49 protein-coding genes and 3 pseudogenes (1 of these 52 running past the window's edge) are annotated in these 57,671 nt (G+C 34.6%); 11 read left to right on the top strand and 41 right to left on the bottom strand.

Annotated features, from left to right (window positions below; translation table 11 throughout):
* Positions 1 to 193 carry the 5' portion of a hypothetical protein gene (locus tag Trichorick_RS07500; protein WP_323739053.1) on the bottom strand. The gene continues 140 nt to the left of window position 1, outside the view, so the window shows 193 of its 333 coding nt (coding positions 1-193); it begins with the start codon at positions 191 to 193; its stop codon lies beyond the left edge, outside the window.
* A gap of 237 nt (positions 194 to 430) precedes the next feature.
* Positions 431 to 685: a hypothetical protein gene (locus Trichorick_RS07495; RefSeq protein ID WP_323739052.1), complete on the bottom strand. Its 255-nt coding sequence runs from the start codon at positions 683 to 685 to the stop codon at positions 431 to 433.
* 244 nt (positions 686 to 929) lie between these two features.
* Between Trichorick_RS07495 and Trichorick_RS07490 the strand changes: the two genes are divergently transcribed.
* Positions 930 to 1,349, top strand: coding sequence for a helix-turn-helix domain-containing protein (locus Trichorick_RS07490; RefSeq protein WP_323739051.1), 420 nt, complete (start codon positions 930 to 932; stop codon positions 1,347 to 1,349).
* Here Trichorick_RS07490 and Trichorick_RS07485 read toward each other — a convergent pair.
* The 11 genes from Trichorick_RS07485 to Trichorick_RS07435 all read right to left on the bottom strand — a co-directional run bounded on the left by Trichorick_RS07485 (position 1,346) and on the right by Trichorick_RS07435 (position 13,943).
* Positions 1,346 to 3,595 carry a tetratricopeptide repeat protein gene (locus tag Trichorick_RS07485; protein ID WP_323739050.1) on the bottom strand — a complete coding sequence of 750 codons (2,250 nt, stop codon included), beginning with the start codon at positions 3,593 to 3,595 and terminating at the stop codon, positions 1,346 to 1,348. The genes Trichorick_RS07490 and Trichorick_RS07485 overlap by 4 nt on opposite strands.
* Complete coding sequence (locus Trichorick_RS07480) at positions 3,592 to 4,995, bottom strand: hypothetical protein (RefSeq protein WP_323739049.1); 1,404 nt, start codon at positions 4,993 to 4,995, stop codon at positions 3,592 to 3,594. Before Trichorick_RS07480 ends, Trichorick_RS07485 begins: the two co-directional genes overlap by 4 nt.
* Positions 4,996 to 5,031: 36 nt before the next feature.
* Positions 5,032 to 7,626: a hypothetical protein gene (locus tag Trichorick_RS07475; RefSeq protein ID WP_323739048.1), complete on the bottom strand. Its 2,595-nt coding sequence runs from the start codon at positions 7,624 to 7,626 to the stop codon at positions 5,032 to 5,034.
* A gap of 191 nt (positions 7,627 to 7,817) precedes the next feature.
* Positions 7,818 to 8,339 carry a hypothetical protein gene (locus tag Trichorick_RS07470; RefSeq protein WP_323739047.1) on the bottom strand — a complete coding sequence of 174 codons (522 nt, stop codon included), beginning with the start codon at positions 8,337 to 8,339 and terminating at the stop codon, positions 7,818 to 7,820.
* 209 nt (positions 8,340 to 8,548) lie between these two features.
* Entirely contained in the window at positions 8,549 to 8,794 is a 246-nt protein-coding gene (locus Trichorick_RS07465) for a hypothetical protein (protein ID WP_323739046.1), read from the bottom strand.
* Positions 8,791 to 9,432, bottom strand: coding sequence for an AAA family ATPase (locus Trichorick_RS07460; protein WP_323739045.1), 642 nt, complete (start codon positions 9,430 to 9,432; stop codon positions 8,791 to 8,793). Before Trichorick_RS07460 ends, Trichorick_RS07465 begins: the two co-directional genes overlap by 4 nt.
* A 548-nt stretch (positions 9,433 to 9,980) precedes the next feature.
* Entirely contained in the window at positions 9,981 to 11,450 is a 1,470-nt protein-coding gene (locus Trichorick_RS07455) for a hypothetical protein (protein WP_323739044.1), read from the bottom strand.
* Positions 11,451 to 11,987 carry a hypothetical protein gene (locus Trichorick_RS07450; RefSeq protein WP_323739043.1) on the bottom strand — a complete coding sequence of 179 codons (537 nt, stop codon included), beginning with the start codon at positions 11,985 to 11,987 and terminating at the stop codon, positions 11,451 to 11,453.
* 339 nt (positions 11,988 to 12,326) lie between these two features.
* Positions 12,327 to 12,998, bottom strand: a complete 672-nt coding sequence (locus Trichorick_RS07445) for a DNA-3-methyladenine glycosylase I (protein WP_323739042.1) — start codon at positions 12,996 to 12,998, stop codon at positions 12,327 to 12,329.
* A gap of 25 nt (positions 12,999 to 13,023) precedes the next feature.
* Positions 13,024 to 13,590 (bottom strand): recombinase family protein, encoded by a 567-nt coding sequence (locus Trichorick_RS07440; protein ID WP_323739041.1) that lies wholly within the window; start codon positions 13,588 to 13,590, stop codon positions 13,024 to 13,026.
* A 212-nt stretch (positions 13,591 to 13,802) separates the two neighbouring features.
* Positions 13,803 to 13,943 (bottom strand): hypothetical protein, encoded by a 141-nt coding sequence (locus Trichorick_RS07435; protein WP_323739040.1) that lies wholly within the window; start codon positions 13,941 to 13,943, stop codon positions 13,803 to 13,805.
* Between Trichorick_RS07435 and Trichorick_RS07430 the strand changes: the two genes are divergently transcribed.
* Positions 13,926 to 14,252 carry a recombinase family protein gene (locus tag Trichorick_RS07430; protein ID WP_323739039.1) on the top strand — a complete coding sequence of 109 codons (327 nt, stop codon included), beginning with the start codon at positions 13,926 to 13,928 and terminating at the stop codon, positions 14,250 to 14,252. The genes Trichorick_RS07435 and Trichorick_RS07430 overlap by 18 nt on opposite strands.
* A 20-nt stretch (positions 14,253 to 14,272) precedes the next feature.
* On the opposite strand, the gene Trichorick_RS07425 is transcribed toward Trichorick_RS07430, so the two are convergent.
* Positions 14,273 to 15,922 carry a hypothetical protein gene (locus Trichorick_RS07425; RefSeq protein WP_323739038.1) on the bottom strand — a complete coding sequence of 550 codons (1,650 nt, stop codon included), beginning with the start codon at positions 15,920 to 15,922 and terminating at the stop codon, positions 14,273 to 14,275.
* A gap of 142 nt (positions 15,923 to 16,064) precedes the next feature.
* Here Trichorick_RS07425 and Trichorick_RS07420 point away from each other — a divergent pair, with 142 nt between their 5' ends.
* Entirely contained in the window at positions 16,065 to 16,469 is a 405-nt protein-coding gene (locus Trichorick_RS07420) for a hypothetical protein (protein ID WP_323739037.1), read from the top strand.
* A gap of 113 nt (positions 16,470 to 16,582) precedes the next feature.
* On the opposite strand, the gene Trichorick_RS07415 is transcribed toward Trichorick_RS07420, so the two are convergent.
* The 4 genes and pseudogenes from Trichorick_RS07415 to Trichorick_RS07400 all read right to left on the bottom strand — a co-directional run.
* Complete coding sequence (locus Trichorick_RS07415; RefSeq protein ID WP_323739036.1) at positions 16,583 to 16,888, bottom strand: addiction module antidote protein; 306 nt, start codon at positions 16,886 to 16,888, stop codon at positions 16,583 to 16,585.
* Positions 16,875 to 17,216 (bottom strand): type II toxin-antitoxin system RelE/ParE family toxin, encoded by a 342-nt coding sequence (locus Trichorick_RS07410; protein ID WP_323739035.1) that lies wholly within the window; start codon positions 17,214 to 17,216, stop codon positions 16,875 to 16,877. Before Trichorick_RS07410 ends, Trichorick_RS07415 begins: the two co-directional genes overlap by 14 nt.
* 395 nt (positions 17,217 to 17,611) lie before the next feature.
* Positions 17,612 to 18,175 (bottom strand): annotated as a pseudogene (locus Trichorick_RS07405) (IS982 family transposase); the annotation flags it as partial.
* A 427-nt stretch (positions 18,176 to 18,602) separates the two neighbouring features.
* Positions 18,603 to 18,893: pseudogene (locus Trichorick_RS07400) on the bottom strand (IS982 family transposase); the annotation flags it as partial.
* Between the two features lie 277 nt (positions 18,894 to 19,170).
* Here Trichorick_RS07400 and tmk point away from each other — a divergent pair.
* Both tmk and Trichorick_RS07390 read left to right on the top strand, forming a co-directional pair.
* The gene (gene tmk, locus Trichorick_RS07395) at positions 19,171 to 19,818 is read left to right on the top strand and encodes a dTMP kinase (RefSeq protein ID WP_323739073.1); all 648 of its coding nucleotides are present in this window, start codon (positions 19,171 to 19,173) and stop codon (positions 19,816 to 19,818) included.
* A 130-nt stretch (positions 19,819 to 19,948) separates the two neighbouring features.
* Positions 19,949 to 20,212 (top strand): hypothetical protein, encoded by a 264-nt coding sequence (locus tag Trichorick_RS07390; protein WP_323739032.1) that lies wholly within the window; start codon positions 19,949 to 19,951, stop codon positions 20,210 to 20,212.
* 1 nt (position 20,213) lies between these two features.
* On the opposite strand, the gene Trichorick_RS07385 is transcribed toward Trichorick_RS07390, so the two are convergent.
* Both Trichorick_RS07385 and Trichorick_RS07380 read right to left on the bottom strand, forming a co-directional pair.
* Positions 20,214 to 21,101: an Rpn family recombination-promoting nuclease/putative transposase gene (locus tag Trichorick_RS07385; protein WP_323739031.1), complete on the bottom strand. Its 888-nt coding sequence runs from the start codon at positions 21,099 to 21,101 to the stop codon at positions 20,214 to 20,216.
* Between the two features lie 96 nt (positions 21,102 to 21,197).
* A complete protein-coding gene (locus tag Trichorick_RS07380; protein ID WP_323739030.1) occupies positions 21,198 to 21,476 on the bottom strand; it encodes an HU family DNA-binding protein in 279 nt (92 codons plus the stop codon).
* A gap of 303 nt (positions 21,477 to 21,779) precedes the next feature.
* On the opposite strand from Trichorick_RS07380, the gene Trichorick_RS07375 reads away from it, so the two are divergent.
* From Trichorick_RS07375 to Trichorick_RS07365, 3 genes are read left to right on the top strand one after another with little or no spacing between them, the layout of a single operon-like run.
* Complete coding sequence (locus tag Trichorick_RS07375) at positions 21,780 to 22,274, top strand: hypothetical protein (protein WP_323739029.1); 495 nt, start codon at positions 21,780 to 21,782, stop codon at positions 22,272 to 22,274.
* Between the two features lie 26 nt (positions 22,275 to 22,300).
* A complete protein-coding gene (locus Trichorick_RS07370) occupies positions 22,301 to 22,789 on the top strand; it encodes a hypothetical protein (RefSeq protein WP_323739028.1) in 489 nt (162 codons plus the stop codon).
* A 39-nt stretch (positions 22,790 to 22,828) separates the two neighbouring features.
* Positions 22,829 to 23,830 carry an N-6 DNA methylase gene (locus Trichorick_RS07365; RefSeq protein WP_323739027.1) on the top strand — a complete coding sequence of 334 codons (1,002 nt, stop codon included), beginning with the start codon at positions 22,829 to 22,831 and terminating at the stop codon, positions 23,828 to 23,830.
* A 92-nt stretch (positions 23,831 to 23,922) separates the two neighbouring features.
* Here Trichorick_RS07365 and Trichorick_RS07360 read toward each other — a convergent pair whose 3' ends face one another.
* The 3 genes from Trichorick_RS07360 to Trichorick_RS07350 are packed head-to-tail and all read right to left on the bottom strand — an operon-like array spanning position 23,923 to position 24,947.
* Positions 23,923 to 24,192: a hypothetical protein gene (locus Trichorick_RS07360; protein ID WP_323739026.1), complete on the bottom strand. Its 270-nt coding sequence runs from the start codon at positions 24,190 to 24,192 to the stop codon at positions 23,923 to 23,925.
* A gap of 32 nt (positions 24,193 to 24,224) precedes the next feature.
* A complete protein-coding gene (locus Trichorick_RS07355) occupies positions 24,225 to 24,482 on the bottom strand; it encodes an HMG-box domain-containing protein (RefSeq protein WP_323739025.1) in 258 nt (85 codons plus the stop codon).
* Between the two features lie 12 nt (positions 24,483 to 24,494).
* Positions 24,495 to 24,947: a conjugal transfer protein TraD gene (locus Trichorick_RS07350; RefSeq protein WP_323739024.1), complete on the bottom strand. Its 453-nt coding sequence runs from the start codon at positions 24,945 to 24,947 to the stop codon at positions 24,495 to 24,497.
* A gap of 336 nt (positions 24,948 to 25,283) precedes the next feature.
* Here Trichorick_RS07350 and Trichorick_RS07345 point away from each other — a divergent pair, with 336 nt between their 5' ends.
* Positions 25,284 to 30,677, top strand: coding sequence for an AAA family ATPase (locus Trichorick_RS07345; protein WP_323739023.1), 5,394 nt, complete (start codon positions 25,284 to 25,286; stop codon positions 30,675 to 30,677).
* A gap of 70 nt (positions 30,678 to 30,747) precedes the next feature.
* Here Trichorick_RS07345 and Trichorick_RS07340 read toward each other — a convergent pair whose 3' ends face one another.
* The 6 genes from Trichorick_RS07340 to Trichorick_RS07315 all read right to left on the bottom strand — a co-directional run bounded on the left by Trichorick_RS07340 (position 30,748) and on the right by Trichorick_RS07315 (position 36,733).
* Positions 30,748 to 31,146, bottom strand: a complete 399-nt coding sequence (locus tag Trichorick_RS07340; RefSeq protein WP_323739022.1) for a type II toxin-antitoxin system VapC family toxin — start codon at positions 31,144 to 31,146, stop codon at positions 30,748 to 30,750.
* On the bottom strand, positions 31,143 to 31,367 hold the full coding sequence (locus Trichorick_RS07335) for an AbrB/MazE/SpoVT family DNA-binding domain-containing protein (RefSeq protein ID WP_323739021.1): 225 nt from the start codon (positions 31,365 to 31,367) through the stop codon (positions 31,143 to 31,145). Before Trichorick_RS07335 ends, Trichorick_RS07340 begins: the two co-directional genes overlap by 4 nt.
* A gap of 161 nt (positions 31,368 to 31,528) precedes the next feature.
* Complete coding sequence (locus Trichorick_RS07330) at positions 31,529 to 33,013, bottom strand: hypothetical protein (protein WP_323739020.1); 1,485 nt, start codon at positions 33,011 to 33,013, stop codon at positions 31,529 to 31,531.
* Positions 33,014 to 33,141: 128 nt separating this feature from the next.
* On the bottom strand, positions 33,142 to 33,813 hold the full coding sequence (locus Trichorick_RS07325) for a site-2 protease family protein (protein ID WP_323739019.1): 672 nt from the start codon (positions 33,811 to 33,813) through the stop codon (positions 33,142 to 33,144).
* 101 nt (positions 33,814 to 33,914) lie between these two features.
* The gene (locus tag Trichorick_RS07320; protein ID WP_323739018.1) at positions 33,915 to 34,661 is read right to left on the bottom strand and encodes a hypothetical protein; all 747 of its coding nucleotides are present in this window, start codon (positions 34,659 to 34,661) and stop codon (positions 33,915 to 33,917) included.
* A 47-nt stretch (positions 34,662 to 34,708) separates the two neighbouring features.
* On the bottom strand, positions 34,709 to 36,733 hold the full coding sequence (locus Trichorick_RS07315) for a type IV secretion system DNA-binding domain-containing protein (RefSeq protein ID WP_323739017.1): 2,025 nt from the start codon (positions 36,731 to 36,733) through the stop codon (positions 34,709 to 34,711).
* A 159-nt stretch (positions 36,734 to 36,892) separates the two neighbouring features.
* On the opposite strand from Trichorick_RS07315, the gene Trichorick_RS07310 reads away from it, so the two are divergent.
* Positions 36,893 to 37,471: a hypothetical protein gene (locus Trichorick_RS07310; RefSeq protein ID WP_323739016.1), complete on the top strand. Its 579-nt coding sequence runs from the start codon at positions 36,893 to 36,895 to the stop codon at positions 37,469 to 37,471.
* Positions 37,472 to 37,481: 10 nt separating this feature from the next.
* Here Trichorick_RS07310 and Trichorick_RS07305 read toward each other — a convergent pair whose 3' ends face one another.
* From Trichorick_RS07305 to Trichorick_RS07255, 11 genes and pseudogenes are all read right to left on the bottom strand, one after another.
* The gene (locus Trichorick_RS07305) at positions 37,482 to 40,364 is read right to left on the bottom strand and encodes a conjugal transfer protein TraG N-terminal domain-containing protein (protein WP_323739015.1); all 2,883 of its coding nucleotides are present in this window, start codon (positions 40,362 to 40,364) and stop codon (positions 37,482 to 37,484) included.
* Between the two features lies 1 nt (position 40,365).
* Positions 40,366 to 41,787: a conjugal transfer protein TraH gene (locus Trichorick_RS07300; RefSeq protein WP_323739014.1), complete on the bottom strand. Its 1,422-nt coding sequence runs from the start codon at positions 41,785 to 41,787 to the stop codon at positions 40,366 to 40,368.
* 5 nt (positions 41,788 to 41,792) lie between these two features.
* Positions 41,793 to 42,632, bottom strand: a complete 840-nt coding sequence (gene traF, locus Trichorick_RS07295; protein WP_323739013.1) for a conjugal transfer protein TraF — start codon at positions 42,630 to 42,632, stop codon at positions 41,793 to 41,795.
* A 3-nt stretch (positions 42,633 to 42,635) separates the two neighbouring features.
* Positions 42,636 to 43,721, bottom strand: a complete 1,086-nt coding sequence (traN, locus tag Trichorick_RS07290; RefSeq protein ID WP_323739012.1) for a conjugal transfer protein TraN — start codon at positions 43,719 to 43,721, stop codon at positions 42,636 to 42,638.
* Positions 43,718 to 44,704: a hypothetical protein gene (locus Trichorick_RS07285; protein ID WP_323739011.1), complete on the bottom strand. Its 987-nt coding sequence runs from the start codon at positions 44,702 to 44,704 to the stop codon at positions 43,718 to 43,720. Before Trichorick_RS07285 ends, traN begins: the two co-directional genes overlap by 4 nt.
* 358 nt (positions 44,705 to 45,062) lie before the next feature.
* Positions 45,063 to 46,064: pseudogene (locus Trichorick_RS07280) on the bottom strand (IS110 family RNA-guided transposase); the annotation flags it as partial.
* A 108-nt stretch (positions 46,065 to 46,172) separates the two neighbouring features.
* Positions 46,173 to 47,489 (bottom strand): reverse transcriptase domain-containing protein, encoded by a 1,317-nt coding sequence (locus Trichorick_RS07275; RefSeq protein WP_323739010.1) that lies wholly within the window; start codon positions 47,487 to 47,489, stop codon positions 46,173 to 46,175.
* Between the two features lie 736 nt (positions 47,490 to 48,225).
* Positions 48,226 to 48,816 carry a malonic semialdehyde reductase gene (locus Trichorick_RS07270; RefSeq protein WP_323739009.1) on the bottom strand — a complete coding sequence of 197 codons (591 nt, stop codon included), beginning with the start codon at positions 48,814 to 48,816 and terminating at the stop codon, positions 48,226 to 48,228.
* A gap of 66 nt (positions 48,817 to 48,882) precedes the next feature.
* Positions 48,883 to 49,101 (bottom strand): conjugal transfer protein TraD, encoded by a 219-nt coding sequence (locus Trichorick_RS07265; protein ID WP_323739008.1) that lies wholly within the window; start codon positions 49,099 to 49,101, stop codon positions 48,883 to 48,885.
* Between the two features lie 40 nt (positions 49,102 to 49,141).
* Positions 49,142 to 49,402 carry a hypothetical protein gene (locus Trichorick_RS07260; protein WP_323739007.1) on the bottom strand — a complete coding sequence of 87 codons (261 nt, stop codon included), beginning with the start codon at positions 49,400 to 49,402 and terminating at the stop codon, positions 49,142 to 49,144.
* A 31-nt stretch (positions 49,403 to 49,433) separates the two neighbouring features.
* Positions 49,434 to 49,679 (bottom strand): HU family DNA-binding protein, encoded by a 246-nt coding sequence (locus Trichorick_RS07255; protein ID WP_323739006.1) that lies wholly within the window; start codon positions 49,677 to 49,679, stop codon positions 49,434 to 49,436.
* A 174-nt stretch (positions 49,680 to 49,853) separates the two neighbouring features.
* Here Trichorick_RS07255 and Trichorick_RS07250 point away from each other — a divergent pair, with 174 nt between their 5' ends.
* A complete protein-coding gene (locus Trichorick_RS07250) occupies positions 49,854 to 57,032 on the top strand; it encodes a MobA/MobL family protein (protein ID WP_323739005.1) in 7,179 nt (2,392 codons plus the stop codon).
* Between the two features lie 458 nt (positions 57,033 to 57,490).
* Here Trichorick_RS07250 and Trichorick_RS07245 read toward each other — a convergent pair.
* Positions 57,491 to 57,671: hypothetical protein (locus tag Trichorick_RS07245; RefSeq protein WP_323739004.1), on the bottom strand; the 181-nt coding region annotated here is incomplete at its 5' end.

The following is a 57,671-nucleotide window of genomic DNA, read 5'->3' as shown; positions in this document are numbered from 1 at the left end:
TAAAGCCCAAATTTTCATTAACTAACGTATATATCGGCACTATCAAATTTGCTTTAATATCTGCAACTTTAAACCAATCTGCTTGTGCTGGTGCAATAAAGCCGACTATGCAAATAGTGCCGATATATAAAGCAAGTCCGAGATTTCTTGTTAAAAACCTAGATGGTTTTGTCCGTGTTTGTAGTTTTGTCATTGTTACTCTCTTATATTTAAGTTTAATTACTTACCGATTTTTTCTTTCAGATACTCAACATTTACACACGGATATCTATATTCTTTGGTCTAATGAGCGGTGTTTTAGGGTTAATCACTCCTTAACTAAGCTCGGAATTTATAACAGGCGGGTCAGAGTGTTTTTCCATTCGATAAAGAAATAAAAAATAGAAAACCATAAACACTACCGCTAGAACGATAAAAAACAGGTTTGCTTTCATTCTCGCTCCCCTTTAAATAGAGCTACGGTTAGTTGATGCAGCTCATCGATTTCATCTCGCAATAACTCGAAAGAGGTTCTAGTAGATTTTAGCCCCGCTATTAGCAAATCATTTGACTCTAAACTTGCAGAACTCTGCTCGATGTATGCCTTAATATCTTCTTCTTGTTGTTCTAGCTTAGAATCTATAGCCTCCAGCTTGTTTAATATAAGACTTAGGGATTCTTTGATCTCGCTCGTTGCATGGTTCACAATAATTACCTCTAAATAATAAAACCTATTTATATAAAGTGGATATTTGTACTATATAATAAGTTGTGCTATAGTAACTAAATATAAATTACTTGTAAAGAACTATTTTTATCTATATAATATACGTTATAACTTACTAAATATAATTATATAGCAGCGATGTTTAAAAATGAGTTTGTGGATTGATTTTTAAATGAGGTGATGTAATATGTGGCTACTAAACTAATCTTAAATTAAGTTATATATGGCCAGTTTACAGTTAAAGCTTTCAGAGTTAATGACCCAAAAAAATGTGACTATTTCAGATATTGAAAAAACAACGGGATTAAATAAAAACACTATTAATAGTATTTTGACAGGTGCATCAAAAAATCCTACCGCTAATACTCTGCGCGCTATTGCTAAGGCTTTAGATGTTTCTTTAGAATTTATCTTGTCTGATGAAGAAATGAATATTGACGGTTTAAATAAAGATCAAATGAAGATATTTAGTGAGGTGACGTCTGCTACTATTAATATTATTATAGATAAAGAGTTAAGTTTTACGATTGATAAATTAAATGCTCTAATCAAAGAAATATATCAGTATTCCGTTAAAATTAATCCACCGTATATTGATGACAGATTTATTAATTGGATCGTGGATAAACATAATAAATCTTAGTTTTCTTTAGCCCACAAATCCATATCATACTGCTTGCAATATTTAAACATAGCAATAGTATTAGGATGGTCTATACCAAATTCTTTAACTTGCGGCTTACCGAATATTTTATAATTATACAAGTCCTTTGCTTTACAAGCCGCTTTAGCTCCTTGTGTATATAAATAGCTCACATGAGCGACATTCTTACTTCTGTCTCTATATAAATAAAAATATATGACTTGAGCTTTTTTATAAGATTCTATTGCCTGTTTAAGATTATCTTTTGCAAAGAGAATATCGCCTTGTACCACATAACTAGCGGCTAAGTCAGTATCTTCAGAGTAATCAGCTTCTTTTGGATTCCTCCGCTCATCGGCTAAAAATATTGCTGTAGCTTTTGTAACATGATTTAGAGCTTTATCTGTCTCTCCTAGCCCCAACTCACTTCTTGCCATTTGTGTATAAATACGACCGAATACCTCGTGGTCTTCTCTTTTTACCGGCTTATGCATTTCATATAATTGTTGAGCTTGCGTATATGCTTCATGATATTTACCTAACCAATTAAGCGCTTCGGTTCTTAACATATAAGTTACGGTCATAAATAAATCATTAGGTGACAATCCATACTTTATTGAGCACTCTTTATCTTTATCGGAATGTTCGAGAGCTTCTATATATTTACCTTGCATGAGATACATCACTGATTTAGCATAATATAATACCGCTATATCTGCTTCATCTACACCTTGACTAAGTAATTTTTCCATTTTATCAATAGCAACTTTTGCTGATTCAATATTTCCTAATAAAGATTGTGTCTCTGCTACATGAGAAGTAAGATTATATTTTAAATTAATACGTTCGTTTAATCCATCAAGTATTTCTAATGCTCTAGTAAAATACCCTATCGCTACTTCGAAGTGAGCTAGAATAACCTGATTATAAACTCCTATTAAACCTAAATAGGCCGCATAATTTCCCTTATGAGCTTTGCTCATGAGAAGTAAATTAAATTTGCTATTTTTTTCTTGTTCTTCAAACCAGTCTATAAATTGCTCGCAACCATATTTGTTTTGCGTGTTTACATACACTACTAAAAGATTTTTTCTTAATTCCATTACGGAATATATATCAATTTTATATTTTTCTGCATTTCTTAAAATAATTTCTAAATTTTCGGGGATAGTGCTTTCCGTTCTTAAAATATGTCCGTTTTGAGTTCCTGCTCCTTTAGTAGAACTATTGATTTTTAAAACAATATCTTCTAATAATGCTTTATTATTTTCCTGATTTATTTCTAATATTTTTTGCGCTATTATGTCGTGCATCTCAAAAATAGGATTATCCTCATTAGCGTTTACATTAACAATCAACATAAATTTAGATAATTGATAAATATCATCTTCAATAGTGCTAGGATCATCGGTAACTAGCCCTAGCAATTGTTTTGAAAATCTTTGATTATTGATCAAAGCGATTTTTCCCAATAATTTAACGGCACTAGGTTTTAATTCTTTAATAGCTAACGTAATATTTAATTTGATCTTATCTGCCGATTGATAAATTTTCTTTTTATACTCTTCTTTATTTAATCCTTTAATTTTATTTAATAATTGCGCTCCTTGAACTATGAGTACAGGATAACCGCTAAAAGCTTTTGCTAAAAAATCAACATCATCTTTATCTTTACTTTCTAGTAAATTGCTAGCCAAGATAATTGCATCTTCGTTGTTAAAAGTAGTCATTTCTATAGGATGAGGTAATATTTCACTATCTTGTGAGCAAAATATTACATTTCCGTTATTCTCCCAATCCATTATATCTTGAACTTTTTTATTTTCATTAATCTTTAGATTATCAAATACTAGTAACCACTTATCTTGATGAGATAAGTAATCCATTACTTCTTTTTTAGCTAGCTCAGCGTCTTCCGATATATTAGCTTTACTATTCTTATTAAGCTGTTTAGCCAGTTTTACAAATTCTTGGTTTAAATTAAGATTACAATCAACAAACCATATCAAATTATATTTCTCTTTGTTTTCATAGGCGTATATTCTGACAAGTTGAGTTTTACCTATACCGCTAGTACCGACTATACTTACTTTTCTATATTTGCTTAAACTACTATTAAGAGAGTTAAGTTGTTTAACATGATCCACAAAATAACTAACCGGTATAATCAAATTAGATATTTGTCCGTTAGCAAATGAATTATTATGCATAATTAGTAATATTATTGTTACTAGGAATTTAATCATTTCTTCTTCTCGGTAAAAGATGATAGAAAAATTACATTATTTTCTGCTGTCATTTGCTGATTATTTTTCTGTTTTGTTTGCAAAATCTCTATAATGTTAAACTCATCATAACTTAGATTACAGTCAAATCCGTTAATTCTGAGTATGTTAAAGACTTGATTTATATTCAACAAAAAAGGATTAGCATGTGTCTTAAAAAAATAATTCGACATTTTTAACAGTTCTTTTTCTTTGGTGATAGGAAAACCGTCATACTCAAAACGTAGTCGTATAACTCTTTCTATATTATCGATAACTAATCTGATACTATGTTTAGCGATAGGCGATTGCTTATTTATTACAAAAATTAAGTAACTAATTAAGCTATAAATAATTTGGTGTAACGAAGCTTTAGAAGCAAAATAAACCTCTTTTACTTTGCTTGTGATTTTTACCGATATATTTTCGTCTTCCTGATTAAATCTATCATTAAATAAGTCAATTAATTGCGCAACATTAATTTCCTCTATTTTATTTTCTTGATACAAGATTATAGAGCAAGGTATTTTATCACCGGAATTTTTTAACCTGCAATCCTTGATCGCATTCTCCTGACTATCACAATCATCATCAACTAAAGCTAGTTTATTAGCTTCCAAAGCAAGTAAACAATTAATTTCTAAATCTTTTTGTTTGTTAAAATTAAGATTCCAAATTTTATTCATTAAGGAATCCTTACATCCTTTTAATTCTTCACCGTGATTAAATTTAAGTTGATCTAATTCTTCTTTATATTTGTTTTGATACTGTAACGTATATTCTTTATTAAAGCTCTTAAACAAAATCTTAGACAAAACATATAATATCAAAATATTAACTAGAGCAAATAAAGTTACTATCCAAAGTGGTTTTTTAATATCTGCTTCTACTTTATTCCAGTATAATTTATCAATTGCAAGGCTAATACTAAACTGATTACGGTCATTAAGATGGTAGATTTTTTCTATTTGATAATTCTGGATTTTAATATTTGAATAAAGAAATTTTTTATTTAATTCTATTTTGTAGTAAATGAACTCAGGTATATATTGATCTATCAACGCTCCAAAACGAAAAAGATTGTAATTGATGCATTTATCACTACATATCTCAAGATCATTGGCGTTAGTGTTGATTGAAATATTTTGACTTTGAAGATTGCCTGATAATTGTCCTATTAAGGAATTGATTTTATTCGCGCTAACTTTTACTATTTTATTATAGTAATCCTGTAAAATTTCTGCCTTTTTTATCTCGGCCTTATCTTGATAAGATTGATATAAAAGCATTATACAAGCACCATAAATAATAACGATAAAAGCAAGTATTTTATATACATTGTGTTTTAACCTATCTAGATACGACAAACTTCGTTCTTGCATAAATCAATTATAAAAATCCCTTGCATTTTATAATAGCTATTCAACCTTATGTTGTAAATTTTTAAAAATACTAGATAAAGCCGTATCTATTTTAACAAACTCTCTTGTAGATTGTTGTGTTTGTTGATTATTTTTATCATCGTAAACAAGATGCTTACTTGATGATAGTAATAAATTACCGTAACTTGAAGCAGCAATTTGACTTTGAAAAGCACTACCTTTATCGGTCTTCAAAGTCATAACAAACTCTCCATCCTTATTAATCTCAAGTTCCTTTAACTTTACAAAATATTTTTTCCCAGTGATAGTTTCTAATTTGATAGAATCGTCATTATCGCTAGGTATTACTTTCAGATATTTTTGTTGCTCGGGAATATGCGACAAATTAGTGTTAATGCAATTACTATGTTCCTCAATTTCTGGATAATCATAATCAAGCAGGTGACTCTCCTTATCGTTAACAAGATTAAAGGAAAAAGAGTCATCTAATGCTAGACCCTTAGATAGATAAGTACTTTGTCGATACTCTCTCTCCTCTAATCCTAATTCTAACGGTACGTTAGTAGATGAATAAACATCGATACCACTAATACTAGACGTATTTTCTTCTAACGTAGCAGGTATATTAACTCCATCGGTAATTTTACCTATTAAATCACACCGGCCGCCCAATAAATTATTAACATCGGATTCCAATGCCTTAGCCTCGTGAGACAACACTCCGGATTCTTGATATTTCCGTCTGTAAGCATTAAACTCGTACTGCAAGACTTCGGCTTTAGCTAGTTCTAGAGGAACTTGCCACGTTCCCCCTACTATTTTCTTCCAAGCCACCGATAAAGCAGCATCTATCTCTTTTTCCCTAGAGACGTAGCCAAGCTTGGTAGGCTTCCAAGTTGCAGCATGGTGAATTATCTGTTTAGCTAGCTCATGTTTACTAAGACTTGCCGCATATCCGTTAGCTAATCCTTTAGAAACAATGGAATAAGCAAACTTTCTAGCTTTATCGGCTTTATCTTTCGGTAGTAATTTAAGTTTTTCTCGAATCAGCTCCGAGTGGATATTAAATTCTCTGTCCTTAGCAGTACATTCTTTGTTGTTACTAACATTTCCATCAGACTCATCCTTAGTAAATCTCTTTAAAAAATTATTAAAAAGAACTTTGGGCGTAGCTCCTAAGTTACTTTTAATATCTTTAATTTTTGATATAAGGTCTTTATTTAATAGTAGTCCGGATTTGGCGACATGAGGGTCAGATTTGATTCCATCATTTTTTTCCTCTTTATCATCTAAGACTTTGATATAAGAGGCAGTAAGCAAAGTTTTAGACTCAGCAGCTAAAAAGTTAACATCTTCTAACTCAGAAGATTCTTTCGTGTTATCGTCTACCTTTCCAACCGCTTCTACATCTAATTCTGTCATTACAGAATCAATATATGATTCATCGCAGGGAACGTGCGGCAGTGACGTAATAGCATTTATATTACCGTTACAATTAACAACATCACTACAGTCATTATTATTACTATCGACAATTATCGATTTTAAAACGTCAGATTGCTCTAGATTTAAATTAAGTTTAATACCCCCTAGTATTAAACAATCTTCAATTATTTTATGATCAACGTTATTTTCAATTGCGACTAACTCATCTTTTGTGTTTTTTGGTTTTAAGTTAGAGCGATTTTTGACTTTTTCTAACTCTGAAATACATTCATCAGGTAGTGATAGAGTTATCTTCCATAAAGACTGATCTTGCCTTTCTTGCACCATACAATCATCATTATCACCATACTTTTTTCTAATGTAAATATTTTGTGTTTTAATAAAACCGAGCTTTTCTAAAGCTCTAATAGATTTAGATATATTCTTGATATTACAAGAATATAGATCTGCGAGCTCTTTGTAAGAAGTGATAAAAGAAAAACTAGAATCATCGTTGTAACTATATTTACCTACATTAAAATCTTCTTTTGCCAAAAGCATATAGTTTTTATAACATCTAGTATAAAAACCCAGCCACATAATTTTTTGCCTAGAATTTGTATATTCATTAGAACTAATGATCTTAAGGAGGTCATAATTAAGTTTAATAAATAGCTTGGTTCTATCTAAATAAGCTCTTTTGCACTCAGTTAAAGGATTATAAATAGGATGATCCCCCACTCTATCCGGAAACTTTTCATTTAAATGATTAAATACTGAATTAGGAAGAGTGGGAATAATTAGGTTGCGTTTATTGCGACCTATCTCATCTGTGTCTTTGCTGATAATAAAATAACCTTTCTTTACTAAGCTTCGCTGCATTGTAAAAACTAAAGACCTAGAACATCCAAGACGCTCAGCCCAGTCCTCGCTCGGTAGGGCGCAATATCTAGATTCTCCTTTATTTTTACTGATAAGAGACAGACTGTCGGCTAGTAAGTAATAGAGTTTTTCATGATTGGTAAGGTTAGTAGTTGTAAGGATGTGTTCAAATACGCAGCCGGTGATTGGAGTATAGGATTTGGTCTCTGTAAGAGATGAAAATGTAGTGTGGTTAGAATTAGTATGAGCGTTAAAGTTGAAAGATAAGCGACTATCTACGGTAAACGGTTGAGAATTACTCTCAAACAGTGATAAATTTTGCATTTTTTACTCCATGAATGGAGCTAAAAAACCAAAGAATACTTGACTTTTTAGATAGAATAGTTTATACTACAGGTATAAGTGAAATCCGCCAAGATACATCTTATAATATAAAAAAAACTAAAATTTTTAAGGGTGTTAAGTTCTTCGTGTTCTTAGCGCCTTTTTTTATTATTTTAATTAATTTTTGAATATTACCTTTTATCCGATGTATTGTCTATATATTTTTTATAGAATACAGACAGTTGGTCGGGAAATTCAATATTACGTTCATGAAATATATTTATAAGCTTTAAAACAATTGAATGATCTTGTGGATTTATAAAATCTGTATTTTGTAACTGCTCTGCTCTGGTTATTATTCCTTTATCAACATTAATAATATTAGCTAGCTCAGTTTGATTAATATTTAATATATATCTTGCGGCTCTTAACTGAAATCTAGTAAGTCCAACATTGTATTTTTGGATTTTATCTATTATTTCTGGGTTAATATGATAACGTATGACGTATTCGTTAGGAAAAAAAATATTGTGATGTTCAAAAAATTCTAAGAGTGCTGCACTGTGTTTGTATAAAAAATCACGCGTTTTACCAAGCTCTGTTTTGCTTATAGTAGCTTTACTTACTTTTAATATTTTTGCAATGTCTCTGACACCAAGATTTAGGACGTGTCTTGCTGCTCGTAATTGTATGTATGTTATATATTTTGTCATTAAATTTTTTGTACTATAAATTAATATCAAAGTTTTTTATTTAAGTAAGATTCTATATAAGGCATTATATTATGTAATCATGTAGTTAGCCGATATAATGGATATTAAGTTTTATTTTTAAAATAGCTAAGGTGGATATATTTTTAAGTATGAAAACATAGTTAAGTAATACTACTTCATATTACATAAGTATGAAATATGAAGTAGTATTATATATGTAGACACTTTTCTATACAATCCCTTACTATTGCACTAACAGACTTTAAGCTATTCTTTCTTCTTTTATTATCTCTTGCTATGTCTTCTAGTTTGAGTAATACGGATGCAGGTAAAGTAATTGTGGTTCGAGCCAATGTATCGTAAGTTTGACCATAAGGCTTATCAGCTAATTCATTGGCTAAATTTTCTATAGCTTTCTTATCTATAACAGTAGGTATACGTTTTTTTATTGTCATTTTTTAAGTACTTCATCAATTAATTCGAGAATTTCATTTTTTGCTAGTATGTTATTTGACTCTATTACCGATTTACCACAGGGCATTACATCTCTATAAATTTTTCTATAATACAAACAAGTGTCAAGTAAAATAAGAGAAGGAAAATCATGTAAATAATCTTCAAATTCTTTTCTTTCATTTGTTTTTACAGTCGGATTAGTGCTAGCTATAGTATGTAATATATAGGAAACAAGGTTGGGATTTAAGTCTTTCACTCTTGTTATTTGTTCATGTAATTCCTGTATTGTATCGAGGTCTAATTGGCTTGCTTGATGAGGGGCTAATAAAATGTCTGATACGCTAATACCAGTAATCATTTCTCTACTATTTCTTCCAGCGACATCTACTATTATGTAATCAAATTTTTTATTTAATTCCTCAATAGTGTTAGAAATATTGTCATACTTTTCTACCAATGTGATAGTCGGAAAAATTTGAGATTCTTGTCGATCTTGATACCATTTAGAAGAAGATCGTTGAAAATCTGCGTCAATTAAGCAAACATCCTTTTCTTTTGAGGCTAGAGCTACAGCTATATTAGTAGCGGTTGTAGTCTTGCCTGTCCCGCCTTTATTACTGCCGACCGTTATTATCATAACTCTACATATAATTTACTGATAGTAAATCATACTTCATAAATCTTATTTATGCAATAAGATTTATGAAGTATGATTTATGTAAATTATTTTATCTAGTATAGCTAAACCTATAAGTTACTTTAATTTTATCTTTACATCTTTAGTTTGTTTAAACTACAGAGACTATCAACATATTAGCGTATGAACAACACAACTGTTTTACAGTGGTTTGGCCGTACTAAATTTTATTTAAAGCATACTTATGAAATAATATTTATTTAAAAATACTTATGTAGTACGAAGTATGAATTTTATTATAAAGTAAAAATTAAATATGCGAAAAACCAGAGCTTTCCAATAGGGTGGGGTAAATGGAGAAAAAAAGGCAAAAAAAGAGCTATAAACATATACGGAAAATATGTCGCTTTGACGAGCTGAGCTGTACGAAAAATTTAGAGATTTTACGTACAGCTGAGTATGTATTAATGAAAAAAAGTAGTGTCTCCGGCTATTTCAACATGTTGATGGTTGTCATAATCGAAATTATAGAACTTGGTATCGTATACTCATATATAACAACCACCACCGTAAACATGCTCGAAGTGGACGTTTTCGTTGCTACCTATTACATTAACTACCATCTCTTCATTTTTTATTTCAGGGATATTTAATATATCTAAGTACGAAGACTCAATTAAAGAATTATTTTTTTCTATTAATTGCATAATGGAGTCAACTTTTTTAGAATTTTCATCTAATACCTGTACATAGTGATCTAAACCATTATAAGAATGTTCATCACCAAGGTTTTTTTGTATGATTGATTTATATTGAGTAAGTATATTCTTTAAGAATAATATAACCTTGTTATCACTATTGAGTAATTTATGAGGAAAGTGCCAGTCCTTAAAAGGTATATTTTGAGAAAAGTCTTTACTTCTATATATTCTAATGTTGCTAGTTATTGCTACGCTGTCTAAAGTAGCCACACAGTAACCACAGCAACCAGAGTCTTTGTCATAGATATCGCTGCTTGATAGACCTATAAAAATGTCGTATAAGAACAAACCATCTTTGGATATTTTAGAGAGTAAGTTTAATTCAACATGAGCATTTCTATATAAATCATCAGGTTTTACTTGCTCTACAAGCTTGTGTTCAATTTGTAATTGCTTAATATTATCTAGATCTTGTTTGGTAATAATATCAAATATTGAAATAGTATCTTTATCTATTAAGTAACCTAATAATACTTTATTGCAATAAGTATCATAGTATTTATGTAAAATAGAATTTATATTATTATCAAATACCTTTATTATTATAGCATAAATATTATTTTGAATTGAAATAGGTATAGTACCTTTAGGAGAGTATTCAAAATCATAATATTGATTATTTGTTAGTATCTGTGTTGTTCCTTTTTTATCATAATGGTAAATATCTTCTAATATTTTATACTTATCTTGGTCAGATAAAGAATCAATAAATAACTCCCATGTTTTCTGCTGTGCATGTTTTATATTGCTGCCATATTTGGGTATATGTACTAGGTTTTTATTAGCATAAAATAACTCACTCTTGTAATCACGACAAATGAAACTGACAAAATAATTATCATTGTCAATAAGAATAGAAAGTAGCTTTTTTATATTAGGCTTATCAAATTTATTAATCAGTTCATATGCGGTTTGGTTTATTGATACAACATCTATTTGCACTCCTTGAGATAATGAAACATAGAATTTATCTTGCACTAATGCAACAGCGTTGTATGGGTGTGAAGAAGTAAATAATTTAGCAAAAGAATCTAATAAAACTGTGTTATTATGAGATTTCAAGGTGGTAAATTTAAAATCTTGTTTTTTTATATTATTACCAAGCTGATATAATATTGCTCCAGGTCTTGTTTCTTTTAGCTCAGAAATTAATTCATAATTTTGTACCGCAAATAGCTCTTTATCTAGTTGGAGTTTTCTATTATCTTGAAGTAAATTAATGCTTTTATTTTTTATATCTGATAATTTTTGCTTCATTTATAGATTCTCCATAGGAACTATACCATTATCCAAACCAGATGTATCAAACATTGTTTTACCTAGAACTTCTACATGTTCCTCTAAGAAGAGTGGTTTTAGAAAATCTTGTATATATCCTTCATAATGTTCTCCTTTATAACCTAATAGGTAGTGCATATCTTTAAAATATTCCCCTGTAAGTGTAGTTTTTGGTATAGAATGAGTTTTAATAAATTGTTTTACTGTTGATTCTATTTCAGCATCTTTTTTCATAAATAAAAACGAAATAGGACTTCTATTAAACACATCAATATCGGTCAATAAACCGTCATGATAATGATTTTCAAGTATATATTTTACTGTATCTACATCACGTTGCTTTACACACTCTGATAATAAAAGAGTAAATACATCATTTTTTGAAAGATTTTCATCGTTTTCTTTTTCTGCTTCAATAAATAAGTTTATATATTTTTCAAAATCAACGGGATTACTGTTTTTGAATTTGTCATAAATTTCTTTATTAGACACAGTATATAAATGTTTGGTTTTCATATTCATTCTCCTTTGTTTTACTGATGTGGCTTATAAAATTTTATCCCTTTTATTATAAAAGTTAAATGCAATAAAATCAATCTGCTAATTTTTATTTGTTAATAAAATTTACAAAGAATAAAAAATTAAGTATACAGTAACAATTTACGCTTAAGGTAATTGGATAAAAATTTTTCTCAAAAACACAGGATTTTGATATTCCAAAACAAAATTGCATTTCCCAAGTATTTTATCCTAAAAAACTATCTCAAAACTACTGCCAATAGACTTTATAGAAAAAACCAAAGCATTTATGCTTTTGAAGCATGTTTTTATAAATTTATTTACATTATTTCCTAGTCAGTTATTAAATAATTTATCAAAATTAGGCAAACTATCAGACATTTGTTTGTGAACAAAACAATCTTCCATGTGATCATTTACCAAGCCGGTAGCTTGCATATGAGCATAAATAATTGTCGAACCGACAAAACTCATGCCATGTTTTTTTAGGTCTTTAGATAATAAATCGGACTCTAATGTACGGGAAGGTAAATCTTGTATTGTTTTGGGAAAATTACACTTAGGTTTACCGTCAACAAATTGCCATATATAATCGTTAAAACAGCCGAATTCTTTTTGAATAGTCAGAAATACTTGTGCATTCTTTCTAGCAGCAAATACTTTTAGCCTATTTCTGATAATTGCAGTATTAGTAAGTATGGATTCTAGCTCTTCATCGTTCATAAGAGCTACTTTATGGGGATCAAATTGTTTAAATACTTTGCGGTAACCCTCACGACGCTTGAGTATAGTGTACCAACTTAAGCCAGCTTGAGCTCCTTCAAGAATTAACATCTCAAAATGTTTATTATCATCATGCACTGCTACTCCCCATTCATGGTCATGATAATCTATATAATCTGGCTTATCTAAAGGTACCCAGCAGCAGCGTTTCTTGGGAACATTAATCGTGGATTCAAGTTTATCTAATGTTACAAAGGATGGAATTAATTTTTTTGGATTTTTCATTATTTGTTCTAGGAGAAGTTATGTCTCATTTTGAGATAGGTGAAGCACTTATAAGTTGTTTTATCTTATAAACTGTACCTCTAGATATTTCTAAATCTTTTGCAATCTGAGTAGGGCGCTTACCTTCTAATAAATGCTGCTTAATCTTATCTTGACTAATAGCAGGTGGTCGTCCTTTATAAATACCTTTATTCTTTGCGGCAGCAATACCGTCAGCTTGTCGTTCACGGCGCAAGTTAGTTTCAAACTCGGCAAATACCCCGAGCATATCGAAGAATGCTTTACCTGTTGCAGTGGAGGTATCAACCGGTTGCTCTATGGCAATCAGGTGAGCGCCTTTTGCTTTAAGCAGGTCAACTATAATTTGTAAATCTTTTAATGAACGTGCAAGACGATCTATACGTGTTACTACTAAGTATTCATCTTTATGGATAAAATCTAATATATTATTTAGCTCTTTTCGATCCGCTAAATTATTTCCGCTTTTTTGTTCGGTTCGGATAATTTCACAATTTTCCGCTTTAAGTGCGATAATTTGTGAATCCAAATTTTGCTCGCAGGTAGATGTGCGAGCGTAGCCGATTTTAGTCATAAAATGTATATTTTGGGTATGCTATTAATAAATTTTGTATATTAACGATAATTAGACCTAAAATAAACAATTATTTTGCGTGATTCTGTTCATTAAGTAACGTATTTTTTGGGTGTACTCATAATGATGTTAACGATTAATGAAAAGTACCTTTTTTGATCTTAGCTTGATCATATTATTACTGTACTATTTTAAGACAAGATTACTATGTTTTAATGAAAACTTTGTTTTAAATCAATTTCTTCTTCAAAATCTTTTTCTATTTCAGTCAGGATATCTAATTTTTGTTTATTGTCTTTACATAATTCTTTTAATGACAAGAAAGCATCATAGTCATGTGCCGATACATTCATGTAGAAACTTTTTACTATTTCTTAAAACAATGTAAGATCGACACTACAACCCCAATGGGAATGTTACTATTTACAATGTGTGCAGCATTTTCTGAGATGGAACGCGCACTTATTACCGAACGAGTTAAAGCAGGTCTCGATGCTGCCCATCGTAAAGGAAGAAAAGGCGGTAGGCCTAAAGCTCTTACAGCCGATAAACTAAAAAAATTAAAATCATTAACAAAATCTGAAGAATTTTCAGTTACTGAAATTTGCGAAATGGTAGAAATTAGTCGTTCTGTCTATTACCTAGCTGTTGCTGCGTTATAGCTCCCCTAAAATGTCCTTAATTATTTCTTGAACCCTTTCTTATTTTCCTTATCTTTGTTTATAAGTATAGATAACGGATCCTTCCCTTTTTTCACAGGTTTAAGCTCCATATTTGTAGATTTATTCCTACTAATCATATTTTTAACTTCTTTGATTTTTTCTTGATTAATTTTAGAAAATTTATCTATTACGCTTTGCTCTTGTACTATATATTTCTTGGTGGTTATAGATGGCTTATTTTCTTCAAGTTCTTCTAAAGTATTTTTGGGTTCACTAATTATAAATTTACCAATTTCTAACACTGATGTTTCTTGTTCTTTTTTCTCAAGTATCGTAATATTTTCATTTATTTTCTTTTGTACCACCTCATTCTTTATAAGGTCATTTCTAACATTTGTATTGTAGATATCCTTTATCTCAACTGGATAATCTAATTTTTGTAGAGAGTGATATACTCCTTCCATAAAAGGCTTAAATACTTGCGAACAAATTGTTTCACGTTCTACCGCACCTTCGGCTTTATCAATTTGTTCAAGTATTTTGTCATATTTTTCTCCACAATAATTATCTAAACATACCCTTATTTGTGCGCTATTAAAATGGTTTTTATTAAATTCTATTGCGTTTTCACATTCTTTTAAATTAATTATCTCTAATTGACTATTTCTTACTATATTGTTCCTATCTTTTTCTTCCCAAGAGTTACCTTGAACCTCATCTTTTAACCTTCTTTTCATTAACCTTGTGGACTTAGTTTGATACCCTTTATTAGCATATTGTCCTTCAATAATATCGTTTTTAATAGGATCAAATATTACTTCAGCGCACGTACCAGGATTACCTAGTAATTTCCATGAACTTTTGTTTATTTTGTCTTTAAACCCTTGTTGTTCTATTGTCGCTAGAACTACGTCAATATTAGAGTCTGAGATATTTTTTTGATTATTCTGATCACGACCTCCATATAAAGAAATACTCATATCTTTATTCTGTGAAAATGATTTCAATACTGTTCTTAGTGATTCAGGATTTGTAAATCGGTCTACATGGGCTAATGCGGCTAATTTTTTACCTTCCTGATCATAGCCATTAATCATTACAACAACGCATTGTTGTACATTATCAGTACCAACTTTTATCTTTTTATCAATATCTTCTTGGGTTATAAAACCTACTTCCCTTTGATCAACCCAATAAGCTTTAGCATCTGTTTTATTTTGGTGATCAAGTATATATACCTGATCATTTTTCTTTATATAATCTTCAAAATTTATACTACCTTTTGATATTAATTCACCAAATTTCCAAGAACCTTTATGAGGAGTGTATACCCCTAACGTTTCTAGTTTTTCAGTTAAATTATATGTTTTACTTTCAATTTCCCAAATATCTTTTTGTGTTTTATCTTTTTCTAAATTTTGTGGAGAATTTAGTAATTGTTTTAATTCATCTTCCTTATTACACGTTATAATAAAGTTGTTTAATTCATCTTTTGATAGTTTTTTCGACTCAATTGCTTTAGTAATAGCAGATTCAATACCTCTTCTATACTCAATTGTTACCGCATTTTTTCTTGCCTCGTCTATATCTATTCGCAAACTATTTATAAAATCTTTACTATTTTCTATAGAATTCTCTACAACCTGTGATTGCTTATATTTATTTTTCATGTATTTCTCTCTAAAATATATTTAGACAATACCATAATATTAATTATTGCGTATTGATTTATTCTAAAAACTAAATTATACTGACTCAATGGTAGGTAATCCTCTAGTTTAACTTTTGATCATTAAAGATACATAAAGAATTATGAAAAAAAAATTGATAAATGTAAATCAAGGGGAATGTGTAGTTATTACACAGGATAACCACAATGAAATGATACACGCTATCGGTTTGAATGGAGATATAGCATTTAAATTTTTGATAAAAGAACAGCATATAGCTGGATTAGCACGATCTATTAAAATTGAAGACGTAGAAAAACTTTTTGGTCGTTATAAGTTAGATCAACTACATACAAAAATTTCTATCGATATAGTAGGAGGAGATAGCTCAGAAGCGTCATATAAATATTTTGAAGATCTAATCTCGACTCTAGAAAGAATAGATGACAAGGGGAGTATTTTTGATATTACTTATAAAGTAAATGACGATATACATCCTAATTTTTGTCTACTAATAGGTGAGGAATTAAGTCACGATATAATGTAAAGTTTTTTAGTACATATAAACGGTTCTATAATAACAGTCTATTATAGATTATGCAACGTTTTAAAATAGACTGGATTTTGCCGGTCTATTTGAGGTATACTCAAAATAGGCTGTTAATGCGTTGAATGAGTGGTTTCAACCTGTAGCTTTAAACCAAGTGCTATAAGAAGTGAACCGATATTCTCAAAACTTGGATTACCTTTATCAGAAAGCATTCTATAAATATGCTGCCTGTTGATATGAACATGCTTAGAAAATTCAGTAACACCACCTTTAGCCTTTATAACTTCTTTTAAACTAGCTAAAAATAATTCTTTGTTATGGTCTTCAAAATATTGCTCTAACGCCGCATTTATATATTCTTTTACGTTTTCATCATCTTGGAATTGATCTCTTAAATAATTATCAAGATTTTGCATTTTGTACTCCACTTTTAAATTCTTCCAATAAATTTCTTGCTAATACTATATCTTTGTTTTGGCTATCCTTATTTCCTGCGCACAAAAGAATGATGACCTTATTACCGTGCTCAGTGAAATACACTCTATACCCATTTGCAAAAAAGAATCTTAGTTCAAAAAGTTTGTCACCTAAACTTTTATAATCACCATATGCACCGTACTCTAACCTAACCAATCTAAGGTTTATTCTAGACCTTGTTTTAACATCAAGTTTGTTTAGCCAGCTGGCAATATGATTTTTTTGATTATTACTAACAAAAAATTTTACTTCTTTTATTTTTTGCATCTTTCTATAGCTTACATTACATAATTTATTATCGTATATAAACGACAGCCATGCAACTACTTTGATTAATTGTTTTAGTTATATTCAAAATAAGATATCCACTAACCAAGAAAAATACTTAGATTAATTATTGACTTATGAAATCTGGGTTTTGCTTTTTAAATTCATCTATTTCGGCTTTAAGGTGATTTAAGGGCATTTACGCTGCTGCTTCATTTAGCATAGCACGCACTTTATAACTAAGAAGAAAATCAAAATATAACGAACCTTATTACCGAAGAAATATTACTGCTTGTTGTCATTTCTCAAAGTGGAATTCAGAAATTTTAGACAAAAATTCATTTGATTCGTCAATGACTCGATCGTTATCTAATTTAAGTAACCCCAGTTGCCAATTAATTGTGCATGGCTAATTCGTCTAACTGTAGTAAAGATGTGATAGAAGGCTTTTGTTCTAGTAACTGGTAGTTGATTAGACATGCTACCATATGACTAAACGCATTTGTAGGCGATCTATGTCTTGAATGCTCCAGTTTATCAAGAAGTTTTATCCTGCCAATAACAGTTTCGATTAGAGTTCTTTTGAGTAACATTAATTTATCCGTTATTGGCATCAATATGTTTTTCATCTTCTTCTTAATTCTAGTTACAAGATGAATCCCTTTATCCCATAAATCATCAAATAATTCTTTCGAGATATAACCACGATCACCGAAAACTTTGCCATGAATATCAGCAATCATCATTTTAAAATGTGCTCTATCATCTTTGTTACCGCTGCTGAAAGATGCTTTAACCAAACCACCTTCAGGATTGATAATTAAGTGCAACTTAAGTCCGTAAAACCAGCCTTTGGTAGTTTTGCTCCGCTGCGCAAGCCCTTTGAAAACTTTATGAGAATAAATCCGATAATTCTTACAAACCGCTATACTTGTAGAATCAACAAAAGAAATCCCCGTGCATTTATCAAATATACTATGCAGTAACATTACCAAGTGTGCAAGTTTTTATCATTGCTTTAAGGAGTTTGTTATGGTAGCACTACGTCATGAGCTAAGCGAACGAAGAGAGCGAAGCAATCCAGTAGCCCGTAGGGCTTTTATTAATAGTTGATGCTTTCTGGATTGCCTCAAAGCGCGATGCGCTCCTCGCAATGACAAAAACTTGCACACTGCGTATATCTAATAATGCCGGCTTCTCTCCTCTAGTTCTGAGAATTAAATTTTGACTTATTTCTTTAAAATATTTATCTACAAATATGTATGTCATTATGATAAAATCTTCTATGGGCATATTGATCCTGCTTTTTCGTTGCAAAATCATTAAATCAGATCAATTTGCCCATTACAATTATTTAATATCACCACCTAAAACTTGCACACTGCGTAACATTGTTAAAAATGGCAAACATTTACCTATTAATTTGGTAAAATGTTCGTAAGTAACTAGCTTAAAATCTCTATTATGATTTACCAAAATCATTTGTTTATAATAATTCTTAAAACAGTCAAATGAGGATTGATAAAAGCCTATCAAGATAGTCAAGACCTCACTTGTGGTTAGATAATTAATGATTCCTGGTTTAGATTTGCTACTATTAATTGCAGCTATATTTTGTTCAAAGTTTTTGATAAAATCATCGACAAAACAATATAATTTAGTAAAATCTTTTTTCATAGGTTATTTTATGTTAAGTTGATACACACAAAATAACCTATGTCCCCTTTAAAGTCTACTCTCTACTCCTCCAATTAATTGGCAACTGGGGTTAAGTAATAGCTCCGCAAATCTTAAAATATCAACGGGCGCTTACGCTTAAACCATTGACATTTTAAGATTGCTTCGCTTAGGTGCGACTCAGAAAGAAAGCCGAAGGCGGACTTTCTTTGGTTGCCGAGGCGATGATGCAATTAAACCCAATAATTACGAGGTGATAACGGTGATAACGGGAAACATAAATAAACAGACAACTGATAACAAGTTATATGATGCTAACAAAGCTAAATTTATTACTTTTGAAGGACTAGAAGGTTGCGGCAAATCGACCCAATGTAAAATGCTGTACGATTATCTTCAATCTAAAAATATCAAAGCAATACTAACCAGAGAAATTGGTGGAGTAGATAGTGCCGAAGCCATCAGAGACATTGTCGTTAATAAGGAGTTATTACCGATGTCTGAATTAATGCTGGTGATGGCGGCAAGGCACGAGCATATACAAAAGCTGATTTTGCCAAAGTTACAAGATAATTATTGGGTTATTTGTGACAGGTTTGTTGATTCTACTGCCTGCTACCAAGGTATTTACCCGGAAATAAGCGTAAATAAAATATACCTGCTACATCAAGAGCTAATGTTTAATCTGCTACCAGATATCACTTACTTTATCGATGTAAAGCCTGCAAAGGCCTTGTCTAGAGCCTTAAGTCGCAATGACAATAACAAATTTGAGGAAAAGAACCCAGAGTTTCATCAACAAGTTTATCAAGGATTTCAAACTATAGCCAGACAATTTTTACATCGTATAGTTAGGATTGATGCAAATGATCTAACTATGCAAGAAGTGCATAATAAAATATTAGAGCGCTTACATCTATGCTAATAGTTATTAACGCAGTTAAAAAGTACGGATAAAGTAGTGAATTAAAAAAATTAACCGAACATTTTAAACTAGGCAAATTTTGTTAAATAAGTTAACATGAAATTCAGTTCGAAATTTATTAGCATTTAATATGTCGCTTCAGCCTGAACAAATAAATTTAATTTCTTTTATCGATCAAAAAGTAAAAGATATTATATCCAGCGGCGGTAATGAAATATCGGTAATGATTTCTCTGTTAGATGAAATGCCGCGAGTTAAAACCATTATCGATTCCGTCAATAAAGAAGAACTCAATAAATATTGTGATTCTCATGACGGATTTTATCAATATATGAAGATATTAGAAAATACTGCCGGTGCTATTGCTAGCGGTAGTATAAAAGTTCCTAGATAATTTAGGATTTAAGCTCGTTGATTTTTTTAACAGGCAAACCTGTAGCTATAGATATAGTGTTAATATCTATGTTTTGTGATAAGAGGTTTTTAGCGATTTCTATAGCTTTTTTAGCTTCACCTTCAGCCTTACCTTCGGATTTTGCTTGTTTTAACATATATTCCTCGGCAGCTTTATTATCCATAACACGTTTAGTCTCTTGTTCGTAAGTAAGTAATTCTTCTTCCGTCCAGTTAAACCGATTTAATTCTTCGTAAGCTCGCTCTATAATGTTATCAGAACCTATTAGCTTGCGTAAATCTGCTTCACTAGTCTCACCTGCATGTTTAAAGAAATAACACCATTTTTCAATAATATTGGTAAGTAAGTCGATATTAGTAATCTTAAACTTAGGTAGTTCAATAAAAGTAAAAGAAAAATCTTTTAAATCATGGGCGTAAGATTCTTTATCAAGAATAATATGATCAGATTTATAGAATATTTTGTCTTTAAATATAATATTATCACTAATAGCAATAAAGATTACTGCCTTTAGATCAATATATCTGGCTCCTTCTTCTTTACCTTTATTCAACTGACGAGAGTAAGCTTTAGCCGCATAATACTGCGCTCTTTTTTCAAAACCTTCTTGTGGAGATACCTGCATCTCTATAATGAGTTGCACTCCATTTTCATCTTTACATAAAACATCTATCACGCTTTGTTTTTTAGCGGCAATTTCAGGCACGGTAATAGTAGGTAAAAACGTTATCTCTTTTATCTTGTCACCGTCTTTAAGTTCCAGTACGTCATTAATAAAATGAATAAGAATATCTTGATTTTTCTCGCTGCCGAATATACGGCGAAAGGCAACATCATTTTTAGGATCAAGAAATTTTGTAATAGCCATAATAATGCGATCGTTAAATACTTTGGTTAATTATCGAACGTCAGTATAACATAAAATCTTCGGAAACTCAAAAATTAAGTCTTAAATACATTTTAATTACTTGGGGTTACAAGCATCTTTAAGCTTTTGCCCGACTTTAAATTTTACTTGATTATAAGCAGGTATTTCCAGAGGTTCTTTAGTTTTAGGATTGAGACCCATTCTTGCAGCCACCTTACCGGTAGTAAATTGACCAAAGCCTATTAATGATATTTCATTACCTTTGCCGATTGCATCAATTACCGAGCTAGTAAACATATCAATTACTTTCTCAGCTTCAATTTTAGTGCATTTATGTAGCTCTGCTATATGGGTTACCAGTTCTCCTTTATTCATTTATTCCTCATAGGTTTGTTAATTTATCATAAGGGATAATTACCACATAACCGATTAATTATCAATAAAAAGCCATCAAGGCTAGTATACAAAGGGTTTTTAGATAAATCTACCGAGAAAAAGTAATTAAAAAGTAAAAAGAAGTACTACTACGCAGATAAGATAAGTAAAGGCACGCTTCGCTCTACGGCCTTGACATATCTTATCTTGCTCCGCATGCAACTCAGGAAATGAAAGCAAAAGCTTTCATTTATAGCTATGACGGCTACATCTTTTTTAACTTTTAACATAAGGATTATTAACATGAGGAAATTTTATGATAGCGGACTATATCAACCCCCATTTTTTAGGAAGCACAGAATTGAATATAACAAAATTTGTGCCTGTATAGATGATATCAGCTACAACCTTGCTTTTCTATCAAATTACTATCAAGACCTGATAGAAGACGAGGATAACCAAGATAGAATTAGAGAAATAATAGAAGAAAACTTTTTCGAAGCTTTAAGCTACTGGCCTATATATTTTGAGCCGTTGGTTTTTAATGAAAAAACGGCACTTGAATGCGCACTTATACCATTTGTTTTTGAAGATAGCAAACTTCTATCTTTGGCAGGTTACGGCATGGATTTATCTCCCAAACTTGATGCCTATCAACTGTTAACTTGCGGCATGATCGATAAGAAAAGCAAATATTTTAGAAAAAGAGAGAAAGCTTATTTTGAGCATGTAGTAGGCAAAAGCATATATGAGCAAATTGGGCAAATTCTAGCAAAACAACCGCTTTACTTTAAATAATAAATTAAAATACGAGGATTACTAATATGACAAGATTTTATAATAGCGGACTATATTTAACACCATTTTTTACAAAACATAAAGAAGTTAACCTTACCTTGTTTGATAACGAATATCTACATGATGAAATAGAATATAATGCCGATTTATTTGCCGAGCATTTTAAGGGAAGCTTAGTCGAGCAGTGCAAATACAATCCAAGCAGAAAGGTGAATAACGATTTTTTAAAATATATTCCTACTTGGCCAAGATACTATGAACCGTTGGTTTTTAATGAAAAAATAGCCCTAGAGTGTGGTTTAATTCCTTTTGTTTTAAAGGTTGATAGATTGTGTTTAATAGCGGTTTCCGTATGCGGTAGTGATTTGTCTCCAAGATTAGACGCTTATCAAGCACTCACGGATAATACGATTGATGAAAATAGCTATTTATTTTCAGATTTTGATTATTTCCAAGAGATTCTCGGCAAGAATTTAACTCAAAAAGTACTAGAGGCAATTTCTTATACAGAATAAACATTTTCACTTTAAACAATAAATTCAACGGGTATTAAAATGGTAAAGAAACAAATAATCAACGAAAGAGTAGAAAGAAATCTTAGGGTGCTAAAATTATTATCAAATAATGACCCTAGTATTAACGAAGAGCAAAAAAGAGTAATGCTTAATGAATATAGCGGCTGGGGAGGTTTGCGTGAGGCTATCTTTACTCCGTCAATTTACAGGCAATTAAAGTGTTATCTAACCGATGATGAGATTAACGCCCTGAAGAAAACTACTAAAAGTGCTTATTATACACCTGAATTATTAGTAAAATTTATCTGGTCAATTGTCGTTATCCATGGCTTTGACGGGGGAGCAATTTTAGAGCCGGCAGCCGGTAACGGTATTTTTATAGATAATATACCGCAATTAATAGTAAAAACTTGTAAAGTTCAGGCGGTAGAAATGGATTTGCTAACCTGCAAAATTTTAATGCAGAAACATCCGCAAATAAAATTAACGGTTGCGCCATTTGAAAATCTACATTTTAGTGAAGAAAAATATAATTTAATCATCTCAAATCCACCCTATAGCAATCAGTTAGTAGAAGATATCTACTATAAGGACTTATCGCATTTGGCAATTCATCATTTCTTTGTTGCAAAGTGTGCTAGATTGTTAAAAAACAACGGAATTATAGCAATGGTTCTGCCACAATTCTTTTTAGATAACGTAAGGGAGCATGCAAGAGATATTATTACGGCTGACGGAGTAAATATCTTAGTTGCGTATAGGTTGCCGGATAATATCTTTGCCAATGCAAAAATAACCGTAGATATAGTTATTTTACAAAAAGCTGTAACAAATATTAGATGGCAGAAAACTCGGAATATTACAATAGGAGAACATAACAAGCCAATCAATGAATATTTTGTTGAAAACCCTGCGCATATATTAGGAGAGCTTGAGGTTGTGCCTATGTATAACCGCATGGGCATTACTTGTAAGGCTACAGGTGATTTAAGAGAGAAATTAAAAGCAATATTCCTAGCATTAAAAAACAAAAATAAATAGCTTTCTATAAATTGCAGCACTAAACAGGCCTAGGTACAATATACATCTAGGCTTGTTTTGATTGCAGCCGCTAAAGAAAGCTTTGCAAATATTTAATGAGCATTATCAATTTGTTTGCCTAATTCAAGAAATTCATTAGTGCGATCGGTATTTTCATCAATAATACGATAGATAGCAGCCATAATTTCTGCAATTTCATCACTAATTCCATTTGTCATGGGTGCGTGGGCAATATCTAATAAATGTTGTACATCTTTGTTTAAGTCTTTTGATACTAGAATTTCAATATACTTAAAATATATAGGAGCAAGAGGATGCTCCGCAAAAGTATCGTAAGTTTTACCGTAATTTGAATTTATCATAAAAAGCTCCTCAAATTTAGTTGATAATAACATTAATTTTGTAATTGTCGTAGTAATTGTTCAAACTTATTTTTCTCATCAGAGACGGCCGCTTTTTGCATTTCAATAATAATTTTAGTAATAATATTACGGTTTTCCGGTAAATAATGCTGCTCTGATATTACGAGTAAATCTTCCGCTTCTTTGTAAAAATTATGAGATTTTAAAATATCGACATACTTAAAAAATAAAGAGGCTAGAGGGTATTCAGAAAAATCATCATAATCTTTTTTATGTTGTTTACTTATCATAAAGCCTTATATTTAAAATTCTTCTATTTGATACTGAGTGCTACCTAGATCATTTTTTAAAGAATCGACATTAAAAATAAACCCGTACCACTCTTGTCGTAGCTTATTCCATTTTAAACCGTGATTTCTAATAACGGTACGAATATCGCTACTAGGTTCTTGTTCAAACTTTAAAATCACCGCATGCTTATTTGTTTGTTCCTGATCTAGTTTGGCTTTACCGAGTCTAGTCCATTCATCTTTAATTGCTTGATTAGCTTCTAATGAAGAGGCAATTGATAATAATGCACCGTATAAAGTATTAGTAGGTAAATAATCTAAACCTGCTTTAGTAACTAAGCCGCCGACTCCAATTAAATGACGAGTACGCATCTTACGTTCTTTGAGTTTTAATCTTATCTCTTCTGCAATCAATCTGTTTTTCTTTTGCTCTAGCCGAACTTTTTGCTCTACTACATTTTGCATAAACAATAAATCTTTGATTAATTATCCTAGCATACTAACTTTATATTTAGAATAATAGTAAATTATACAATTATTTACAACTAAATAAGGATCACAGTTTCTAATATTATATACTAGCGTAGTATATTTCCTCGTGGCCTACCATACCTATTTACGTGTACTTAACTACACTACCTAATTTTATAAAACCTTTTTTCCTGAGTTGGGATAAGGTTATAACATCTCTTTGCACAGCAAAAGTGTTATACGCAATAAGTGTTGTAAACAACACGTGCTTATAGTATGCTATTTTTATATAAAAGTCCTAGAATTTAAAACGATAAATTGTAATAAATAATGGCAATCCAGTTTGCAAGAATAGAGCATGTACAAAGAAGTGCAGGGGCAAAGGCTTGTTGTAAAGGTGCATATAATGCTAGAACGATAATTAAAGATGAGAAAACAAATATAATTTATAATTTTCAAAACCGCGGTGATAATGTCTATCATGAAATTCTATTACCTGATCACGTAGATAAAAAGTTTAAAAACACGGCAGTGTTAATGAATGAAGTAGAGCGTCTAGAAAAAAGAAAGGATAGTGTTCTACTTAAAGATATCGTACTTGCTCTTCCAGATGACAAAGAGCTTACTTTAGAAGATAGAATAATAATTACTCATCGGTTAATAGAAAAAAGAGAATGGGTAAAAGAGGGCTTAGCGGTACAAATTGATATTCATGAACCGCATGAGGGTGAAAAAAACTGGCATGCTCATTTACTTGTTACTACTAGAAGATTTACTGAAGACGGTAAGGAACTATCGACAAAAAAAGCCGTAGATTTAGAGCCTAAGATTGTCGGTGGAAAATATAGAATTGTTATAAAAGAAGATCAACAAATTCATGAAGATTTAAAAGAGATTATTAATGATTATTTTAAGGAGCTAGGGTTAGAAAATAGAGTAGATAGTATAGGTATTAATCCACAAGAACATATCGGCCCTGTCCGTATGCGTAGCGTTTTAAATCAAGCTATGGATAGAAACGAGGAAAGAAGAATTGCCGAGATAGAACATTTAAGTAACGGAGCGGCGGTTCTTGATAAAGTAACGAATCATATGAGCGTATTTAGCAAATCGGATTTGATGAGAGTGGTTAAATGTGTTCCTGATACAGAAGTAAGGGAGCGGTTGGTCGAAGATGCACTAGAGTATAAATCAGTAGTAGCTTTATTTAGGCAAGACGGTGCTAAAACACAGTATTTTACTACCGCAGAAATTAGAACGGAAGAAGAGAAAGTCTTGCGTCTTAGTAGTTACGTAGCAAATCTTAGTAATGTTTTTATGACCGGTGATAAAAGCTTGCTTAAACGTACTAGGGAATTAGTAGAATCGGCAATCGGTAGCTTAAGCCAAGAGCAGCATATAGCTTTAACTGAATTAATAACGTCTAATTCAGCCTTGCGCATTTTGCGCGGTAGGGCGGGAGTCGGTAAGAGTCATCTGCTTGGCCAACTAGCATCAATTGCCTTCGTCGGTAATATAAATGTTATAGGTCTTGCGCCCACTCACAAGGCCAAAGAGGCCTTGAGGTCGAGCGGCTTTGAGCGTACCGATACTATCAAGGGAATGTTATTTAAATTAGCAAACGGAAGATTTTCTTTACCGAAAAATAGCTTGCTTGTAGTAGATGAAGCAGGGATGGTCGGTAACGATGATTATCAAGAGTTACTTAGAGTAGCTGCTACTCGCAAATGTAACGTTATTCTCTCGGGTGACGAGAGACAGCTAGCTTCCGTACAACGCGGCGGCATGTTTGAAATATTTGCAGGCATTTACGGTAGTAGCACGATATTAGATATCAAAAGGCAGCAAGCTTCATGGGGCAAATCAGTCGCAACGGCTTTCTCCGAGGGTGATGTTAGAAGCGGGATATCAATACTTAACCAAGAAAATCGAATTAATAAGCAAGAGGATAGAGCTTCCTCAATGGAGGCTCTACTTGCAGATTGGCATAAGAGCGGCGAGCTACCATGCGATAGATTAATACTAGCGGTTAAAAACAAAGACGTAGCGGCACTTAATCACGGCGTGCGCCAGTATTTAAAGGCGACCGGGAAGCTTACGGGTTTAGAAATAGAAGTCGGCGGTAATCACTATATGAAAGGTGACCGCATCTTAATCCAAAAAACAAATAAAGAGCTTGGTGTTATAAACGGTGATTTGGCGGAAATATTAGAAGTCACAAAGGATCGTTTTGTTATCTCTATGCAAAATACCGATAATTACAAGATAATAGAGTTTAACCCTGCGCAGTATAATGGATTCAGGCACGGATATGCAACTACGGTATTTAAAGCGCAAGGCGCATCCATTAAAGATGTATACGTTTTCCATGACGGATTTGCGGGACTAAGAAATAGCTACGTTGCATTATCAAGGCATATAACATCGTTAAATCTATATGTTAATAGTAAGGCAACACCTAGCCTTGAGTCTCTAATTAAACAATTATCTTATGACCCGGAGAGGGGAAGTAGTTTAAATTTACTAACGACAAAAGAATTAGAGGATAGAGCATTAGATACAAGGCTTGCCAATCATCAGAGCATGGCGGTTAGAGCGGTAAATTCAGCAATTGATTTTATCGGCAAAACGGTGACTTCAATGAAAGATAAATATCTACCGAAAGTAGAATATTATAATTACAAAGAACCGAAACAAAAAACAGAATCGCTAAGCTACGCTATTGATAGAATATATGAGCAGAATCAAAATATAGGTTTTGAAAGTGAAGCTTACGAGCAAAAGCTCGTAGTCGGCGGTAATATTAGTATATCCAATAATACTCTTAGTAGTACAAGTAATAAAATAAGTAATGTTTTAACCGATAGCGGTACGAATGCTCCTAAAACTTCGCTCTCGGCTAAGGATAGATTCTACGCAAACGCCGATTATGCCAGAAATAAGATACAAAGAGCAGCGGATTTACAAGCTAATTGGGATCACAAAGCAGAAGAATTACGAAGAGAAGTTTGCGTGTGTGCGGAACGCATAGCAATAGATTTGTTGGGGCTACCAAATAAGAGGCTATCGAACGGTAAAGAGTTAAAGTTCGGCGATAACGGCAAAATATCCGTTCGTATTAGCGGTGATCGAGCAGGTACATGGTATGATTTCAGTTCCGGCAAGGGCGGTGATATGTTTGCCTTGGTACAAGATGCTAAGGGATATGATTTTAAAGGAGCTGCCGACTATTTGAGACAATCTCTGGGCATTGAGTCTGATTCAGAGATTAATAATAATAGTCATTTACAATTAGTTCATGATCACGCAAATAGTAATATAACCGAAAAATATATTAAAGATAAACATCTTGAGGAAAGGGAAAACAAGCAAAAACAGGATTTGGTTAATAAATTAGTACAGAGATCGAAAGATATAACTGAAAATTCGATAGCATTTAGGTATTTAGCTAGTACCAGAGGTATCAGTTGTAATTTAGGTAATGATATAAAAACAGCGGGAATATATGCTAGCGAGCTAAATCGCTATCTGCCGTCACTGATTGCATATGCCAGAGATGAAAAAGGGAATATTACCGGCGGCCAACAAATACTCTTAAAAGCTAATGGATCAAAAGCCGATATTGCCGTACCAAAAAAATCATTCGGTAAAATATCCGGTTCATTCGTTGATCTCGGTAATCTTTCTTATAATAATAAAGAGGACAAGGTTAATAATTTTCAAAAAGATAACCCTGAGGCATCTGATTTAAGCGCTAAAATCACGATTATTGCAGAAGGATTGGAGACGGCTCTATCGGTAAAACAAGCCTTGAGTCGCATCTCTAATTATTCTCCTACCGCTATTAAAATACTATGTTCTCTCGGAATTAACAATATTAGTAATTATCAACCGAGAAAAGGTGAGAAGATAATCATTGCCGCCGATAATGACGGATGGGCTGCGGTTACCGATAAAACAATTGACGCGGCTAAAATAACTTTAGAGAGTAGGGGGGCTTATGTAGAGATAGCGAGACCGGTTAAGGAGGGTGATTTTAATGACGTCCTGATCTCAAGCGGAGAGAAGAGTATCCAAGATACTTTTAGTGATGCGATCAATAAACATCTAGCTACTAGTGTAAATCAGTATTTAGCAGCCTGTAATAAAACTACGGATATTATAAAGCTCTCAAACCAAGAGAGGGAAAATCTTACTTATATTCAGAAATACAATCTACCTGAAAATACTATAGTTGAAGCCTATCGTCTTGGCGGTAATAAAGGCACGGTTGCCCTTGAACAAAGTAGAAAATCCTTAGAATTTGCGGCTAATTGCTATACACAAAATAAGGATATACTGCTTGAGGCAAAGAATTTTGGATATGCTTTAAGTGAAGCTAATGCCACCAAAGCAATGATAGGTATGAGCGATGAGGAAGCCAATAGTTTTTGTACAAAAATTAGAGATAGCCACTTGGACGAATATTTAAATACGCATCTTCGTGATTTTAATAGACAGAAAAAATCTAGTTATGAACCAGAAAAACTTAAACCAATACTAGTATTAGAACAAAGATTTTTAAAAGAAACTTACGAATCGCTAAATCTACCGATTGATAAATATCGAGCTAATTACGCCTTATACTCAAAATTACAAGCAGCTGAAATTGCTGCAAAACAGCCTGAATTATTAAATAAAATATTTTCTTTAGCAGATAACTTACTGAAAGAACATCAAGCATCAACGATGAGTGTCTATCGCGACATGTCATTTTCGATAAACACTGTCGTAACACATCAAGCATTAGAAACGGCCGTTGCTATTAAAAAACAATTTAGACAACCAGAAAAACAAGCAGAAGCAAGGTTGCATTCTACATCACCTGAATTGGCATTAGCAGAAATAAAAAAAGAGCAAAATTTGCTTGCTGATTTACACGGGAATATAAAATATTTTTCTAGCAATAAAGAGCTAATGTCTAAAGTAGAGTTAGCTTATACTCAGCGTGAAAATAAAGATTTTGATAAGTTGGAGGTTATAGTGCAAAAAGCTTTAGAAACCGGCGCGGAAACCCAAGAAACGTTACTTCAAAGATTGAGGGATACAACCGATCTTAAGGCGGCTTATCAAACTCTTGATAAAATTATTCGGGAGCATAAAGTGCATAATCAAGTTGCGCTGGACTTAAGTCGCATTAATAGCCATTTACTAAACTTGAGTAATCAAAAGCAAGAAGCAAAAACTCCTGCTAAAGTGATTGACGTTATAAAACAAGAACAAGAGTTTTTAGCCGGATTACACGGTAACATTAAACATCCGGAATGCCATAGTGATAATTTAATAAATTCTATTAAAAATGCTCATGATAATATGCGTACGGATAATTTTGATAAGTTAAGTAAGTTTGTAACGTTTTTAGAAAAAAATACTAACGATCATACCGCGATTATTAGCACCTTAAAATCCACTAATGATCTCACTGAGACTCATCAAACTTTATTAAAAAACTATCAAGCAAAATGTATTAATTCTATCAATAATAAGATTTCTATATTAGATGCCGGGAAAACTATTACTTTAGATAGCAAGAAATTTGATTGCTCTATAAAATTCTTGGATTATTTAACTAAAACCCGTACTCATGAATATTTCCCCTGTAAGGAAGTTCAAAAAATTCAAAGTAAAGCTATTGAAAACCATAAGCAACTAGAGATGTCTAAAAGCAAGGGTCTAGAATTATAATTGTCACCATAATTGTCACCGAACAGTGGGGAGTAGCGGAACGGTAGGCTTTAGGTAGTGATTAAACTACTTAAGGCGTGATTAATTGTAACTTTGGAAAATAAGTTTTGTAACGGCTTGTATCTCTGGTTATCAAAAGAATTCCAAGCACGGAGGCGTGTGCGCCGATAAACAAATCCGGTAATACCGAGTTTTTAGTGCCGTTATTAGATTTATATTGTAGAAAAGCTTTACCGGCTAAAAAAAGTGCTTCTTTCGGCATTGGCATAATTTTTAAAAAGTCGCCGGAAAAAGTTTCCTCTAAATCTTCAATTCTCTCAAAGCCGATTGAAATTTCGGTATATATTATGTCATTGATAATTAGCTCGTGAGATTCGGCAATTAGGCTAAGTTTAGAGGCAGACCAGTCGTACCACTGAGGATCGATAGTCAAGATATCAAGTAATATATTACTATCTACTAAAATCATGATCTGGTTAATTTCATTATATATTCAGTAGACATATTTAACTTAGCTTTACCAGATAACTGCTCTAGCAATTTTGAACCTTTGCGTTTGCTCCCGTGTTGTTTTTGAATTAATATCCCGTCATCTTGTAAGATAAAATCAACTTCCGTACATGGAAGCATACCTAATTTAGTTCTCATCTCGTATGGTATAGTAACTTGTCCTTTAGTAGATACTCTCATAAAATCAATCTTAAATAAGTTTTGTTTTAAAATATTGCTGTATTAAGGTGGATGCGATGAGCTGCCACATATAAAATAATAATAACACACAAGTAAGGGTATGACAAGTAATACTCTTACTTGTATATTATGTTGAATTTTAGTTTCATCAAGTAAGTATCTTATATTTTCGATAAATCATTTCTTAATAATATAGTTGGTATATAACTTCTAACAGCGGTTAAGATTTCAACGAAATAATGATTCATTTTCTGCCATTCTTGTTCTGATACGCCATAGAGAACAGACAATCTTAACCATTGGCTAAATAAAACATTAGCAATAACCTCAGGGTGGTAATCTTGCTTTAAATAATCGGATGTTAGTGTATGAATAGCCGTGTTAACTCTAGTGCTCTGGCACTCCACCCGGTCTTGCGGTACATTGTCTAAATCTTCAGGGGCAGGTAATTTTGATTTTAAACTCTGCAATTTGCTATTTAGTATTTTTACATTAGGTGAGAATTCCGGATCCGGTAACTCAAAGGTAGTTTTTCTTATAAGGGTAATAATATTGCCCATTTCTTCAAAGGGTGATAATTTGTTAAGGGACTCATATGGTATACCACGCAACGGTGCATCTAAGGTGAACCAAAAATAAAAAATACTCATATAAAGAATTTTAATTTCCATATGTTCTGATATCAACTCAACAACAAGCTTTTCTAGTCCTGCTTGAAAAATAGCTGCCTCCTTTTGAAATTTGGTTGTTGCAGGAGGTAATTCAGAGTGAGTCTTTTGCGATAATTCCCAAATTTCATTTAATAATGACGCTGTTTCTATGTCATCTATTACTACATCATCTATCGGCTCTTCATCATTTATTGAGAGTTGTTGTATACTCGTAAGTATTTGCCCTCCGGCAAGCATAGCCTGTAGTAATTTATTAGTATGATCCATATAGAGTGGAATACAAGGTAAGCAATATTCTAAATATGAATTTGTGTCTGGCTTTCTATCTAGATAAGAGAAATAACCCACAAGCCAACCTATTTGTATTGTCAGTTGATTAATAGCATGATTAATCGATACCCCGTCTAAATATTCCTGCCATTTTTCATGTTGTTCATTTACTAACGGTATTAAAAAAACGAAGAATTCATTTTGCGGGCAAATTAAATCTTTTTGTTTTTTTAAAAGACTACTTCGAGAATTTGATAAATTCTCCATCATATCCATAATAATTCGACCTAAACGCAAAGTTTGAACCACAATGCTGCCCGGCGTATCCTCCTTTAATCGATTCAATAGCAAGGATTGAGTATTAGCATTTGAGTTCAAAAGATAATGATTAAATTTTGATAGCGATAATTCGGCATGTCGCCGTAAAAGGTTATTAATCTCCGGCTCTAAGTCTCTTGATTTATCCTGATTATAAATAGTAGTTGTAGCTCCCAAATAACAACAAAGATGTACCACAACCATTTCGGGAATTTGAACCATTTTTGCGCTTAATAGAGCTTCTTCTAACTTTTCTAAGAAATCGCTACAGTTTTGCAATGCGCCATATTCAAGGCTTGTTAAAGAAAAAAAGTCTACTCCTAAGTTATCATAATCAACACTACTCAGCATTGGTTGGGGGTATGATATATTTTTCTCTTTAGTCATAAAACCAGACGAATTTAAAACGGACAAAAATTGTATCTATTAGAAAGAAAGTATTATATTAAAATATATAGCAAAACAGTTTTTTATCTACCGCCTTTAATCCTTGGCAATATAAAGGATACAGCATTTTATCCGGCTAAAGAGCTTAGAATTGAAACAAATTCATCTAAGCACCATCTTATATATATACCGATTATATTATAGTCTTTGCCGAAAGCCTTGCCAATTAACGGCATTATTATTAATAAAAAAAACAATATTCCAAATCCCTGATCTTCAAATTTTCGGGAAAGCTTGGGATTTTTGTCTATTACGGTACTCATATAAATTATACTACCGTCAAGAGGAGGAATAGGCAGGAGATTAAAGACGCAAAGCAGAAAGTTTACCTTGAATATCGTTGCACAAATTGTATCAAAATACAACAAATAGATTTCCGGTAATATTGACAGTCTAATACTACATAAAAGACATGCTATAACGGCTAAAATAAAATTTGCAAAAGGTGCTGCCAATCCAACGAGAATCATATCTCTTCTTGGGTTTTTGAATAAAGACTGATTATACGGAACAGGTTTTGCAAAACCAAATATCGGTGCATTGATAAGGTGCAATCCGATCGGAAGTAATATGCCGGCTAACGTAACATGTTTTAATGGATTAAATGAAAATCTACCCATATCTTTTGCCGTTGAGTCGCCTAGATAATAAGCGACTCTAGCATGAACATTTTCATGAATTACCAATGAAAATAAGAAAATAGCAATATATCCGATAAATTTTATACTTGTAACAAACATGCTTAATCTTTTAAAATCTTGTGCCAGTGCTTAATGTAATAATTTTATACCACCGAATTATGCTTGAGAATATTGATAATTCTAGAGGCTTGCAATCACAATTATTTTCCTTCTTTCTTTTGTTTTTCTAATTTATATGTATCAGAACCGTGAACTAACACTTGAGAGTCCTTTACTACTAAATGCTGGTTACCGGTAATCTCCACGCTACGTGGAAAATGTTTATTAATAACCCAACTAGTTACGCCGGATACTATTGCGGAAAATGAACCTGATAGCATAAGTATTAAAAAAATTCTACGAGTGCGTTGCTTTATGCCACACTCGATTAGGTTAGCTATTTCTTGTTTACACTCTATTAATTCAGTTTGCGTCTGCGTTCTAGCTTCATTAATATAATGACTTAAATCCTGAATGCACGAATCTATCGATCTGTGTATTTCTCGGTAGTTATCATTATGAGACTTACATAGAGTGTCTACAAGATCGGGAATAGCGGCAGCAACGGCCTTTGCTACTTTGTCCTGTACACCGGAAAGTATTTCTTCCGTCTTACTCGGTAAAATAACTAAAGTATTTATTAATGCCTCAAGTCTATCATTATTTTCTTTAAACATTTCTATCGGCAACTCAAGAGTGTCGCTTGTTTCAGTAATTGTGTTTATTGCGGACTTAAAAGACTCCATTACCTTATTAGTATGAACTCCAAAAGCAGTGGAGATAAAATCAGCTTCAGAATGTATTCGAGTAATAACGTCTTCTAAAGATTTCATTTTCTCTGGCAAGATATACTTACTTTGAGGTTTTTCGGTATTATTACTTTGTTCTTTTGTTAATTTATCCGACATATTTAAAATCCTTTCTGGTTAATTAATTTAATCATCTTGGGTAGTAGTTAAATTTCAAGCTCATCAAACTCAACCTCTTCTTTCTTAGTAATGCTTTTTTGATTTTTTGTATTCGTTACAGAACTACTAGGTTGTTTTATTTTTGAGCTAGACTGATCATCTATAACCAGAGGTTCTAACTCTTTTTGTTTTTGAGTAAATAGCTCGATACTATCCTGATTATCTGTAGTATTAATATTATCACTGTCGGAATAGTCATCATCATCTTGCTCTAATAAACTAGGATCGCTACTTTCTATAATTTCCTCTAGCTCTTTTGCCTCAACAAATCCTGGATTCTTATCTTTTCTTTTGGCTTCTGGGGTTTGCATTTTGGATAACCTAACCTCAGGTATCGGTAATAACGTATAACACTCCCCAATGCCAAGACTTGCAAAATCATCTAGTTTTACAAGAGGCTTTTCTTGTTGCTGTTCATTATAACTAATGCCGTCCCTGAAAGTATTAGCTCCGAAGCTAGTGTTTTTCTGCTGACGGGTAACGGTCTCAGAGCCGCATATCGAGCTGTAAAGTTTACCCATCATCGGATCATCACTTTGAAACGCAAATTTTGTTTTAAATAAAGCAAAGAGATTACTTGCTTCACCTGAGCCGTAATGAGCAAATAGCTGGCTTGATGATTGCAAACCGGCTACTACGCAAGTACCGTATTTACGTCCTTCCTGCATAAGCTTAGCAAGACTCGGAAATCTACCGAATGCAGCTAGTTCATCCATAATAAACCATATACGCCTATTTCGCAGTGAATCATGACGCATTAAATTAGCGATAGCTAGCTCTGCAAGGCTTGCATTAAGTGAGATAGTAAGTTCTCTTGTAGAAGGCTCGGATGCTAAAAATAACCAACCGCCAAAACCTTCATCAATTTTTTTAATATATTCTTGTACCGAAAAGCTACCGGCATCCCTTTGGTCATGTAAAAACCTCAATGGTTTAATATTCGTCATCAACACCGACATTATCGAGCTTGCTGCTTTTGCATTATCTTTTGTAAAATATTGAATGCAGTCCGTACCTTGGAGCATTCTTCTTAACTCCTTGTGATCACTCTGACATATCGTTTTACGTAATTCTTGCAGTGAATATTGCTGATGTTTCTGTAAATAGCTCACTACTTCAACAAAAATACTTTGAGCGGCTTCTTCCCAAAAGTCGGCAGCATTTCTATTATTCTTCCTACTATTAAAGCCGATCAAAGTATCGACAAACTTCTCTAAGCACCTTGCTTTACTGCAATCCGTCCAGAAGTCCCAAGCTTTTGCTCTTTCATCAAACGGATTAAAGATAATATCACCTCGCTTTTGATCGTAATATTTAGCAATCATCTCGCCGGTCTGATCGATAATAATAGCCGGTTGCTTTTTTTGCTCTACTTGCGGCAATAAATTATGAATAAGGTTAGTTTTGCCCGAGCCTGTAGAACCGGTGATTAAAAAATGTCTGGTTTCCATATCTTTAACCAAAGGCATTTCGCCGATATAAAACTCGCTACACAACTTTAATCTTTTTAACTTAATCTTAACTTGCTTAGGTGTTAAAATTATGCCGCTACCATCGTTTTTTCTCTCCGTTTTTAAATCACGTCCGAATTTACTCCAGAGGAGAAACACTATGCTGCCTGCCAAGCTTCCGAAGCCAAGCGATTTGAGGATTAGTGATCGTGATACTAGTATCGCTTGATCCCATGCCGATTTAAAGCGACTACTAGCAATGATGCTGCTTGCAAGCATTCTCTTTTTCCATAATTTACCTTCCGAGTAAGCGTCAACATTAGCTTTGCTTTTACCGATAGAAATAGCGGATAGTGCCGGATGTACCGCCAGCGCAAGTTTTGCTTTGGCATAAGTGGCCGCTCCGTCTAGATCAAACTTCGTAGTATTGTTAGAACTAAAACTCCAGGTAAGACAAAACCCGGCAAGTAGTGATACAAAGATAGTAGTACCGACCACTTGCCTAAGCATCCGTACCTTGTGCAGAAATACCTGACCGCCGCCGATAAAGTTACTAATCATATCGTTACCTTCTTCGTTTTATTGTACAGACGCAGCAAATTGTCTAAATACTCAACTAGATTAGTTACAAATCCCACTGGACTTCTAGAAAAACATAGTTTTTTAAAGAGATGCTTGATATCATAAGAATGAAGAATATCGATAAAATTGGGTGCTATTATGCGAAGCTTTATCAAAGCAAGGTTAAACAAGGATAATTTTTGGAATTTGATGTTTTTCCTTGGTATGTTCATTGGAGTAGCTATTGCTTTTGCTACTGATACTATGATTTTGTCATGGGTGACTATTGTTGGCGTTATTTGGCTTGTAAAAATAAACTCAGATATTACTTTTAATAAAGATAAGCTAGAATTCGTTATTAATGGCAATAAAAAAATTAAAACATCAGGTAAAGAATTTATACTACTTATGTTTGCATCTTTTGGTGTTATGGCTCTGGTCGGCTTTATACTTGATAGTCTTAAAATTGATGACTCGTCAATATTATTAGCTGCGATGATGAGCCTACTAATTTTTTTACCTGCTTTATACTGCATATTAAGAAACCTCCCTATTGCCGTATATTTTAAAAAAGAAGCTTGGATTGCTGAGAGGTGCGCTGAACCTTACAGCTCGAGCGATAACTGGAGAAATAGTCAACATCATTTGTCTACAACAGAAAGCTTTATGCATCCTACTAATGCATATCGTGACCCAAGAAACAGTTTTCTGCAGGGAAATATTTATCATCGCAAATAGTGCTTTCATCTCATTTCTCGCCTTTTGGTTTTAAAGATTTTTCAGACGGTATTTGTATCGCCTTTTCCCCGCCTTTCAAATACTCTCTGGCCTTTTGCTCGGAATTCATACCACCTACATTTAAATCACCAGAATTACCCACAGTAGGAATTAACGCTAAAGTGCCGAGTACCTTGGAAGTTTTACCCTGCCCGATTCTATCTTTTTCATACTCCTGAACTTTCTTATCCATCCCTTGCTCCATGAGCTTATTTTTATGCTCAACTGCATCTATTTGCCCATCAGCATTTTGCTTCATATCATTACCTTTTGTACTAAGATTATTCTGAGTTTTTTGGATATTTGTTTGCATAAGATTAGGGTCTAATCCTTCTTTAGCAGCTTGTTGTTGTAAATCTTTTTGACCTTGATCATTAATCTTGCCTGAATGTTCGTTATGGAATGCTATTTTATCTTGCGAGGCAGTATGTATGACATTGTTCTTAGCGGCCTTTACTTGGGCTAATTCTTGGGAGACTTCACGCTCAACCATTGAGTTCCAAACCTTGTTTGCCCTTGGATCATTAGATTCAATCATTTTGTGAGCCGCTTCTTGCGATACTCCGTATGTTTTAGCTACAGCTAACTCCGCCTCATGAGTCATGTCACGTCTATCAGTCCCGCCTCTACTTGCTGATGACTGTATAGCAAGATTATAGTTGTCCACCTCCTCTTTTCGTTGTGATATTGATTGACCGTAGCTTTGCATTTTGTCATAACTCGCTTTAGTACTTTGAGCCAAGCTTTGATCTACACTATCATCTTTGGTGTAATGTTCATTAGACGCTGCGCGCAATAGAGTGTTAAGTGATTTACTGCTATTATTTTCTCTATTTATAGAATTCTGTTTATCAAGAGATTGATTACTACTATTTTCAGCACTAACGCTACCGTCTGCTCTGACACCGGTTTCTCCCTTGATCAAAGGAACTGCGCTAGGTATTTTAACGCCCCCATCGACATATGCATTAACACTGGCTTTTGCCGCCTGACTCCAACCATAACCGTCACGATCATGTAGAGACTTAGTATTGTTGATGGCTTCTTGCATCGCTTTGCCTTCTTCAGTCGTAGTATCGATATTAAGAGATTCACCAGCAGCTTGTTTTTGAGCTAAATGCGCTACACGATCAGTAGCCGTACTAATTGCCGAGCTTTGTGATTGCTGATAATGTTGCTCGTCACTTTTCATTGCGCTTAAACTTTTGCTAGCTCCCTCGTGTAAACTGGTATTAAGCCCCTCTTCCATAAATAGAGCTCTTGAGCCAGAAGATTTATTGACTCCGAAACCGCTGGTAATACTACTTGTTCCATCTGCAAAATTCCTTAGCATTGAACCGTCCGCCCCTTGTATTTGCGTAGCCCCTTCTTGATGCAGCTGGTTAAAATCGGTTTTAAACCCGGACTTATTGCCTATACTTGCCGTGTCTTTGCTTATATTGTCAAAGCTTCTATTACCGGTGGTTGCCTCTTGACTTGCCGTCCCGGCGGCAGAAGTACTTGCCGATTGCAAGGTACTTGCTAAATGTACAAAACTACCCACACCGCCTTGAACGATTGCAAAACTTAGGAAAGGTATACTCATTTGCAAACCGCTAGCAACTAAAACGATAGTATCTACCGATTCGTGTACTTGATTAAAATTAGCGAACGTTAGCTGCCCCCCGGTTAATGCCGAACCTCTAAGGTTGCTATATAGCTCAATGAATAGGTTTAATACCGCGTTCAACGCAGGCCATATCTGAAGACTGAATACTACGGTACAATATTTTAGATAATGACTAACGCCGCCTGATAAAATCATTAGCGGTACAATAAAAATAAAAGAAGAGTAAATTAAGGCTTTCGTGATATTAAGCAGCATAGGTAAATATTTTTTAGCAAGGTCTCCCGATATCTTCCAGTTACTTTTTTGTAAATCATCTGCCCTAGTATAGCCGTATTTATCGCTAATATTACCCCAGTCTTTAAGAGCGTTAATCATCATGTTTTGCCTTATAATCTCGGCAGCCGAGGCCTCTACTCCAAGAGAAGTAGCGTAACCTACTTCTAAGTTTCTATTAAGCAACTGATTAATTTGCATATTGCCGAGACCGTCATTATTACCGGCTATAGAAAAGTCGGTACCTTTATATTTAAAATTTAAAAAATCTATTTCCGGTTTTAGGTACTCTTTAAGTGCCGCCCCCGCCTCTTTGCAATTTAATCGCTCAAGTTTTTTATTGATTCTAAAATCAACCTGACGAAACGTCCCTGCTTTTTCCGTTACTAAACGAAACATATCGGTACTGTTAAATACGTCCTCAGGAGTAAATCTAGTACCGATCATAGATTCCAGTACAACGCATCTTTTAAGAAAGATATTCATGTTACGGGCAAATTCCGGGTTGTTAATACGCCAGTTTTTAGATTCTTGTACTAACCTTTGTCCAAAAATAAGACCGTAATCTTTATAAGCCATAGAATCGACCCGCGTGAATGCTTGCTCGAAGAGAGATGTAATGCCGGCACCGAGAGCTTCTAATATTCCGACAGGCAAAACAAATGCATAAGGAAGACCGCTAACTACCTCTCTTTTGCCGCTAATACGATCTACAACCCATATATCGGCTTTTGGCATTAGTAGCGCCGATATTAGCATTAACATACCGACGGTTTTCAGCAAATAATGTCCTACTCCGCCTTGCGAGCTTTCCGCCATACCTCTAAGCGCATAATAGGAGGTTGCAATGAGTGCCATAAGCTTAATCATCGCTCCCGTAAGATCACTATCCATAATCATCTTAATGCCGTTTAGAACATAAAACATTGCATCATAATGTCCGTATGTATGTACCGCAAATTGTATTCCCATATTACCTACCTCTACTATCGGCAAATCTGCTAAAACCCATTTCAAAAACATCTTGTTGTTTTAAAAGACGCTCTTTGACCGCAATGATAGTTTGGAGTTTATCCATAGCCATGTATTTTTTATCTCGAAGCAGCGTTTGTACGTTTTCAATATTACGGTTAAATCTTTCAATGGAAGTATTATCTAACTGCGCGGTCTGCAAAGTATCTACCGCCGTTTTTGCCTCATGAAGCATTTTTTGCATGAAGTTAGTAACCGTGTCATAACAAACTACCTCAACGAATTCTGAGTTACCCGCGAGCATAGCAACGCTTTCTTTATTTTTAAGTGCTAGCTCAATTTCAAATAAGGTGATGATCGGAATTTGTGAATATTCAATTAAGGCTTGTTCCTCATCAGACAACTCACCCTTATTTGATTCAATCTTATCAAGAATTGAGGTCAAGGTAGTTTCAACCTTGCCGTATAAGGTATCCGACCTATTATCGACCGAGGCTTCCGTTGCCACCGGTTTTAGGCATTTAGTCTTTTCGTTGCAAACATATAATTTGATTTTGCTTGTTCCTACTCCGGGCTTGCCGATATATTGCTCAAGTAAATCTTCTTTTTCGACCAAAGATGGTAATGTACTAATCGTAGAAATACCGTCTGTTTTAGTACCGATAATACTGCCTGAAATCGACATAATTAATTCTTTCATTCCTGTCGGCGCATTACCGTCACCGTGAGATAGGGCTTTCCATACTAAATTAAAATTATCGGGCAACATTGATTTTAGCTGGTCATTATCACCGGTCTCGCCGTGTCTATCAGGATTATCTTGGCATTTCTGAGTAGTCTCGTGTAAATCGCTGCCACCTTTAACAATGGATGATTTAGTCATACATTTCTGGCTTGTAGCGGCATTAAATTTACCCATTAGACCATCGGCAATGGCCTTACCATGCTCGCACTGATTAAAGGTCATACCGTTAATATCTCTGGCTACGCTTTCTAAATATGACATAATATCTTCGCATTGCGGGCAAGCTTGCTTAATGGCCATTTTAGCAACATAAGCTCCGCTACTAGCCGCAACCGCTTTAAAATATTTAGCAAACTCAGCTCCCTTAATAAATGAAAAACCGCCCCAACGCAGATCACCGGAACCGGTACAAGGATCAAAGGCGATGCTCGGTAATTGAATCCCTAGAGGTTGTAAATCCATAGGTCTCGGCCCTCTGGTAATAATAGAACCGCCGGTCATATAACCGGCCCTTTGATCGCTGATAACAGCTCCTTTATTTATGCTGGTCATCGAACCGCCTTGACCAGCAAATTTTAAGAAACCGTCAAGACCGCCCGCTTGAGTGCTGCTCGTAGCCGTCATTAGCTGTAATAGCAAAATAAATATTAGTCTTGGTAAATATTGAGAATAAAACACTGATATTACCTTCTGCTCTTATTAAATTTTTGGCCTCGCTCATCGTTTAGATTACTTGCAAGTACTACGCTAGATTCCAACTCCGACAAGCTACTAAGACCTCTGGATAGTTCAAATAACCGGTTGCCGTCTTTAGCGACCGCTACTAATGTCGGAACTAGATTAATACCTAATCCTTGGGCGATTTTACCCTCGCTACTATTAAGGTTGCTAGTTTCAAGAGTAAATCCATGTTCTTTGGCAAAGTTAGTGATTACGGGAGTAAAAGCCTTGCAATAAGCGCAATCCGGGCTTACAAATAATAAGAGATCAAACTTCTTGGCAAATTCTTTAACAATAACTATCTTTCCTTGTTCATCGACCGCCCGCTTGATTTTGTTGGCATATACATTAGTCGGGAACTCGGTTACATCGGCTATTTCAGGATTAGTAAAATTAGCCATCTCAGACGCATGTACCAAACGAATGCTACCTTCATGCATCCGGGCTTCTAGTTTTTTATATTTAACTATGGCTTGTCTTAAAATATGGGGCGGCGTATCTTCTCTAAAACCAAGCTCTACCATTTGAGCTCGTGCATCATCCATTTCTTTTTTACGAACTTCTATGGCATTTTGCGCTTCATCAGGAGTCGGGTAGTGAAACTGAAAAGAATCTATATTTTGTAGCCCCGTTCTCTGGTCTTCAAACCAATAAAAGCCGCGATATCTATCTTTGCACTTGTAAAAACCACCTACCCCTGCATATACGCTATTGCTACACGCTGCCGTTAACAGCAAAATAGCGCAGATTGTTTTAATGATATTAATAATAGATTTAGTGTTAATTACCCTCGCGTTACTCATCTATCATTCCTCTTTTACTTTTGAATTAACGCCGGAAGCTTTATTCTTAGGATGAGCTTCTTGCTGAGTATCAAATTTATTACAGTCATTATTAAGAGAACCCTCGATACGTCCCTTAACATCGGCAATATTAGGCATAACTATTTTTTTCTGTATCTCGGCGGCTACTTCCGAAAAATCCATTTTGCTAAAATCAACTCTAGATAACTCATCTAAAGTAAGACCTCGGCAATTAGGGCTACCGCCGCTACCGAAATTAAGTCCTAGTTGCTTACGTGCTTGTACCTGTACGACTTTTTCTAGAATATTGCTAAAGCAACAATAATGATGGTTGATAAGAGTGGTAATACCCGCGGTTTTCTTAGCACTCTTACCGACATATATACATAGATTCTTCTGCCTTTTTTCTGACAGAATTTCCTCATCCTTACTGCATTTAGCACCTAATTTCTTGCCCCAACCTTTTGGATATACGTGACAGCAACTTTGATAACCAACCGGTTTCTTCGAACAATTCCTCGATAGGCCTTCAAAGATTTTAAAATTTACGCCGTCACTTTTTCCTTGTGATAAAGCACCAAGCTGCGCAACTGAGGAGACCATATCGGCATCCATTTCATAAGACTTATCGATGCAATTGCCGTCTATACAAGGGACGCCCTCACAAACAAGACCTTCCGCTCCGTCCTTATCCTCTGCTCCGTATCTAACGGTTTCCGACTCAATTACCGTTGGAATCCAGCGTTTACAGCTAAATTCTTTTAAAATGTTAACGCAGTTGCCTAAACTATCTCGAAGAACGCAATCGCGCTGGCCGAGCGAATAACATTTGGCATGCTGGGCGCAGTTATTTTTACTCGGATAATTACATTGTTTGTTATATGCCCACTCCCAGCAATCACGGTATACCTCGAATCCTTGCACTAGTCTCATGCCGCTACTAATGCAATATTTACCGTTATCGGAGCATGGATAGCTTGAAGTAAAACGATTACCCGCCTTGGCATGATGGACAAAACAAGTTAAAACAACGGCTATGCTAAGTATTATCGATGTAAGAAAATTGCGTGTCGTGAGGCGCTTTATCATTTTAACATACACCTCTCAGTCCAATCTTCAGACCACACTTCACATACCTGATAAGTATCTCGGTATTTATATTTAAAAACATAATTATCCCATGCTACCCGCCATCTACTATAAAGAGGCGTTATATTACCTATACCTCTACCTCCCGGAGGAAATCCTATAGTTGGGTGTATTTGATCAATTCCTACCCCTAAACTACTTGCTATAAATAGCCTTACTCCATCGTTTATCCCTTGTGCAGACAGACTTGATTCAGATCCGGGGTAGCCGCTAATATGCCAACCGTGCCGTTTCTTCTTCCACTTTACCGACCATCCCCAATCTATATAATTCTGATAAAGCATATGCCCGCCTAAGGCGATTTCTCTATCTTGCCATTCTCTATATCTAACTCCCGTCTTTGCGCATGTTAAGGTTAGATTATCATTGCAGTTATATTGATTCCTCGGTTCTTCACAGAAAAACTGATCATATTCGGTGTTTTTCTGATCTTCTCTTTTAATTTCTATGTAGTAAGTCGGCTCTTTGTGGATTGCGCCTTTAACCGTTTTACAATTAAACCCCAGCTCAATAAGCCTTTTCATTAAATCAGCCCCTACCTGACGCATAGTTTTTTCCGTGCTAGTTACTATGTCATCGGCATCGAGTTTATGCATACGATTGCCGGACTTGGTATAATCCGGCTCTAACTCGTTTTCATCGTAAAACTGGTATTCTTTAGACCCGCGCTGTTGCCTGCCTGCGTCATCTAAGTCCGTTTCTTTTATAGAATTAAGCTCATTCGCCTTGCCTTCAGCACCAATCATTCCTTCAATAGAGTCGTGGTGGTTTCTTGATTTAATTTGCTCCGGTGCATTATCATTTTGCTTTTTCATATTTTGTAGCAATGAGTCTTTATCTTCGATATGCTTATCAAATAAATCCGTTACTTTGTTAATTTGGGTTTGTATGGCAAGTACCTGATGGCCTGCGCACAAGAACAAAATTAAACTTACAAACTTGAGGATTTTCTTCATGTATGGACCTATCCTCTAATGCAAGAAAAAAATAATATAATACCAAAAAAATCAAAATGCATTCATGTATCCGACTTATAGTTCAGTAAATTAGTCCTTACTATCTATTACCATCTATAGCCCTGATGGAATTCGCTACTTACAAACTTAAACATAATCATTTGATCGGCTTCATATAGAGCCCATGAAGAAAACAGTTTTTTTGTAAGTAAAGGTTTGTCTTTTTTTGCCATCAATATTTATCATTACATCTCGCATATTCCTGATCGGAATTCTCTTAAATTTTAATAGCTATTGGCGCAAGTGACACCATGTTTCTTACACTTTAGCTACAAACTTTACTTTCAACATAATTATTACCAGAGTTTAGTACTGCAAATACGACTCTGGCTAATTTATTAGCAATAGCAACGGTTGTTCTATTATGACCCCTTCTGTTATATAAATTAAACATCCATTGTGTAAATCTACTATAATCTTTTTTAGCTTTCTGTGATTCAATAGTAAGCCTTGGCTTTGTATTAAGCACAGCCCTTGCTCCTTGAATTAATAGAGTTCGTAAGTACATATCACCTCTTTTACTAATTCCAAGTAACTTTTCTTTGCCACCACTAGAACTTTGTCTTGGTACCAACCCAAGCCATGCAGATAATTGCCTGCCATTTTCAAAACAACTTCCATTACCTATTGATGCTATCAGGGCGGTGGCTGTAATTAAACCTATACCAGGTATAGAAGTTACTTGTTGATACTTATCTAATTCCCTAGTCATTATCTTTAGCCTGTTTTCTAAGTCTTTTATTTTCTTGTCATTTTCTATAAATTCCTCTTTTAAATCACTAAAGGTTTGCTTGCTTATTTGACTTAAATTGTCACTGTCTAAGATTTCTATTAACTTTGCTATAATTTTATTTATACCTTGAGGGATAATTATTCCAAATTCATGTAGCAATCCTCTAATCTCATTAGCAAGTGCCGTACGATTCTTCACTAATCTTGCTCTTACTCTATGAATCGATAATATATCTTGTTGTTCTACACTTTTAACGGGAACGAATCTCATATTAGGCCTTGAGACAGCTTCGCATATTGCTTCTGCGTCGGCCTGATCGTTTTTATTAGTTTTAACATATGGCTTTACAAATTGTGGCGCCATTAATTTTACCTCATGTCCTAGTTTGCTAATTTCCCTAGCCCAATAGTTAGCGCCACCACAAGCTTCCATGCCTACTAAACATCTAGGTAAATTAGCCATAAACATTAATACCTGATCTCTAATCAATTTTTTCTTTAAAACTGTCTTGCCATTTCTATCTACACCGTGAACTTAGCTGGTAGAGCGACTAGTTTCCTATGCCGCCCCCCATTTAGAACCACATCATGCCCTATTAAGGCAATGGGCTCAAGATATCATCCTTCACATAGTCTTTATCTTTTATAAGATTTGATGGTATATTTTTACTTTTGGTAACGGGTTACGCTCGGTAAACAGCTTAAACTTATCCCAAGTAAATGATTTTCTCTGACTGCGACGATTTAGCCATTTGAATAATATTCTAACTGCTTGATATACAAAAACTCTTACCGCTTTATAGTTAAAACTTACACCATAATACTGGATATGCCCTCTTAACTTGCTGCAAAAGCTCTGCCATATAACAGTTAGTTTATTACTGTTTCTAATGTCTTTACACCAGTCCTTAACTCTCTTTAGTTTAGTACTTATCCGTTTACCGCAACTCTTTACCTTAGGTATTATGTTACCTTTCCTAGACTTGCCAAGGTAGAAGGTAAAACCCAGAAAATCAAATGCTTCTTGCTTTGCACCTTGACTTAACCCTTTCTTCGAAAATCTTACCAACTTGGTCTTTTCCTCATTAAGTTTAAGGTTATATTTCTCGAGGCGCTTTGCTAAAGCTGTTTTAATTCTATTTGCGTCCTCCTTATACCTACAACACATGACCGCATCGTCCCCATAACGAAACAGTGTTACAGTTCCTTTGCAATGCTGCTTTACTACTTCCTCAAACCATTGATCCAGAACATAATGGGCGAAGACGTTTGCAAGTATTGGACTAGCACAACTACCTTGTACTATCCCTTCTTCTTGAATAGTCAGCTCTCCTTCAGATAATATTCCTGCTTTAAACATGCGGACTATGTATCTTATCAGCTTCTTATCGTGAATCTTTTCTTGCAACATTTTCGTTAATATGCTTCTATCAATGGTACCAAAGAAATTGGCTAAGTCTATATCCAGTACGTTCTCAACTTCATTTTTATCAAGATGTTGCCTAAGTGCTCTCAAAGCATCATGACACCCCATTCCTACTCTGAATCCATAAGAACATTTTAAGAATATTGGTTCATAAATACTTTCAAGTGTTTTCTGCATCATTTTCTGACAAATCTTATCTTCAAAATTGCTAATTCCTAAAGTACGGTATTTACCTGGCTTGCCTTCTTTTGGTATTTTCACTTCCAGAACGTTACCTGGTATATAAATCATATTCTTTAGTTTATTAACTAATTCTTTGATATTTTCTGTGAGCTTCGATCCGTACTTAGCCTTATTCACTCTATCTACTCCCACGGCTTTATTTGCATCTAGCTCGTGATAGCAGACTGTAAGTGCATCTTCATTGAACAAATGCATGAGATTGTTAAAGCTCTTGCCTTTATCCTGTGAAGACAACCATGCTATTCTCTTCAATTTTGTTTCTGTTATTATTTGATAATCTGTTGTTATCATAACATTTCCTTTTAGAGATCGATTTTACCCGCGGGCCTTTCCTCCAGCGACATTACTCGAGTTCTTAGGTACTATGCCCGATCTGATTTCCTGTATTTCTTTTCAGCTTCCTTGCTATTATACTTGTCAGCTAATACTGCCGTTTCAAGCAGGAAATACAGGATCTCCCACGTTCCTAAATAAACTTTTATTACATGCCATGCTCTTAGACCCCGAAGACCTCCACTACAACTGCCTATTTACGTTGCTTGTGATGTTGCATTCCTGATTTTTCACTCAGTCTGCGATCTTATAAATTAAAGTTAACGAGGCTCAATAACTTCAGCCCTTCGGCTTACGGCCTATAATATTTCTGTCTACGCTTAGTTAGTTTTGTTACCAAAACTAACCCAAGACTCGATATATAGTGTGCTAGGTCGGCACTTCTATGACTGTTCCTTCCTCAGCTAGTTTATTTACGCTTCGTGGCGCACGAAAAACTCTTTTTGCTATATCTATTCCTATCGTGTTAATATTCATGTGGATCTCCCTATTATTTATAGTTTAAAATTAACCTCTATCTTAGAACGATAACAATTGATATCGATTCTGTATATAGGGTAGATCCATTCCATCAAATCACACTCGTGCCGCCGAATAAATTTAACTGCAAATGTACGTTATAATATTTATTTTTTTTAAGCCAACGATATCGCATACACTACTAATAAAAACCACCCCTTTGTAGTTAATTTTTCTAAATAATTCTACAAGCTTCTTCAAAATCAAGTCTTGGTAGACGAGGGAAAAGGTTATCAGTATTTCCATAGCCAATGTTACAAATAAAATTTGATCTCCAAGAAGTTTCAGCAAAAAAAGTTTCATCGAGCTTGTTATTGTCAAATCCGGACATGGCTCCACAGCTAAAGCCAAGTGCGCGAGCTGCCAAGATAAAATAAGCTCCCTGCAAAGAACTGTTTCTAAATGCCGTGGTTTCAGCAAGAGCTTGATTTGATGCGAACATTTCTCTGTAAGTCGGGGCGTGAGGGAAAAGCTTTTCTGTTTGATCATAAAATTTTTCATCTTGAGCGATAATGGCGGTAACAGGTGCTGATTTCACCTTATCAACATTTGCTGGAGACAGGCAGGGAAGCAGCTTATCTTTCTGTACACCGTTGCGTATAAATACAATGCGAGCTGGGCTAAGATTAGCACTTGTAGGGCACCATTTCATCAGCTCATATATATCACGGAGATTTTGATCACTTATTTCCTTAGGGAGCCAAGAACTGTATGTTCTTGCTTCAGTAAAAAGTTGCTTTAAGCTTTCGCTTGCAATTGGATTCATTTTATTATTTCCTTATATAAATTTTATTAGATAAATGCGATTAAATGTTTAGTCGGCTTTAATTTATTATTTTTCTATTAGCTCTTTCCCAATGTTTTTGCAAACTTGAGCAAAGTTAGGATCAGTATTTAATAACTGCTTACCATGTAATAAAAGTCCGTAAAGAGTAGCAGGATCATGTGGGTGGAAATAATCCAACCCTGCTTTGATAACCAGCCCACCAAGCATAATTTTTTTATGAGTATCTTTTTTACGATCAAGATAAGACAGTTTTTGTTGCTGCATACGACAATAATAAAGTTTTCTGATTACTCGATGTAACTGGTTACGTATTAGCTGATTTGGTATTACTGGGAACTTTGTTGCGCGTTGCCAGCTCCTTAAATTCCTTTAGTATTGGATGATCTTTATTTTCAGATTTACTTAAGAATAATAAAGCACCGGTAAGCAATTTATTATCCATAGCAACGCTCGCCGTATTAATAAAAATAGAGAATAACTCATCTTTTCTTTTGTTAAGTAGCTGTTCTTTTTGTTGCTCTAGTTTAGCAATTTTCTCTGTTAAAGAGAGATCTTTCTTAGGCATCTATGATATTTTTTTAGAGTTAAAGTTAGGCTTAATAGTTACAGGCAAGTTTTAAATCTTCTGCAGGGACAAAGTACGGTTGTCTCTTGACACATTGATTTTTTCTTATAGGGCTATTTTTAATAGCAAACTTGCCTAAATTATTGATATCTATTTCATGTCCTTCTGAGATAGCCATGTAAATATTTTCTGCAAATATATCGATAATAACTTCAGCGGTTTTTTCATCGCATTCCATGTTTTCTGCAATATATTTAACAAACTGTTCTTTATTCATTTAATTACCTGATTAATAGTAGTCTTTATCGAACCTTATTGTAATAATAATATAACACCTAGTATAGAACAATTTATACTTTAAATTTGCTTATCTATTTACGCATTCATGTTACCCTGAATGCTACGCGCTCAAATTAGATAAATTTTAAATCAAGAAGTAATAAAACTAGAAATGGCGATTTATCATAATCACAAATCATCTGTGCAGCGTAGCAAAGGACAAAATGCTGTTGCGTCTGCTGCTTATATTTCTAGAAGTAAGCTTACTTATCAAAGTATAGATAAGGACACGGGAGTTGTAACAGAAATAGTATATGATTATTCCGACAAGGAAGGCTTGTTTTTTAGTAAAATATATGCTCCTAATGCTGTAGCAGAGTGGGTGTTTGATCGTGAACGCTTATGGAATAAAGCTGAACATGTGGATATAAGATGTGATGCCAGGCCTGCGCATAAAATGATCCTTGCTTTACCCAAAGAACTGACCGAAGAACAGCAGATTGATATTATTGATGATTACGCCGATTTCTTAAATAAACAAGGAATCATAGCAGATATTAATATTCATTATGACCGAGAAAATAACCCTCATGTACACATTCAAATGACTACCAGAGAGTTGTTACAATCAGAGAATGGTGAATTGGTCTTTGGTAAGAAAGTTAGGGAATGGCAAACCATACCTTTTCTAAGATTACAGCGTGAAGAGTGGGGTAATGTGGTTAACCGACATCTGGAATTTCACGGACATATTGATCGCATATCTCACCTGTCGCATAAGGCTCGAGGCATTGAGTTAATCCCCGGTGTTCATCAAGGGCCAGCTAATTATATTAAATCAGCAGAACTTACTCAGCTTAACGAGGAAATAGTAAAAGAGAATGCTGTAATGATTCGGGATAACCCCGAGCTTATTTTCCAAAAGCTGTCAATAAACAAGCCGGTATTTACGCCGGAAGATATTGCAAAAGTACTGTCGGAAGTACTTTACTCAAGTATAGAACTCTCGGAGGTTGCGAAGGAACAAGGCGGCGTATCTGCCGCATTTAAAAGCTATGATATAGAGCAGTTGAATACTAAATATAGTACCGAATTCATGGTAACTTATGAGCAATTACTTGCTTCTAAAAACATCACTTTAATCAATCCTTGTGACCTTAAAGGAAGAAAGTTATATGCGCTGACTAAGCGAATAGAGCTGGAGCAACGCTATGAGCAAACGGTGGAGCAACTGGCGGATAGTCATAAACATGCACTAAATGTAAACGTTGAAGCTATGGATCATCGTTCTTTAAGCGAAGAGTTGGCAGAAGGAATCAGAGCTTTTGGCAACAATATTCAACAATCAATAAAAGAAAAAACCGGTATAGATCTTAATCTGGTGGCCAAAGAGCAGCCTTCTTTAACTGCTGAACAAAGACAAGCGGTGGTTGAAGTAATAAACGGTAGCGATATTAGTGTATTAGAAGGTTGGCCGGGTGCGGGTAAGACCCATTCGATGCGAGTAATAGTAAAACAATACCAACGTGCAGGCTATAAGGTACTAGGAGCTGCCCCAAGTAGTGCTGCTGCTTTGACGTTAGCTAAAGCGGCAGGGATTGAGGCTAAGAATATTGCACAGTGGCGTAAGAGCTGGCAAGAAGAAAGAGGGGTGAAATTTGAGCTAGCCTTACGTAGCGATTATTACTCAGAGGCACAGTATCAACATCAGTTGGGGGCGTTAGATGTTAAGACGGTATTGATTGTTGATGAGGCATCAATGGTAGAGCTGGCAAACATGGATTATCTGGTTAATGAGGTTAAGAAATCTGGCGCTAAGGTGATTCTAGTAGGGGATAATAACCAGTTTGCTGCCGTAGGTATGACCGGAGCATTTAAGAAAGCCGGAAATATTGCCGGTCGTAGCAGGTTAACTGAAATAATGCGTCATCAACATCCTGATCCGCATATCAGAGAACAACAGCGATTAGCTACCAAACTGGTCGGGCAATACAAAATATCTCAAGCTCTGGCGATATACCATGAGCTTGGAGTATTCAAGATTAAGAGTAATGCCGAGGCGACTAAAGCCGTGTTAGTAAATGATTATGTAGAAGAATATTTGCAGCAGGCAGACAAGCTAAAACGTTATGATCTTGCCGCGGTTCGTTCAGTGGTAATCGGAGCTTATACTAACGCTGCGGTAAACCATTTTAATATTGAGGTCAGAGAACGCTTGAGGCAGGCTGGGGTATTAAAGGGGGCGGGAGCAAAGTTTCGTTGCGGGCAGGAGACGGTAGAATTGTTTAAAGGCGAGCAAATAGTCTTTGAAACTAACAAAAAAGCTCAGCAAGGTTTTAACGGGGTTTTAAACGGTGAGGTAGCAACGGTTATTGATTTTGAGCAACCGGATAAATACGGCCATGGAGTTTTCAAAGCCCTGGTACATAAAGCTGACGGTAGTAAACAGTTGGTAAAGATAAATACCGGTGAAGAAAAATACCCCGTCAGGTTTAAACACGGTTATGCGGTAACCGGCTATAAGCTCCAAGGAGAAACTGTAGACCATATGCGGATTTATCATGAGCCGGTTATCGGTTATGAGGCTTTTAACGTATTGATGAGTCGGCATAAGTTAGATGTTAAGATGTACGCATCGCAGGAGGTATTGGAAGACATTGTTTACAGGAGAATTAATGAGGACACTCGAGAAGCCAGAGAAAAGTTTAATATTAAAGCTTATTCTAAAAGTTTAACCCAAGGCGAGGCGGATAAAGAGCTGCCGGCGTGGTATGTAGGACTTGCTTTAGCTTCAAGTAAGCGAGTAGATAATAATTTTGCGCGAGATTATCGAGCCGGTGAAGTTTTAAGCGGTAATGAGCAAGTAATTAAAAATTATCTAGAATCAAGAGAGCTATTATTTAATTTGCATGGGAAGATTTCGGAATGGAAAGAGCGGCATCAGCAACCGTTAAAGTTGGCATCATTACAGCAACAATTGGCAAAGAAGTTTGTAATTACCGATGCTAGAGAAATAGTTATTGACCCTAATGCGCTGATATTTACCGGAAATAGCAAAGTTATAACCGAAGTAGAGGGTGATAGAGTAAAATTTAGCAATTTATCAAAAGCTGAGAAAAATTCGGCAATTTGGAGTGTATTAAAGGAAAGTAGCAAAGAAGAACTAACAATATTGTTTGATGAACTGAAGCAAACCCGAAAAGAGTTAAGAGGTCATGCCGATAATATTTGTCGGCATTATAACGGTTGGGTTGACCTGGAGCTGCAGAGTAAACTAAACGACGCTGAGGTGAATCTTGAAGGCAAGTACCTAGATATTAAGAGTAATTGGATCAGAACTCAGCGTAATAAGCTTGGTAATGATGAGGTTGGAGAAGGAGTTGTGAGCGCTATTGTCAATGAGAAAACATTTGATCGTGCTCTGGAAGTTTACAGAGGACTGTCTAAGTGGAGAGAAGATCAGCATGCACAAGGCAAGAGTAGTAGCATAGTTACTGCGCCTGCCGAGTTGTGGGGGAAAGATGCTCATGAGAAATGGGTAAATCACTTGTTACTTACCTTTAAAGAAAGTGAAGCCTCTGAAACTACAGAGTGCGGCATAACTTTGGCTACTATTAAAGAGCTGGAAAATTTTGAGCAAGAGAAAGAAGCAGCCTTGCCCGGTATACAACAGTTAAGAGCGTCTTTAAACAAGGCGATGGAAGGAGTTAGCAGTACCGATTCCAAGCCACGGCTTACTATGGGTGACTACATGACTCAGCTAAACCTGAATTATGAAACAGTTCAGAAGCATGCAGAATTATCTCCATATAAATATTACCTGGAAGAAATTGAAGCTTCCGCTACCCTCGGCAGCAATAGCAGCTGGCAAGAAATGATGAAAGTGTTTGAGGTAATTATCAGAGCTCAAGATAACCGTAAGCTTTTGCCAAAAGCTGAGAAGGACAAGCAAGTACTCAGTCTGGATAGTAACTTGCAAGCAGTAAGTCAGTTTGTTTATGAGATTGAGCATGAGATTCTTCAGAAAAACGAGGCATTAAAGGCAAATGCCAATGAGCATAGAGTTATAACGTTAGAGGTAGGTAAGCTTGAAAATTACCGAGAGAATCTAATTTTAGAGTACTTCACCAGAGTATATAAAGCTCCTGCTAATGAGGTACTAGATAATTGGAAGTCTTTAGTTGAGAATAATCCCCAGGTTATGTTGAACAGTATTGCAAGGCAAGTAAAAAACAACCCTTCTTTAATAGGTGAATTGAAAGGCATAGGTCTTGGTAAAATGTTTGGTTTAACCAAAGAGAGACAGGAGGCGATAGCCGGAGTAGAGGTATTAAATCAGCGTTTGGTGGAGTATGAGAAAAGCGGCATCAAGTTGCAGGAGCTGAAGACCGCTCTTGATGAAGGAGAATTTATTAATGCGAAGGAAAAACTAGGGGCAGAGATTGCCGGATTAAAGCAGTTGCTGCCAAATAAATACGAGCAAGAGTTTATAGCGAAACTAAACGGCTTACGGCAAAGCAATAATTTTACTTTTGAGCAGATTGCCAAGGTAGTAGTTAATGATGACGGTCGAGACTTAGTGCTCGATTATTATAGCCGCAGCGGACAACAGCAAAGCCTTGCAAAAGAGCAAGAGGCAAAAGAAATGGCCAAGAATGAGAGAACACCAGCAGCTGATAATTTGGTTGATTCTGTAGTTCCGGAGAAGCGAGTAAGAAAATCATGTTTACGAAACAGGAATGTGGTTAGAGAAGCGCCGCTTACTTTTGAGCAGGTTAATAAAAATCTGACCAGTAGCCATTTTGAACAAATATTTAGAGATTATGCCCTTTCCATTAATAATGACGGCGGCAAGATTCGTAAGCAAGGAAATCATCTAAGCTGTGGCAGTTTGAGTATGAACCTCAATAGCGGTAGTTGGAATAGATTTAGTACCGGTGATAAAGGTGATATTTATGGGTTTATTGAACAAGCACGAGGTTTTAATAAGAAGGAAGCACTGGAGTTTGTTGCTATTGTTGCTGGAGTCGAAGGTTATAGAGATAGAGGATCTCAACAGGTTAATGCCGGTAATTTAAAACAACAGCACAAGGAAGATATAGCAGCAGAGAAGCCGACAAATGAATGGTTGGCGGTTAACAAGGTACCAAAGTCAGCGCCGCAATTTATAGTAAGCAAGCATTTGCGACATATGTTGCGAGAACATCAATGCCAAGGAGTGTATGAGTATCGTAATGTTAATGGCGAGTTACTGGGGTATAGCGTCAGATTGACAGAAAAAACTACTGGCGACAAGCAGGTATTACCGGTTGCCTGGTGTCGTAACGCCGCTTTCGGCAAAGAAGGTTGGAGATTAAAAGGCTTTAGCGATCAAGGTTGTAAGCCGATTTACGGAGCAGAGAAGATTAGTGCTAGCAGAAAGCCTATTTTAATAGTTGAAGGTGAGAAGACTGCTGATAAAGCTCAAGAATTAATGCCGGAATATACAGTAGTGTCATGGTTAGGAGGAAGCGGCTCAGCCGATAAAGCTAATTGGGGTATTTCCAGTGATAGAGAGGTAGTAATCTGGCCGGATAATGATCAGGCTGGCCATAAGGCGGCTGCTGCGATATGCAGTAAAATCAACAGCATTAACGGTCATATAGGTATGGTATCGATAGTTAATCCTAATAGCTTGGAATTTGAAGGGCAGGTACATCAAGGCTTGTTTGAAGAAGGATGGGATCTGGCCGATAAGTTACCTGAGAAATTAACTTTGGATAATATAAAAGAGAGTTTGAGAATAGCGAGAGCGACAACGATATCGTTGTCAACAACTGAGAAACTTGAGGCGGTGATTCATAGTAAAATTGAAGGCCGAGAACATAAGAAAAGTGATATTAAAGATATTGCCTCTCGTTTACTGTGGCAACAACGGATTATAGCTAATAGCACCCCGAAGAAGCTCGACGTTATCATAGAACAGGCTCATAATATTGCCGATATGCAGGAAATAATTGGTAGTAGTGAGGCTAAGTCGTATATGGATTACCGAATAGCTAAGGGAATTAGCAGCAAAGCTCATGATTTTCTTGATGTAAGACAAGGTCTGTTCAGAGATATTTTAACTTCTATAGCTGTAAATAATGAAACCGTTTCTAATCAAAGAGATAGCGAGTCTAAGTTTTCTCTAACATTTGAAGATAAAAAGCAAAGTACCCAGCCATTACATAGCTTACTGTCTGATCTACAAGAGGAGTATGAGAAAAAAGTACAATCGGTATATTTGGATAGCAAGCTACATAAAAAATACGAAAGAGCTTTACAAGGTAAAACTGATAAACTGGACTTATATAAGATCTTGGCCAGAGACGTAATTCTTCTGCATCAGGAGCAGCTGGGAACTATTGTGCCGGATATTCATCGTACAATGGCTTTGAATACGGTTTATGCTTGTATAACCGAATACGGTAGTAACACACATAATGAGCAATCAACTAATTATGACAAGTGTTGTATAGCAGAGAAAGTATACCAAGCAGTAAATAGCCCAGATTGGTGGAAGAAGTTGGTTAGTGCCAATTTAGAGCTTGTTCAAGAGAAAGCCCAAGTCGAGCATTCAGGGTTAAAGATGTTTATGCAGTTTCATGCAGGTCGTCTGGAAGACATCAAAATCTTTAACCCGAAATATGATTTCGATGGTTTAACCGAGAAGCTGAGATCCTTGAGTGACGAAGATCAACAAAAACTGTTGGTAACCGAATGGAAAAAAGCGTTTGAAAGTTACACTTGGTCAAGGATCGATGAATTTAACAGAGGAAAAGCTGAGGCTACTACCGTAACAGAGGTAATTGATGTTCTAGAAAAAGAAAAGCAATTCTGCACTCAGATCCAAAGTAATCATTCAGGATTATTATGTTCTCCCGATCAAGAAAGAACCAGAGACTATATAAATTCTATAAACGCTATTTATAAGCGACAGCCTGAATTATTAACTAACTTACGACTTGATAGTGTCATGATGATTAGCTCTAATATTATAAAAGAAGAGGAAGTTGTCGATAAAATAAGAACTGCGTCACAGCTCGGCCAAGTTGCAGGTGATATGTATAAGAGCTGTTATAATCATGTGGTCGCAGAAATTAATAACGACCTCAATCATATTGAGCAACACGGATATGTTGAAGTGAGTGGTATAAAGCACGAAGGTATCAAACCTTACCTGCAATATAAAATGAATGATAAAGCACTGAGCCGTTATCTCAAAGAAAGCAATGTTGGAGCTAAATTAGAAGAGCTGCATAAAGAAGAACAACAGTTGTTAAAGCAACAACAGCAGGTAATCAGACATGATATGGGGATGAAGTTCTAGAGAGGAACTTTGTTGCATAAATTCTGTGATTTATAGACCTGTAGAATTCAAGATTTGATCTTACAGACACTATAACTCAAAGCTTTCCTAATCATTCTGCGTCAGAGCAAGAGTTCTTAACTGAAGGCCTATTCTTAATTGCTTAAGAAACAAAATTTAAAGTATGGTGAATACTCATTTATTTAACTTGACGGTATCCTCTGTAGTCATATAAAGTAAATTTATGAACAATAATTAATATTATTAATATGAAAATTATGAAGATTTACGCTGTTATTTTTTTGATTACAATACTTTGTGTGTCAATTTTTATTATAACTAATTCAGCTATGACTAAACAGAATAATAACCACACTATTTTCTTGCCTAATAACAATTCTGCTAGTGTTAAAAAAAATAATATTAATTAAGGGCATCAAGAAGTCTTGTTCATTGTGTATTTTCCTATTTTTGGCTAATCAAAACAACTTTAATGATCTATTATTTTTTAATTTTTGCTTCCTGCTGTATTTTAAGGTTATTATTACCCCATATTGAAACGGCTTTGTTGCATGAATCAGAATTTGGACGTGTTGTTTAATTTTGTTAAAAATCAGGCAATTTTTTTGGTAGCCGGCATGCCGAGTTTTGTCATGACAT

Origin of the sequence: Candidatus Trichorickettsia mobilis (assembly GCF_034366785.1) — a bacterium.
Taxonomy (GTDB): Bacteria; Pseudomonadota; Alphaproteobacteria; order Rickettsiales; family Rickettsiaceae; genus Trichorickettsia; species Trichorickettsia mobilis_A.
Note: the sequence above shows the minus strand (reverse complement) of the source record. Positions and strands in the feature narration are given on the sequence as shown.

What these genes read in the sequence shown, in the direction of transcription:
- Trichorick_RS07345 (WP_323739023.1), top strand. Translation starts at nt 25,284, where the DNA reads ATGGCAATCCAGTTTGCAAGAATAGAGCATGTACAAAGAAGTGCAGGG.
- Trichorick_RS07250 (WP_323739005.1), top strand. Translation starts at nt 49,854, where the DNA reads ATGGCGATTTATCATAATCACAAATCATCTGTGCAGCGTAGCAAAGGA.
- Trichorick_RS07480 (WP_323739049.1), bottom strand. Translation starts at nt 4,995, where the DNA reads ATGCAAGAACGAAGTTTGTCGTATCTAGATAGGTTAAAACACAATGTA.
- Trichorick_RS07260 (WP_323739007.1), bottom strand. Translation starts at nt 49,402, where the DNA reads ATGCCTAAGAAAGATCTCTCTTTAACAGAGAAAATTGCTAAACTAGAG.
- Trichorick_RS07485 (WP_323739050.1), bottom strand. Translation starts at nt 3,595, where the DNA reads ATGATTAAATTCCTAGTAACAATAATATTACTAATTATGCATAATAAT.
- Trichorick_RS07430 (WP_323739039.1), top strand. Translation starts at nt 13,926, where the DNA reads ATGTGCCGATACATTCATGTAGAAACTTTTTACTATTTCTTAAAACAA.
- traF (WP_323739013.1), bottom strand. Translation starts at nt 42,632, where the DNA reads ATGAGTAACGCGAGGGTAATTAACACTAAATCTATTATTAATATCATT.
- Trichorick_RS07315 (WP_323739017.1), bottom strand. Translation starts at nt 36,733, where the DNA reads ATGATTAGTAACTTTATCGGCGGCGGTCAGGTATTTCTGCACAAGGTA.
- Trichorick_RS07455 (WP_323739044.1), bottom strand. Translation starts at nt 11,450, where the DNA reads ATGAAGCAAAAATTATCAGATATAAAAAATAAAAGCATTAATTTACTT.
- Trichorick_RS07425 (WP_323739038.1), bottom strand. Translation starts at nt 15,922, where the DNA reads ATGAAAAATAAATATAAGCAATCACAGGTTGTAGAGAATTCTATAGAA.
- Trichorick_RS07475 (WP_323739048.1), bottom strand. Translation starts at nt 7,626, where the DNA reads ATGCAAAATTTATCACTGTTTGAGAGTAATTCTCAACCGTTTACCGTA.
- Trichorick_RS07415 (WP_323739036.1), bottom strand. Translation starts at nt 16,888, where the DNA reads ATGCAAAATCTTGATAATTATTTAAGAGATCAATTCCAAGATGATGAA.
- Trichorick_RS07465 (WP_323739046.1), bottom strand. Translation starts at nt 8,794, where the DNA reads ATGACAATAAAAAAACGTATACCTACTGTTATAGATAAGAAAGCTATA.
- Trichorick_RS07265 (WP_323739008.1), bottom strand. Translation starts at nt 49,101, where the DNA reads ATGCAGCAACAAAAACTGTCTTATCTTGATCGTAAAAAAGATACTCAT.
- Trichorick_RS07275 (WP_323739010.1), bottom strand. Translation starts at nt 47,489, where the DNA reads ATGATAACAACAGATTATCAAATAATAACAGAAACAAAATTGAAGAGA.
- Trichorick_RS07445 (WP_323739042.1), bottom strand. Translation starts at nt 12,998, where the DNA reads ATGAAAAATCCAAAAAAATTAATTCCATCCTTTGTAACATTAGATAAA.
- Trichorick_RS07365 (WP_323739027.1), top strand. Translation starts at nt 22,829, where the DNA reads ATGGTAAAGAAACAAATAATCAACGAAAGAGTAGAAAGAAATCTTAGG.
- Trichorick_RS07410 (WP_323739035.1), bottom strand. Translation starts at nt 17,216, where the DNA reads ATGCAAAAAATAAAAGAAGTAAAATTTTTTGTTAGTAATAATCAAAAA.
- Trichorick_RS07420 (WP_323739037.1), top strand. Translation starts at nt 16,065, where the DNA reads ATGAAAAAAAAATTGATAAATGTAAATCAAGGGGAATGTGTAGTTATT.
- Trichorick_RS07330 (WP_323739020.1), bottom strand. Translation starts at nt 33,013, where the DNA reads ATGACTAAAGAGAAAAATATATCATACCCCCAACCAATGCTGAGTAGT.
- Trichorick_RS07435 (WP_323739040.1), bottom strand. Translation starts at nt 13,943, where the DNA reads ATGAATGTATCGGCACATGACTATGATGCTTTCTTGTCATTAAAAGAA.
- Trichorick_RS07305 (WP_323739015.1), bottom strand. Translation starts at nt 40,364, where the DNA reads ATGGGAATACAATTTGCGGTACATACATACGGACATTATGATGCAATG.
- Trichorick_RS07460 (WP_323739045.1), bottom strand. Translation starts at nt 9,432, where the DNA reads ATGATAATAACGGTCGGCAGTAATAAAGGCGGGACAGGCAAGACTACA.
- Trichorick_RS07335 (WP_323739021.1), bottom strand. Translation starts at nt 31,367, where the DNA reads ATGAGAGTATCTACTAAAGGACAAGTTACTATACCATACGAGATGAGA.
- traN (WP_323739012.1), bottom strand. Translation starts at nt 43,721, where the DNA reads ATGATAAAGCGCCTCACGACACGCAATTTTCTTACATCGATAATACTT.
- Trichorick_RS07270 (WP_323739009.1), bottom strand. Translation starts at nt 48,816, where the DNA reads ATGAATCCAATTGCAAGCGAAAGCTTAAAGCAACTTTTTACTGAAGCA.
- Trichorick_RS07450 (WP_323739043.1), bottom strand. Translation starts at nt 11,987, where the DNA reads ATGAAAACCAAACATTTATATACTGTGTCTAATAAAGAAATTTATGAC.
- Trichorick_RS07440 (WP_323739041.1), bottom strand. Translation starts at nt 13,590, where the DNA reads ATGACTAAAATCGGCTACGCTCGCACATCTACCTGCGAGCAAAATTTG.
- Trichorick_RS07320 (WP_323739018.1), bottom strand. Translation starts at nt 34,661, where the DNA reads ATGTCGGATAAATTAACAAAAGAACAAAGTAATAATACCGAAAAACCT.
- Trichorick_RS07490 (WP_323739051.1), top strand. Translation starts at nt 930, where the DNA reads ATGGCCAGTTTACAGTTAAAGCTTTCAGAGTTAATGACCCAAAAAAAT.
- Trichorick_RS07340 (WP_323739022.1), bottom strand. Translation starts at nt 31,146, where the DNA reads ATGATTTTAGTAGATAGTAATATATTACTTGATATCTTGACTATCGAT.
- Trichorick_RS07375 (WP_323739029.1), top strand. Translation starts at nt 21,780, where the DNA reads ATGAGGAAATTTTATGATAGCGGACTATATCAACCCCCATTTTTTAGG.
- Trichorick_RS07325 (WP_323739019.1), bottom strand. Translation starts at nt 33,813, where the DNA reads ATGTTTGTTACAAGTATAAAATTTATCGGATATATTGCTATTTTCTTA.
- Trichorick_RS07470 (WP_323739047.1), bottom strand. Translation starts at nt 8,339, where the DNA reads ATGACAAAATATATAACATACATACAATTACGAGCAGCAAGACACGTC.
- Trichorick_RS07355 (WP_323739025.1), bottom strand. Translation starts at nt 24,482, where the DNA reads ATGATAAGTAAACAACATAAAAAAGATTATGATGATTTTTCTGAATAC.
- Trichorick_RS07350 (WP_323739024.1), bottom strand. Translation starts at nt 24,947, where the DNA reads ATGCAAAATGTAGTAGAGCAAAAAGTTCGGCTAGAGCAAAAGAAAAAC.
- Trichorick_RS07370 (WP_323739028.1), top strand. Translation starts at nt 22,301, where the DNA reads ATGACAAGATTTTATAATAGCGGACTATATTTAACACCATTTTTTACA.
- Trichorick_RS07380 (WP_323739030.1), bottom strand. Translation starts at nt 21,476, where the DNA reads ATGAATAAAGGAGAACTGGTAACCCATATAGCAGAGCTACATAAATGC.
- Trichorick_RS07390 (WP_323739032.1), top strand. Translation starts at nt 19,949, where the DNA reads ATGTCGCTTCAGCCTGAACAAATAAATTTAATTTCTTTTATCGATCAA.
- Trichorick_RS07310 (WP_323739016.1), top strand. Translation starts at nt 36,893, where the DNA reads ATGCGAAGCTTTATCAAAGCAAGGTTAAACAAGGATAATTTTTGGAAT.
- Trichorick_RS07360 (WP_323739026.1), bottom strand. Translation starts at nt 24,192, where the DNA reads ATGATAAATTCAAATTACGGTAAAACTTACGATACTTTTGCGGAGCAT.
- Trichorick_RS07385 (WP_323739031.1), bottom strand. Translation starts at nt 21,101, where the DNA reads ATGGCTATTACAAAATTTCTTGATCCTAAAAATGATGTTGCCTTTCGC.
- Trichorick_RS07255 (WP_323739006.1), bottom strand. Translation starts at nt 49,679, where the DNA reads ATGAATAAAGAACAGTTTGTTAAATATATTGCAGAAAACATGGAATGC.